Here is a 57671-nt window from a genome sequence, read left to right on the forward strand (position 1 = left end):
GTGGGGGGGGGGGGGTAATTGAGAAGCGAATATCAATAAGGGCGGCCTATCTAGTGGGTAGCGTCTGCGAGTTTGTTTGGAAAGGCTTCAGGCTGTCAGGGGAGCCGCCGATGACGCGTTTTGTCGCAACAGAGCTGTCCAAAAGCCACTGGTTTTCCATCGACGCCGCGCGTCGTGATTTGGGCTACCGGCCCAGCGTCGACCTTTCGGCTGCGCTGGACGATGTTGTTGCGGATTTGCAATCGGCGCGATGACGCGCAAGGGTCATTGCTATGCCTGAACCTGTTTTTGAATTTCGCAGCGAGGTCTTTTTTGATGAGCTGGATGCGCTGTGGGTGCTGCACCACAGCCGTTACCTGATGCATTTGGAGCGCGCACAGCAGGCGCTTTTTCAGCAATTGCTGGGTGTGTCGAACTTCGACGCTAAGCGCGATGAAGACATCTACGTGGTCGTGCGCAACCTGACCGTCGATTACCGAGTGCCGATTCGTAATCCTGGCCCGGTGTTGATTCGCTATTTTCCAGAGCGCGTGCGCGCCGCCGGTCTTACGTTGGGTTTTGAACTTTGCTCCGGCGACGGCTCGGTCCTGCATAGCTCTGGTTCACGCACCGTTTGCAAGCTGTCGGGCAAAACACATCAGCCAACTGAATGGACCCCAGTTTTCCGCGAAGCACTGGAGAATTGGTGCCGAGGTGTGTGAGTTTGAGCGGGAAAAGCTCGTTGTCGTGTAAATCGAGCAACACTTGGGCAACGATCATAGCAAGAATCGTCATTAAACTTTGTTTCGGCGTGTGAATTGCTTCTTTTTGCAGTCAAAAAATGACTTAATTTTAATGAAAATCATCCCAGGGCGGACTACTGTATTTACCTGATTTTTAGGGAGATGCGGATTCACCGAGTGGTGATTTTAGGCATGTGAATAACTTGGCGGTAACTAAAAATATCTCTTACTTGGCACCCGGGTGGGTTTCGTGGCATTCTGGTTACATTCTCCCCTAAGTGTTTCATTCGCCCGTACTCTCCGTTATCCCAAGTAATATCAAAATTGCTATATCTAGTGGGTATTTTGTAAAATATTCCCTAGATGTAGTGGTAGGTGTTGACATGCGTTTTATTCTGACCAACGGTTCTTTCCATCGTCGCCAAGTCTCCTGCCTGCCTTGGAGAGGCTGAATTTTCGCTAAATCTTCAACCTGAATAACTTCCGCATAACTGCCATGTCGACCGCCGTTACCACGACCATCACCATCGGAAACAAATCCTTCGTTCTGGACAAGGAAAAGGCTGAACAAGCCTTCGCTGCCAAGAGAATCATCAACGGCCGCGACACGATGTTTTTTAACATCCTGCCCCTCAAATATCAGTGGGCCTACGATCTTTACAAGACGATGAAGAACAACCATTGGGAGCCGGAAGACATCCCAATGCAAAAAGACTGCGAGCAGTGGCGCGATTCCTCTGGCGCGATTACTGAGATTGATCATTGGATCATCAAAATGGCCATCGGCTATTTCTCGGCAGCAGAGGGTATTGTTGGCGATAATGTGCAACACGTCACCCGCGAGCTTGTCACGGCACCCGAGCTGAAGCTCGTTTTGGGCCGCCACGCTCACGAGGAAAATATCCACGCCGACAGCCTTGTATACATGATTTCCTCGCTGGGCATCAATCCACACGAGTGTGAGGCGATGTTCACGGACATCAATACGATCGACCGCAAGACCGAGTTTCTCGTCCACAATTCCCGCGAATTGCGCCGCGATATGGACATGACCAAGACCGAGAACAAGCAGGCGCTGGCCAAAAACATGTTCCTCTTTGGTCAGGTGATGGAAGGCACGCAGTTCTACGGCCTGTTCGGGATGGTGCTCAGCCTCTACCGCCAGAACAAATTCCCTGGCATCGGTCAGATGTTCCGCTACACGCTGCGCGACGAGTCCAACCACATCGAGCTGTTCCGCAACTTGCTCATGGACTTGGTTGATGAAAATCCTGACGTGTGGACGTCCGCCTTTAAGGAAGAACTCACCGAAGCCATGCGCGATGGTGTGGCCATGGAAAAGGACTTCATCCGCGACTGCTTGCCAGTCAATGCGTTGGGCCTTTCCGCCGATGAATTTACGCAATACATCGACTACATCGCCGACCGGCGTCTAGAAGGCGTGGGCCTGAAGCCACTCAATCCTGGGATCGCAAATCCCTTCCCTTGGTTGGCTGAAATGATGGACATTCAGAAGGAGCAAAACTTCTTTGAAGGCCGCGTTACTGAGTATCAGAAAGCCAGCGCGCTGGACTCCGTGCATGACGACGAACTTTAATCCCTTTTGCCGTGGACGCCTTGGAAACGTCCACACTGTGGCATGGTGGTAAATGGAAAGGATGGGGCCGCGGTCGGAAGATCGCGGCCTTCTTTCCACCGATGATAACAATCAGTAATTACGAAAAAACAGTTAGATTGATTGATGAATCAGACTCTGTTCAACCTCAACACCATCCCACCGCTCACCGTCTCGGACGAGGCGGCGCTGCATGCGGAGCTGGCGGCCTTTGCTGAGTTTGGCGAGGAGACGGTGATCGACGCTTGGCATGGCGAAGATTTGGAACTGCCCGTTTATATCAATGAGTTTTGGACGGCCAAGCAGCGCCAAGCCAATCCGCTCCACGAGATTTCCTATCGGGCGTGCTTCAAGCCGCAACTGCCGCGCTTTTTTATTGATCGCCTGTCGGCACCGGGAGACATCGTCTTAGACCCTTTCATGGGGCGCGGCACTACGCCGATTGAAGCCGCATTGGCCCAGCGTATTCCGTGGGGCGGGGATGTCAGCCCACTCGCCAAGCGCTTGGTCGAGCCGCGGTTGACACCGCCCTCGAACGACGAAGTCGAAACTCGCCTCAAGGAAATTAAGAAGCTTTGCGCTGCAAAGTCAGTCTTGGATGCAGCGGACCCCGACCTGTTGGTTTTTTATAACGCCAACACCTTACGCGATCTCGTGGTGCTGCGCGAATACCTGATCCAGCGTGAGAGTGACGGCCAGTTGGACTCAATCGACGCCTGGATTCGTCTGGTTGCTACGAATCGTTTGACCGGACATTCGACAGGCTTTTTCTCCGTCTATACGTTGCCGCCCAACCAAGCGGTCACCGCTGATCGTCAGCGTAAGATTAACGCAAAACGCGAGCAAACACCGCCGTTTCGGGACGTCTTTGGGATCATCGAAAAGAAGAGTAAGCAACTGATGAAAGGCCTGCGCGATGAAGATTTTTCCGCACTGGAGCGTGCGCGGGGCGAGGCTCAATTTCATACGACATCTGCTGATCAGGCTGCCGCGCATTTTGCTGCGGAGTCCGTGTCATTGGTCGTTACTTCGCCGCCATTTCTCGATGTCGTGCAATACGCGCAAGACAATTGGCTGCGCTGCTGGTTCAATGGTATCGATGCGAGCGCCGTGCCCATGTGGAATTGCCGCCGCGTTGAAGATTGGACCGCTTCCATGACCGCCGTGATGGAGCAACTAAAGCAGCTGCTCAAGCCGAATGGTTGGGTCGCTTTTGAAGTCGGCGAAGTCCGCAATGGCCGTATTAAATTGGAGAATCATGTGGTTCGTGCTGGCGTTGAAGCTGGTCTCGAACCGGTGTTGATTTTAATCAACCAGCAGGACTTCACCAAAACCGCAAACTGCTGGGGCGTTTCCAATAACACCAGCGGTACGAACACGAACCGAATCGTCCTTTTCCGTAAATGCGCCAGTAACAGGCAGTTAACGGAACGGTGACGAAAAAGTGTCGTCTGCGCCCAAAAAAGGCTGGTGGACAACATTTTTTCCAATATTCATTTTGACAATCCAATCTACTACATATTGTATGGTTCTTACAGAACGACGCTACATCTAGTGTAACGAGCAAAGAAAATCCACATGCGTATAAGTTCCAACAACTTCTGTTTGAGCTGCCCGATTCGGAGTGCTGTTTTCTTATCATGTTCGTTGTCCGCGCCGTTTAAGCGCTAACCATTCTACTCGCCGCAGGGCTTTGCTGTCTTCGGCTTTCCAAATTACATTTCAATTACATTTCCTGATTTAAATCGAAAATAGCCCTTTTGTCCTATGATTCGCAACTACACTTTTGATGAAGACATCGCCCTGAAGCGCATTGTCGCCACCCCAGCAGAGCAAAAACAACGTTTCAACTGGCGCGAAGTCGTGCTGGAAGGAAATTCGCATCCTGAAGTAAAAATTGAACTCGCTGGCGAAGAGCGTGAATTCGAACTCGCTGAAGTCGCTGAAATCATTGGAAACGCCCTGACTGACCTCATGCTTTCACGTGAGGAAAATGATATTTTTACAGATAAGAATCAGACTTTCGTCGCGCAAGTGGCCAAGGAAGTTGGCGAAAATATCGCGCGCCAGATTCAGGGCAAGGGCGACATCACGCTGACCGATCTCGACATCAACCTGATCATTGAAAAGGCGCTCATTGAGCATGATGCACATGACGTTGCGCGCAGTCTTGTGGCGCAGCGTCGCAACGGTATTTTTGGTTCGGAAGACGAACCTGAGCCGATTCACGTGCGCCTGATCCGTCGCAACCGCCAGGTCGTGCCGTGGGATCCGAACAAGGTCGAAGTCGCCGTGCGCAAGTCTTTCCTTTCGCAGCAGCTCGACTCAGCGCCCGCCGTTGCGGTGTCGCGTGGCGTCACTGAGCGCGTGCGCACTCAAGGCGAGTCATTCATCCACATTGAGCAGGTGCAGGACATCGTGCAGGAAGAGCTGATGCGGCAAGGCCATTTCAAGGTCGCCGAATCATACATTCTATACCGTGCGCATCGCCGCAATCTGCGCGATCAAGAAGCTGAAGAAGACTCGGAAGACAGCCGCCAGGATGCGATGATCATGCTGACCAGTAAGGATGGCAGCACTTTCTTCTGGGATCCTGCCGAACTGCGTAAGCGCATCGATTTCTCCTCCATCGGCCTTGATCTCTGCCTCACCAAGGATCAGATCGAGTCGGAGTTGCGCCGTTCGCTCTACGCGGAAATGACCCGCGAAGACCTCCGCAGCACGATCATTCTCAACGCCAAGAGTCTCATTGAAAAAGACGCGGACTTCTCAAAATTTGCAGGGCGAATTTTACTGACCTACATTTATGAGGAAGTGCTGGACTGGGAAATTATCCGTGACGGCATAGAAGGCCTCAAGTCCGCGCACCGCCAGTATTTCAAAGCCTGCATGAAGCGTGGCGTTGAGCTGGAACGCTTGGACGCACGCCTGTTGACGTATGATCTGGATCGTCTCGCTGACGCGCTCGACCCATCCGCCGACCTCGACTTTGACTACCTCGGCATTTCGACGCTGTATGACCGCTACCTGATCATCGACAAGTCGAAGAAGGAAGCGCGTCGCCTGGAAACACCACAGTTGTTCTGGATTCGCGTTTCGATGGGCCTCTTCATGGATGAAAAGGAAGATCGCGAAGCTTGGGTCATCCGCCTTTACAATCTTTATAAGAGCCGCCGCTTCTGCTCGTCTACGCCCACACTTTTCAACGCTGGCACACAGCACAGCCAGTTGTCGTCCTGTTACCTGTATAAGGTGGACGACTCAATCGAATCCATTATGCACCGCGGCATTGCCGAGAACGCATTCCTTTCCAAATGGGCCGGAGGCCTCGGTGGTTCGTGGACTGCGGTTCGCGGCACCGGCAGCTACATCAAGGGCACCAACGGCGAGAGCCAGGGCGTCATCCCGTTCCTCAAGTTGCACAACGACCAACTGGTCGCAGTCAATCAGGGCGGCAAACGTCGCGGTTCCGGTTGTGCCTATCTTGAAACGTGGCACAACGACATCATGGACTTCCTTGAGCTGCGTCGCAACGTTGGTGACGAGCGCCGTCGCACGCATGACATGAACACCGCGAACTGGATTCCGGACTTGTTCATGAAGCGCATGGAGCTGCGTGCGGACTGGACATTGTTTCGCTCTAATGAAGCTCGCGACCTGCACGATCTTTATGGCAAAGCCTTTGAAGAAAAGTATGTTGAATACGAAGCGAAGGCAGCTCGTGGCGAAATCTGGAGCCAGACCGTGAAGGCGATTGATATGTGGAAGTCGATGCTTCGCATGCTCTTTGAAACTGGTCATCCCTGGATCACCTTCAAGGATCCGTGCAACGTGCGTTCCCCACAAGACCACGTCGGCGTCATTCACAGTTCGAACCTCTGCACTGAGATCACGCTGAATACGTCGGAAGACGAGACGGCGGTTTGTAATCTCGGTTCCGTGGTTCTCGACAGCCACCTCGATGCGGATGGCCAGCTTGACCTCGAAAAACTCCGCGATACCATCCAAGTTGCCGTGCGTGCGTTGGACAACGTGATCGACATCAACTTCTATCCAACGAAAGCCGCCGAAACATCTAACCGTCGCCACCGTCCGATTGGCCTTGGTGTTATGGGCGTTCAAAATGCGCTCTACATGAAGGATGTGCCGTTTGCCTCCACTGAAGCCGTTGAGTTCAACGACGAGTTTATGGAAGCCATTGCCTACTACGCTTACGAGGCCTCCAGCGACCTCGCTTCCGAGCGTGGAAGCTACTCGACCTTTAAGGGATCGAAGTGGGATCGCGGCCTGATGCCAGCCGATACTCTTGAGTTGCTCGAGCAGGAACGCGGTGCCGAAATTGATGTACCTCGTGGCGGTAAGATGGACTGGGACACGCTGCGCGCCAAGATCGGTGAACAGGGCATGCGCAATTCCAATGTGCTTGCCATCGCGCCAACCGCGACGATCTCGAACATCATGGGAACCAGCCCTTGTATCGAGCCGTATTATAAAAACTTCTATGTCAAGAGCAACTTGGGCGGCGACTTCGTGGTGCTGAATCACCACCTCGTTCGCGACTTCAAACGTCGTGGTTTGTGGACGCCGGAAATTCTCGACCAGTTGAAATACTATGATGGCGAGCTGACCAACATAGATGGCATCCCGGGCGAATTGAAGGACAAATATGCGACCGCTTTTGGCATTGAATTCGAATGGTTCATTGATGCGGCTGCACGTCGTCAAAAGTGGATCGACCAATCCCAAAGTGTGAATCTCTTCCTGCCCAAGCCGGAGCTCAAGGCGCTTTCGCATATGTATCGCTCAGCGTGGCGTAAAGGCCTCAAGACCACTTATTACCTACGCACTCTGGCGGCTTCCAATATCGAGAAGGCAACTGTTAGCGTGAAGAAGGAGATGCACGGCGTTATGGGCAGGGCCGATGAAGTCGCCGAAAAACCAAAAAAAGAATACACCGAGGAAGAAGTGAAGGCATGTAGCCTCGACGCCCTGATAAACGGGGGCGAGTGCGAGGCGTGCCAATGATTTTCAGTTGGAAAGCAAACAAACTGACGCAGACATAAACTGACAAGACTGGTAAAGAAGACGGCTCCAGAAAACTGGAGCCGTTTTTTTATGGAACTAATAAAGGCTTTGCATTACAAAGTAGCTTTGTGATGCAAAGTAAGTTTTCAAATTCCTCGCCACGTGCACCGCGGATTTGCCGTCTGACCACGATGCGGCATGTGTCATTGAACCTAGATGCCGCGACGTCGTTGCGTTGGAGCATTCGTCGATTGCGCGATCTGCCTCTTGGAGACTGGCATCGTGGGTTTCCCTATTTCGGCGAAGCGTCAGAGTTGCTGGAGACTTGGGGCCTTTATTCCCGTAGCGCAGTCATGGCGGTGTTGCGGGCAGAGACAGGCTTGGCCTTGGGGGACGAATTGCGGCATTCTGTTTGTTTGCGTGAGGGACGGCTGCCTCGGCTTTATTTGGCGGACTTGAGCTGCCGCCGTTTGCATCGGCTGATTCCAGATTTGCACTAGAGGCGCTCGCCAAAAAAAATACCAACCCTGCTGAGGTTGCATTTCCCCCCCCCCTCGCTGATTAAATTGGCTCGGAAAATCGACGTATATCGCCATGTTTATGAGTCATGATCTACGTCGCGCTTTTTCGGGGAATCAATGTTGGTGGTAAGAATATTCTGCCGATGAATGAGTTGCGCACGGCGATGGAGTCCCTCGGCGCAAGGGGTGTTCAGACCTACATTCAGAGCGGCAACGCCGTCTTTGTGAGTGACGAGGACGATGCCGGGATTTGGTCCAAACGCATTCGCGAGGCCATCCGGCGGGCCCACGGTTTCGAGCCGCAAGTAATGGTGTTGCCGCTTCCCGAGTTGGAGCAGGCTATTGCCGATAACCCCTTCCCCGAGGGCCAGTCCGATCCGAAGACCCTGCACTTAGGCTTCTTGTTAGAGCCAGCGACTGCAACCAAGCTCGACAAACTCGATGCTCTGAAGTCTGCCAGTGAACGCTATCAGATGACGGACAAGGTCTTTTATCTGCATGCTCCGGATGGTATCGGGAAATCCAAGCTTGCCGTCGGAGCCGAGAAGACAATCGGCGTCCCTATGACCATGCGCAACTGGAACACCGTGCAGAAAATACGTGAGCTGGCTTGAAGACCCTTTACTTTGAGGCGAGAAATAATTTGCGCATCTCGCCGAACCGCATTCGATAGCAGGTATGGCGGGGCTATCTTATCAGCAAATTCAAGAATCGTTGGCGGCACAGCCTTTGTTTGAGAACAAGACGTGGCGTCTTTCGCCGGAACCTTGGCGGTTGACCCGCAAGCAGGTCACTGAACTGGAGACGATCGGGCAAGGGTGCCTAGACTTCTATCTGGCGCTAGACAACCTCTACCGCCGCTGTGCTGAGGGCAAAAACCTGCTCCGCAACCGCGAGCTCACCGCACCTTGGGTTTGCAGCTACTTGGATCGAGGGAAGCCGCGCCGCCTCGTTGAGCACGCGCGCCTCAAGCAGTTTAAGGGGCAGGTGCCGCTCGTTTTGCGACCCGATTTGCTCCAGACTGAGCACGGTTATGCGTTGACTGAGATGGACAGCGTCCCCGGCGGCCTTGGCCTAACCGCCTTCCTCAACCGCCTCTACGGTATGAACGAGCGCGAGTTTGCGCCGGACATCGTGGGCGGAGTTGGAGAGGTCGAGATGGACTGGCATCGCTGCCTCGCCGCCTTAGCCCCGGGCAAGGACAATCCGCTCATCATCATTATTGTGAGTGACGAGGCTGCGGTCTATCGGCCGGAATTTGATTACCTCTCGGCGCGTTTGCGCGAGCGCGGGTTGCGAGTGCATGCGCGGCATCCCGACGACCTCATGCCGATGGGGGACAGCTTGTGCGCGCCTATTGACGGCAATCCGGAGGAGATCGACATTATTTACCGCTTTTGGGAACTCTTTGACGTAGGTAACGTCTCCACGGCGCAGGACATTCTCCGCGTGGCCGAAGACGGCGGTGTGATCGTCTCCCCCCCCATGAAGGCGTATCAGGAGGAAAAGCTCAATCTCGCGCTGTTGCATCATCCGGTGCTCGACGATTATTGGCGGGAAAATCTCCCGCGCCGCTCCTTTAAAGTGCTCAAGCAAATCGTGCCGCATTCGTGGATTATCGATCCGGTGGAGCTGCCGCCCAATGGCGTGCTCGACGCGCCCTGGATCAACGGCAAGCCCATCCGTGAATGGGAGCAGCTCGCCGAGGCTAGCCAGAAAGAGCGCAACTTAATCATCAAGGCGAGCGGCTTTCATGAGACCGCATGGGGTGCGCGCAGCGTTACTCTAGGTAGTGATAGCTCCAAAACGGACTGGCAGGAGGCAATTGAATCTGCAGTTGATTTGGCCGATGAGACGCTTCACATCTTGCAGGATTACCGTAAGCCCATTCGCCTGAAACACCCGGTTTTTGCGGAGGGCGGGGCCTCGGTTTACGAGATGGATGGCCGTCTGCGGCTCACTCCATTCTTCCTCGTAGAGGGAGACCAAGCCAAGCTTTCCGCCTGTTTGGCGACGTTCTGCCCGGCCGATAAAAAAATCATCCACGGCATGAAAGACGCCGCGATGCTGCCTTGTCGTGTGGTGGATTGAGGGGCGGTTTATCGTAGATAAAAGCCCGCGACCTTGCCATCAACGATCCACATTTCTGCGAGTAAATCGTGGTCTGGCTTGGATGAAAAATGCAGCTTCCAGTAGTAGGCATGGTTGCCGCTGGGGCGATTGAGCATACCCCAATACTGCTTGTCGTAGCCTGCCTTCAGGGGGCCTGCGATCTGCGTGGACACCTTTTTGAGCGTCTCCGGGGTCATGGCCTTGATCATCTCTTGATCGCAGACGGAGTGGAATTTCGCGATGTCGTTGGCTTGGATTGCGTCGAGCAAAACATCCAACTGCGTGTTGACGGAAGGGGGGGGGGCAGAGTCTGCTACGGCCGATAAGGCGAATAATGTGAGGGCGGAAAAAAGGGCCAGAAAGGTTTTCATGCGGTTCATTAGTGGGTTGGGAGGGTTGCGTTCGTCTAAAACTACTCTAGGGGGCGGGTAGATGTCAAGTTGGCGGCAACAGAGAAGAGAGGCAAAAACTTTGCTGTAGTTTCCATTTTTGGAGCAAAATGGACTCGAAATGAGCATAAAAGTATCAGTTTGCTCTGATGCGAAACAGGCCGAATCCGCGAAATGAACCTGATCTGGGACTAAATGTCCCGCTCGGGCAGCGATCAAACCTTTAGCAGGCGCGCTTCTCCGGGGGCCAGCTTGGTGGTGGAGGCCGGGTGATTCGCTGGTCGATCTGCTAAGGCCGGGTGATCCGTTAAGGCCGTGAGGCCGTCCAAGGCGGCGATGGACACGTTTTCCGCGCCGAAGTTGGCAGCGAAGACGTATTCCTCACCGTTTTGGCCGAGGATGCACACCGCGCGGACGTCGTCGTGGCCGGTATTGATCACGGCTGCGCGGGTGGCGGCACAAGTGGTCTCAGTGGAAACGGCGTTGACGCTGGCCAACGTGATCCAGCCAGAGTCGAGGATCATTTCTCCCGCTTCGTAACGTCGAGGGCCGATGACGAGCGGGCTGCAAAGGTGCTCCACATAAAGGGATTGCATGGCACCTGCTCGACGCTCTGGTGAGCGGTGAATGCGCAGGCTATCGGCTCCGTAGAGGCTGACTGCACCGAGGCGGTCCTCGATGTTGGCCCACTGACTTTCGAGTTCGACAATGGTCTCCTTGGCGGGTGGCGAGCTTAGCGAGTGTACGCCGCTGGCACTGAATACTTGGCGTTGAAAGCCGTTGAAGAGGTCGTTGGGCAGATTTAGGTGCAGCCCTTTGACGGTGGCCACGTAACCCCGGCGCGGCCCCATACGGCAGTGCTGTAGACCGACAACGGTGTGCCCATCTGGCAGGGCGGCGAATGCCATCTGGTGGACGGCGGAGTCCGTGCCAGTCCAGCTCTCGGCGAGCTTCAGGGAATCGCCTTCGCTGACGGCACCGCTTGTCACAAAACCGCCGGGAAAGGACTCGACGGCATGGCGCAGGATGCGGCGGTGCATTTTTGTTGTTTCGGTGGCACCGGGTTTGGGGTGGTGGCAAAACTCCACGAGCCCTCCCATGTTGTGCTCCCATTCGGCAAGATGCCCGTCACTCGGTGGCAGGCAGAAGCCCTGAGCTAAGCGATAGGCACGCCAGGAAAAGGATGCCAGCCGCGTCGGGCAGCGATGGGCGACGGCACCGTATTCAGGCTCGATCCAGCCACCCGCGACGGATTCCTCAAAATCCTCCATCGGCTTTGCGGGCGCAGAAATGGCGTCGTGATAGGTGATTATCTGGCCGAGCGCGCAAGCGCGGTCAGTTTCCAGTCGGGTGAAATACAGTGGGCTCTGGCGGCGGAGTTGTGCCAGTCGTTTTGAGTAAAAGTGGCCGTCGCCGTTAAAGTCGGCCTCAGCTTGGATCAGCTCCAGTTGGCGTTCAATGAGGCCCAAGGCGTGGGCGTCGCCGAGGTGGTCGGCGGCGTAGGCGAGGGCGGGCAGCAGGTATTCCTGGCAGTAGGCGTAGCGCACGCGGGTGTCGCCGCCAACGCGAGCTAGACGGCCATCGGCAAAGATAAACCGCCGCAGCACCTGCCACAAATCGCGCTGATGCAGGTCGAGGCTGTCCGGGCGGGGCAGGCCGGATTGCTTGAGGTCGAAGTGGAGCATCGCCACGTTGCTCACGCAGATGACCATGTAGCCGACGTTAAAATAGCCGTGGTGATCTAGCGCCCAGTGCGGGAAAAAACTCGGGCCGATATGGCGCTCGCGGAGCGGCTTGCCAGCGACGAGGCGTTCCTCGTCGGCGTCGGCGTCCACGCTGGCGCCGTTGACCAGAAAGCAGTGCGCTCGCTCTTGCCAATCGCTCGCGTGCGGGTGGTCAGGATAGCGGGCGGCGGCGCGCCAGAGCAGCGCGCCATTCCAGATGTTGGACTCTGGATCATTGCCCCATTCATGGTTCCATTTAGTGGCCGTGATGCCCTTGTGTTGGCCGCGATGATAATCCGTCAGCAGCCATTCTGCTTCGCTGCAGAGCATGGTGCGGAGCGCGTCGTGGTCGGCCTCGGTGAAGTGAGGCTCAAGCAGTCGCATGGCAAACATCATGCGTTCGATGCCGAGCGCGCTGATCCAGGTGTGGCCCCACTGATCGCCGTCCAGACAGCGTTCCGTGCCGGTAAGATGACTGGCCAGATTGAAGCGCAGCGCGGCCATTGCGCGGTCAAGCGCCCATTCGTGATTCAGGCCGGGGAGGTCGCCTTTGCTCGTGGCCAGCGTCGCCATTGCGGCGAGATATTTTTGCTGAGTCTGAACGCCCCAGCCGTTGTAACCCGTCCCGTAGACGCCATATTGCGGGTGCCCGGGCACGGTGGACCAGTCAGCTTCTGCCGCTAGAGCCCAGGATTGGAGTAATTTTAGCGCATTTACCATATCGTGTTCCCTTATTTGGACAGCAGACTTTCACGATGGCGAAGAACAATTCCTTCAAATCCGCATTACTCGTAATGCAAGAAGGCGTTGGCGGGAAAGGCGCTGGTAGTGGCGTAAATTCATCCTTCTCTAAGGTAGCGCAGGCGCGGGGACGCGCCTACGCTACCCTAAAGAATGGGGTACCTTCAGCGAGGGGTGATGTTGCGTTTTCGTTGTCCAAGGTGGAGTCCGGTGTCCCTACCGGGCAAACCTTGCCTCACCGCCAGCAGGATGTAATAGCCCGGTAGGGACACCGGGCTCCACCTGGGATAATGCCGATTCGCTTAGCTGGGTTGTCGTTTACTATGTGTTGCCTCATTCCAATTATACGTTGTCTTATTGGGGGGGAGAGAGACGCGCCTGCGCTACTATTTGCTGCTGCTATTGGGGCGGCTTGGGGATCTCGACGGGAGCTGTGTTACCGGCGAAAAGTTTTTGGTAAATCTTATTCGTTGGGGCCTCGAGCTTGCTGACGGCAAAGCCTACATCCTTGAGCGCATAGGGGCCGTAGCGATAACAAGCCGCCAACCGCGCGTAGCTGAAGGCGTGATTTTGCTTGAGGAAATGCCTCAGGAATTGCAGGTAATCGACGCCGACCTTGAGGTTGGTTTCGGGGTGATAGGCCATCGCATAGGGCACGTCGCTGACTTCGCGCCAGCCAATGCGGCTGACTTGCATCAGGCCACGCGCATAGCCGCTGTCGGCGCGGGGCTTGAGGGAGCTTTCGGCCATGCAAATCGCGTAAACAAACTCGGGCTTGATGCCGGTGTCGGCGGTTGCGGCCTGCACATCTTGCCAGACGGTGTAGGCGTCCATCTTGCGCGGTTGCCCGATCCAAAAGAACAGCGCAAACACGCCGACCGCCACGATCGACAGATACAATTCAAAGCGTCTCTGCGCCCAAACATTGGTCATGTAATTACGCTAGTGCGCGTCGTGTTGGCGAACGAGCAAAAAGAGATTCATACGCATTATTGAAAGAGTGTATGAGATTATCGCATAGCTCCGTGACTCAAAAATTGTCGATAGAAATAGAATAATCTTCCAACTTACCGAATGATGGGCGGTGGTTTGAGCTCAAGTTGTGAATGACGTAAACTTGATGGTCATCGAACCAGAATGTATAACCCTTTGGCTCCAAGGCGATTCGGAAAACTTCCTGCCAACAGACGTTACGCAGCTTAATGGAAGTGCGAATTTTGCTGAGTGCGGGCGGAATCTGGACTTCTAACGCGTATAGATCTGCGCAATTACGGAGGACAGAGCCTACTGCCTCGTTGGGAAAATCGACGCTGATGGTGTCGTAGGAGGGCATGTAGTGCAGGGCAAGAACGAGTGGGATTTCAAGATCGAAGATATTCGATTTGGGAACTCCGAAGGAGTCTACGACGAGCGCTAGCCCTTCATTAATCATTTGCACGGAATTAGGCCTGAACCAGCGGTTGCTGCCATCATCAAAGCCCGCTTCGATGAAGATCAAATTCTCGTCCTTTCGATAGGTAAAGCGGGTTCCTGCTAGCGCGGTTTCAAAGATTTCTTCCCAGGTCGGGTGATACAACTGGAAGGACGTCCTGCCTTCAAGCAACGGGTGGATGAAGAGGTTCAAATCGTAATTGTTCGACGTTTCGCGGAGGATCTTCCGTATTTCCTCATCGTGGAAATCGACATTCTGAGGTTGAGTTTCTTCATCATCATCAGTTGGCCTGCCAAACACGATGAACCCGTCGAAGGCTTCGTCCGTATTAGAAAAACCAATGAGCGGGACGAGATCAAGATCATCGGTTTTATCCTGCGCCCGAAGCGTTAGTAGTGAGAAACTGCAAAACAGCCCAACCTGTAGCCAAAGCCAACGCATTACCTTACCCCGCCAGTGGCGCGTTGTACTTCCGGCGCAGTTCCCAGACCATGCGGGCGTCGACGAATAACTGGCGGCAGACGTCGGGCGTGATGGACTGCTTGGGGTCGTCGCCAATGCCGTGCGAAGGATTGATGTGGGACTCGACGACGACGCCGTCGGCACCATAGGACATGGCGGCGAGGACCGCGCCGGGCACGTAGCGCGCGCGGCCCACCGAATGCGACGGGTCGACCACGACGGCAGCCCAGGTTTTTTCCTTGAGGAGCTGCGTGATGCACTCGTCCGGGTGGTTGCGGTAGCCATCGATGGAGGGCAGGGTGCCGCGTGGGCAGAGTAGAATGTTGGGATTACCGGCGGCGGCGATGTATTCTGCGGCGGCGAGAAATTCGTCCACGGGTGCCATTGGGCGACCGCGCTTGAGGAGGACTGCGGTTTTCGTGCCCGCGGTGGCGGCACCGATTTTGCGCAGGAGAGAGTAGTTGACGGCGTTGCGGGCACCGATCTGGATCATGTCGATCTTGGCGTCCATGACGAGCTTGAGCTGGTCGTCGTCCATGACCTCGGTGTTGATTGGCAGGCCGGTGCGGGCGCGGGCCTCGACTAAAATCTCCAGTGCTTTTTGATCACCCTGATAGGAGTAGGGCATCGTGCGGGGCTTCCAAACGCCGCCGCGAAGGATGTGGGCACCGGCCTCCTTGAGGGCCTCGGCGGTTTCGTAGAGCAGGTTTGGCTGCTTGGGATCGATCGTGCAATGCCCGGCGATGAAGAGTGGTTCCTTGCCGAGGGTGACGCCGCCCAAGGTAAGCTCGCCGCTGGCCAGCTCGGAATGGATGTCCATCAGCCGATAAGGGGAGTCAATCTGGTCCACGCGGTCAACGTATTCGAGGCCGAGGATGCGGTTGATCATCGTCTCGTGGCGCTCGTCGCCGAGGATTGCGTAGATGCTGCGCTTGGCACCCACGATGGGCTGGATCACGCAGTTATATTCAGTGACGATGGCTTCGACTTCCGCGAGCTGCGCGGGGGTCAGTTTGGGCTCCTTGGGGATGATCATGGAATTGGAAAATTTGAGTTTCTTCTACTTAAGCTTGGCGCGAAGGACTTTGGTTTCGTTGTTACGCTCGACCAGGAGGACGAATTCTTCGCGGCTGGGGTCTGCATCAACGGTCTGGAGCGCGGTGATGGCTGCCTCGTAGCTGTCAACGGGTTGCCCATCGACTTCGCGAATCCAGTCACCGGATTGAAGCTCGGCGGACTGCACGGGGCTGTTGGGCTTGATGAAGTCGACCACGGCGGCGTCGATGTCACTCTTGAGCTCACGTTTGGCAAGCGCGTCGGCTAGGGTAAATTGACGGGCAGACATGCCGAGTTGGTCGAAGTATTCGCGCTTGGCGTCACGCAGTGCGAGGGGTTGCTCGGCAATGACGATTTCCACCTGCTTGCCATCGTTGCCACTCACGATATCGAGGACGACTTTGCCCCCGATGGGCGTTTCCAGCATTTCTTTTTCAAACCAACTAACGGTGACGAAATCCGGGGAGAACTTCGGGAGCTTTTTGCCGTTGAGGCCTACCACGATGTCGCGGGATTTTAAGCCTGCTTGAGCGGCGGGGGAAGCCTCGATGACATCGCTGACACTGAGTGCGCCCTGATCACTCAGGCCCATGATTTCGGCCACTTCTCGATCGAGTGCCTGCATGCCCGAGACACCGAGCCAGGGGCGCTTGTCACCCGAGGGCGTGGTGGGTATTTGCGGGGCGTATTTAAGGACGACGTCCGCCGTCATGAAGGCATTGGATTCGCGCGTTAGCTGAACAGCGGCAGCGTATTTTCGGCCGTTCATGTAGATGATTTTTTCGTCGGTAGTTGGTGGCCCCATCCAACCGACAAAGCGGCCTTCTGCATCAAAGGCGAGTGAGCCGGGCGAGCCGATGGGCCGATCACTAAAGCCGACGAGCCAAGGGAGGGGCTCTTGGGCGCTGATTCGGGCGCTGAGGAAATACGGGGTGTAGTCCCAGCTATCACCCATCACGGCGATACCCCACACGAAGGAACCGGTTTTGACCGAAGCATGGCCGAAGGTCGTGATCGGGGTCAGTTCTTTACGAGCAGCTTCTTCCACTTGGAGATAATGCCAGCCGCTGACGAAATTTTGGCCGAGGTAAGTTGCGTCCCAACCGTCATCATCCTCGCCCAGACGCTTGACCTTGAAGTTCTTGAAACGCTCTGGCGGGATCCAACCGGGGATGGCACCATCGAGCAACAAAATGTGGCCTTCGGCATCGAGCACCAGGCCCATGGATTGAGAAGGCGTGCGGTCAATTTCGTTCTGGATGAAGAACTCAACCGCCACGACAGAAAGGCAACGCTCCTCGAAGGCTTTTTCGAAATCCTCAGGGATTTCTGCGTGGAGTGTGAGGGTAGCCAAGCAGGCCACGACGGACCAAATGATAGAGCGGATCGGGAAATTCATAGCCGCGCAGTCAAGCGGCTCAGATTGATCAGCGCAATCCGGAAAAAAATCCGGCCGACCCAGAATCTGAGTCGGCCGGTCATCAGGGGTGATGAGGAGAACAAGCTATCGTCAACAAAAGTAACGGGACCATTATCACCTTGGCAAGCAAAAGTGTTGCTGTTTTTAGAAATTAATTTTGCTAATGTATTGGCCCTGCTTTGGATAGCGTCCATTGCCGCATGTCTGCCCATTATTAATGATGCTTTTCACCCACAAAACGGTAGCGCAGGCGCGTCCCGCGCGGCTGGACCATTCGGCTGGACCAGCGATACTGTATGCGGCGCGGGACGCGCCTGCGCTACGTGACGTATATTGGAATGAGGGAACGCATAATAAACGGCACCCCTGCTAAGTAGTTGGACACCGGGCTCCACCTTTTTAATTTCCAATCTCACTGCCACCACACGCCTTTTTTGCGCACTGTGCAAAACACTCGGTCCAGCGGGACGCTGGGTTAGCCGAGTTCGAAGGTGGTGATTCCGTAAATGTTGGCCCAGGGTAATGAAGGGGTTGTGCCGTAATACATGCGGGCGCAGCCGAAGACTTCCTCCATGCCGTTTTCTTTGGCGAGGGCCAGAGCAGCAGGGTTATTTTCGGGGGTGTCGAGGAAGAGTGGTTCGCCCGATGCGCGGTCACTGAGGGCGGCGAAAAGTTGGCCGGCGAGTGTGGCGTCGTCGGCGAAGAGTGGGCCGATTTTGTAGCCACTTTGGCAGGCGCGGACAACGCCGTAGCCGACGAGTTTTCCATCGCGGACGGCTCCTAGCGCCAACCCTTCCTTAGGCTCAATCCAGCGGCGGAGGAAGGTATCGCGCGCAAAGCCGAAATGCCGTTGGTCATAGGCAGAGACTTCGTCAAAGGGTGCGGCGGAAAGCTCGGTCAGGCAACTGGCTGGTTGGCTCGGCTGCCCTACGCCCGCCATGCGGAGATTTCGATGGGTGAATTGAAAGCCACCCTGAGCATACCAGTCTTGCATGGCGAAGACGCCATCCATCCCAATGGGCGCATCGGGCAGCAGACGCGCCTTGAGCGTATCGCGGCGCCAAAACCAAAACTTTGTGCCCAGGCCCTTGCTACGGAGGTCCGGACGGACGATGAAAAAACCCATGAAGCCGAAGGATTGCCCGTAAGCGACGATGGAGCCGGTGGCGACGATTTCGTCGTCCAGCGTGGCGCAGACAAACCCTTCGGGATCGGTGTCCCAAAAAATGTCAGCGTCGTGTTTGCCGGGGTTCCAGCCTTCGGCGGCGGCCCAGTCGACCGCGAGATTGAACTCTTCCCGCCGCATGGGGCGGAACTTCAGGGCATTGGCGAGCGCATCGTCGTGCATGAAAATTAAGGTGGCGATTTGCGGGAAACGGGCAACAAATTTCACCTCGCTGTCACAAACACGAACAGCAAACCATTGACGCCCGCCGCCGCTCATGGACTGATCAAGAAGCGCACTTTGGCGAAACTTCACGATGACGGAGCAACTGCTACACATATTGGCGGGCTTGGGCCTGTTTTTTGTCGGCATAAAAATGCTGAGCAAGAGCCTGCGCGCCATGGCGGGGGGCTCCCTGCGAAAGCTGGCCCGCAAGATGAGCGCGAACCAGTGGCTGGCGGGCTTCTGGGGCGGGGTGGCTGGCTTTGCCACTCAGAGCGGCCGAACGACGGCGCTGATCATGGCCAGTCTCGTGCAAGGCCGCATTGTCGAGGTGCGCTCGTCGATCCCCATTGTCATCTGGGCGAACTTCGGGTGCACGCTGATCGTGTTCGCCGTGGTGTTCCCAATTAATTTCTTCGTGCTGTTCCTGCTCGGGGTCGCGGGTTTGGCGGTGGCCTTTGAAAAACCGCGTAATTTCCTGAATGTCGTCACGGCGACGTTTGGCTTAGCGCTGATGCTCTACGGGCTGTCCATGATCTCCGCCGCGGCGAGTGAATTTACCGAATACAGTTGGTTTGAGAATTCACTCGACCTGATGAACAAGTCGTTCGTCCTGGCGTTTTTCATCGGTCTGGCGGTCACGGTGCTCGCGCAGTCGCACATGGCGATTATCTTGATCACTTTGGCAATGACGAAAAGCGGGCTGCTGGATTTCGAGCACGCGGTGATGATCATCTACGGCACGCACGTAGGTTCGAGTGTGATCACTTACCTGACAGGAGCACATTTCAAGGGCCGTGCGCTTCAGGTTGTTTGGGCGCAGATACTTTACAACTTGGTCGCAGTCGCGATTTTTCTCGGGTTGTTTTTCTTCGAAGCGCTCTGCCACAGCCGCCTGCTGCACGACTTGGCAATGTCCTTGTCTGACGAGATCAATGTCCAGGCTGCGTTAATCGCCATCCTGATGAATTTGGTGACGCCGCTGGCGCTGATGCTCACACGTAAGAGCTTCACTGGGGCCTGCGAACGCGCCTCGCCGCCCTCGGAAACGGAGAACCTTTCCGAGCCCGAATACCTGCAAGAGGAACTCGTAGAAAGCCCAGTGGCTGGCCTCATGCTTTGCGAAAAAGAGCAGCTTCGTTTGCTCAAGCGCTTACCAAGCTATCTCGGGATGTTGCGCATTGGGGAAGAGTCGCCGCTGGTGACGCCGGAGTCGTATCACCAAGCCTACGAGGTGATTGCACGGAACATTCTCCAGTTCCAAAGTTCGCTGATCTCGCATGCGCTTTCGCCCGATGACACTGAGTGGCTCATCAATCTTCAGAACCGTCAAGAGTTGTTGAACACGATCGAGGCATCCTGTTTTGAGTTGTGTGAGGAACTCGGCAAATCGTCGGTCAATGAAAACGTGGACGTCCTCGGCCAGCAGATTATCGAGGCGCTCGACACCATGATTTTGACCGCCATTGCCGCGATTGAAAACAACGACGACGCGGAATGCGATATGCTCGATACCATGACTTCTGAGCGCGGCGAGTCCATGGAGCAAATTCGCAAGCGTTACTTGGCCTCAGCCGAGCGCGTTTCCGCGAGCACTCGTAATCAGGTGCTCCACATTACGAACGTGTTCGAGCGTGCCAGTTGGTCATTGGGTCGTTTCAGCAAGCTCATCCGCCAAGCTCCGCAGGTTAAGTAATTTCCGTGGGCTAAATCATACGCTCGACGACAGAGGCAGGGACGGGACGGCAGTGGCGGTAGCCCTTGCCTGATGGCGGGAGCCAAGCAAGGAATTCCTCGTGCTGGGTGCGGTCGGAGAACTCCAGGCCGATCAGTGCGCGGCCAATGCGTTCCCCGGTGTAGCGGTAGTTGAAGTAGCAGAAATTGGCGCGGCCACGGATCGTCTCGGAAAGGAAGTCGTGCAGGGCACCAGGACGCTCGTAGAACTCAAGCTTGAGAAAGAGCGGGTGCGACAGGAGCTCGGCATGGCAGGGAATGGCGCGGAACTCGATGTCTTCGCTGCCCGTAACGTTCCCCCAGCGATAGCCGCTCGTGTTGAGCTTTTCCGTGATCTCCGCGAATCGTTCGGGCGTGCTGTCGATGCCGAAAATTGGCCAAGCCTCCTGCGGGTCGGTCTTGCCATACAGGAAGTCGTTAATGCTGACGTCGGCCAAGACGTCGTCGAGCAGGTGTAGCATGCTGCCGGGGATTTCTGGAATATTGATGCGCAGGAAATAGCGGGACTGGAGGCCAGAACTGGCTGTCTCGGCGATCAACGCGAGCTTGCTGAAGTCTAGGTTAGCGCCGCATAGCACGGTCAAGCAGCGCTTGCCAGCGAGGGAGGCTTTACATTGCAAAGCTCCAGCGAGCCCCATCGCTCCGGCGGGTTCGGGGATTGCGCGCAAGCCCTCCCACATCACGCGGATGGCCTCGGAGACTTCCTTGTTGGTCACGGTTATAATGTCGTCCAGCAGTTCGTGGCAAATCTCAAAAGGGAGGGCACCAGCCTGGCGGACGGCGGAGCCATCGCAGAAGATGTCAATGTTGTCGAGGCGCACCGGGCTACCGGCGGCGAACGCGGCCTTCATGCTGGCCTGGTCAACGCCTTCCACACCGATCAGCTTGATGTTGGGCCAAAAGGTGCGCAGCCAGCAGGCAACGCCAGCGGCCATGCCGCCGCCACCGATCTGCAAGAAGGCGACATCGAACGGACCTTGCCCCGACATGACGACTTCGTCCGCCAATGTGCCTTGGCCCGCCATCACATGCAAATCGTCGTAAGCGTGGACAATTGTTGCGCCACTTTGCGATGCAAAGTGATTGGCGGCGTGGACGGAATCATCGTAGGCGTCGCCGGATAAATGGATTTGCACGCGATCTCCGCCAAGACGTCGCACGGCGTTTTGCTTAACCGCCGGCGTGGTGCTGGGCATGAAGATATCGGCATCTACCCCGAGCAGACCTGCGGCCAGCGCAACGCCCTGGGCATGATTACCAGCGGAAGCGGTTACGACGCCCGCGGCGGCTTCCTCGGCGGTCATCACGGCCATCCGGTTAAAGGCACCGCGCCACTTGTAGGCCTTGATTGGTGATACGTCTTCGCGCTTCACCCAAATCTCGCCAGTGAAGTCCGGTAGCTCCAACTTCTCCAGTGGAGTCGGCGAGCCAGCCCGGTAGATGCGCTGCCGGGCAAAGAGAACTTCCTGCCGCAGGCGGCGGAGCAATGACATGGGTTTGTCGGATTCCATGCGGGCACATTGGAAGGCATTGAGACGTGGCGCAATGCGGAATGCGCAATCTCGTGGCACCAGCTATTTGAGCGGGGCGTCTTTAACGGGCAGCACGGAGTCGTTGATCATTTTAACGCCAGCCTTCGGCGTGAAATGCGTGGGATCGGCGGGAAAGAAATTTTCTGGCGCGGAGTATTGGCTGTCGATCAAGTCCACGGTGGTGGGGAAAATATCTTCGATCCGTGCCTTCCACTCTTCTAACTGTTCGGCGGCGGGGGTGCCCTCCATGAGTTCCAGACTGTGCTCGTGCATCGGGGCGAGGACGGCGACCGTCCAGATGCCGCGACCACGAAGGTATTCCGCCAGTCGAGTGATGTAGGTCATGCGATCGGGCGAGATCGAAAAATCAGCGAACCAGCGGGCGTGCTCATTGAATTCGCGCTGGGCCAGAATGTCGTTGGGCGTGGACTTGCTGATGATCCAGCGGTGCGCGATGAATGAGCCATCAGGCGAGAATGCAGGCGGCTCGCCTTGTATGTTTCGGCGCAGGGTTTTTATGGATTCATCCAGCGTGTTAATGCTGAAGAGCTTATCGAGCGTTTCGGTTAATGTTGGCGGTGCGAAGGGATCTTCCTTGATGGGGAATTCGTCACGGAAACTCCAGAAATCGAGTAGCACGATGGCAACCTCGCCATGGTCTACGTAACGGTCAGCAAAGTAGTAGAGTTCTTCGGGCATTGCGCCACCAAAAGTAGCACTGAAGAAATCATATTTATTAAGTGCAGCGGCAGGAATCATGGCGGCCTTACTGTTACCCATGATCACGGCATTAAAGTCGCCCTTTTGGTAAGCTTGGGCTTTGGATTCGCGGTCTGCGCTAGCGTAGATGCCCAAGTGATTGACGCCGAAAATGCCATAGGCATCGGTCCAGTAGTTAAAGCCGCCTACCGCCGCTATGCCGCCGAGAATGATGATCGCCAGGGTGATGAGGTAACGGCGGAAGGGTTTCAGTTGTCCTGTCATGGCCTTAAAATTGGTAGTAGAGGAATTCACTCCGGGAGGACAGGGACAAGAAGGCCGTTAAGAAGACAATCGCCGTCAGCAACGCCCAGCGAACGGTGGGGTGCCAGGCGATGCGTGCCGGTTCCACTGGATCGGCGCAGTCTCCATCGGGTGGCTGAAAGTGGTTGGCTAAAATGCGCTGTAGATTTGGGCATGCCCAACAGAAGGCCACCAGCACCGCAATGAAGGCGAAAATTTGCGGCTTAAACAACTGTACATGATCGCCAGCTTGTTGGCCCAGCATGGCTTGATAAAAATAGGTGGCAGCTGAGAATCCGTCGGCGCGAAAAAGCACCCAAGTCAGAACGACGCATAAGAATGTTAAGGCCACGCCCAAGATTTTTCCGAGGCTGAACTTTGCGTCCGAAGGTGATTTTGCAATTGAAAGCTTCTTCCTGAATTCCGCGAAATGGTGATTGATGAGCAGGAGCACGCCGTGGGCCATGCCCCAGAGGACAAACGTCCAACCCGCGCCATGCCAGAGGCCGCCAATGAACATGGTCGCCATGATGTTGACGTCTCGCAGGAGCTTGCCATGTCGGTTGCCACCCAGAGTGATGTAGACATAGTCGCGCAGAAAACGGGAGAGCGTCATGTGCCAGCGTCGCCAGAACTCGATGATGCTGTGGGCTTGGTAAGGCGAATTAAAGTTGAGCGGGATGCGGATGCCAAAGAGTAGCGCGAGGCCGATGGCCATGTCCGTGTAGCCGGAAAAGTCGAAGTAGATTTGTAGGGTGTAGGCCAGCGCGCCTGCCCAAGCCTCCCACGCATAGAGCGGTAGGCCGTCCGCCGCCGCACCAAAAGCTTCGGAGGCGCGAATGCCCAGCGTGTCGGCAATGATGACTTTTTTAAACAAGCCAAAGGTAAAAAAGGTCAGCCCAACGGCGATGTTTTCCCATTTGAGGTGATAGGTCTTCTTTTCCTCGAATTGAGGCATCATCTCCTTGTGGTGGACGATGGGGCCTGCGACGAGTTGTGGGAAGAAAATGATAAACAGCAGGTATTCGCGAAATTCGTAGAGCGGCGCGTTGTCCTCGTAGACGTCGACCAGGAAGGCGATCTGTTGGAAGGTGAAGAACGAGATCGCCAGTGGCAGGATGACTTCGGACAGCGTCCAACCGACATCAAGCGTGGCGTTGATGTTATCCACAAAGAAGTTGGCGTATTTAAAATAGGCCAAGAGGGCGATGTTCACCACGATGCCAACGATGAGCAGTGGTAAGTTGGGAATACGCGCTCGAGTGAACCGCCCAATAATGCCGCTGATCCAATAGTTGAAAAGCACAGAGCCAAGGATTAGGACCAAGTAAACTGGGTTCCACCAACCGTAGTAAAATAGCGACGCGGCGATCAGCCAGGCCTGCGCCATCTCAACTGCGGCGAATCTGGCCAGCAGGTAGTAACCGATTACTACCAAGGGCAGAAACGCCAATATAAATTCGTAGGAGTTAAATAGCATGCCAACCGGAAACCCCGTTTCCAAAGGGCAACCACTAAGAATTTCTCGCCGTTTGCAAAGAAAATAACGGTCAATTAGCCTGCGGGCGACTCGTCCACCCACACAACAGACCACCCCGAAAGCTTGTCTACGTAGACGATCGGTGTGGCACCTTCGAGGTCGGTTTCAACTAAATCGACCGCATTATAAGGGCTGCGGGGGAGGGAGGGTTCACTGCGAGGAAAGAGAAAAATAACGGATGCTAGGGCAAAGACAGCGGCAGCAGCACCCCAGGTCCAGTATCGACTCCAAGCCATCCAATTAATTACTTTGGGCTGCTCTGTTTCTGGTTCGGCAGTGAACAAGCGTGCTTGCAGGGACTGCCAATCACTTGTGATGTCATCTTCCGATAGGACGGACGGCAGTTCTCGCCATTGCTGTTGCTGCTCCGCCATTTTCGCCAACCATTCGGCGGCGTCGGGGTCTTCGCGCAGTAAATGCTCCGCCGCGGCCTTTTCGGTGGGCGGGCACTCGCCATCGAAATAGCGAGTCAGTAGCTCTGCGTCGGAGTCTTTCATGGCTTGTCTGTTCGGTCAGATACAAGGCGTCAGCGTGAGAAAAGGCGAGGCGAAAGGTTTCCCCTTCGCCTGCGCCTGTTGGTGTTCTGGGGGGGGATTAGCGACGCCGGCAGCTTTGGCTATGGCCGTTGACCCAGACCCGCTCCTTGACGAAGTCGAAGTAAGCTGGGGTGAATGTGCGGTTGCGCAGACCACAGCTGTTGACCTGCCAGCCGAATTGCGCGGGGACTAGCACGCGGCGCTCAACGACTTTCCAATGACCGCCGCCACAGCTGCATTTTCCATGGTTGTCACGCCCGCGATCTTTGCCGTGGGCATCATGACCGCGTCCGCGGCCTTTGCCGTAGCCATCATTGTGGCGGCCTTGGCCTTGACTACGGTCGTAGGTGACTTGGTATTTGGTGCTGCGGTTGCGGTCATGATCGTGGATGGCTTCAGAAACGATGACTCCGCCAATAAAGCCGCCCAGTGCGGCCCAGGCTTCGTTGTCGTTGTTATGGCCGCCCCGGGCTTGGGCGGAGAGTGCGCTGACCAGAAGGACGAGCGTGCAAATTGCCCCGGTTTTGATAGTGTTTTTCATGTGTTTGATTTGGTTGTGTTGCGCTAGTTGAACGATGCAGCCTTCTAGTTTATTCGATTTTTTCGGAAAAAATTCGCACGGGCACATTTTTTCAACAGTGCTTTCTGCATGCAAATCGAGGTCTTTGAATTACCACCCATCGGCACCAACGCCTACTTGCTCAGTGATGCTGAGCGGGGCGAAGCCATTTTGATCGACGCGCCCATGATGGCTTGGGAGACGATTGCCCCACGGCTAGATGGTGATGGGCTCAAGTTGACAGCCGTACTGTTGACGCATGGACACTTCGATCACGTGCTCGGTGCTGCGACCTTTAACCAACAGGGTGTGCCGGTTTACGCGCATGCGGATGACCGCGAAATGCTCGCGAACTTGCCACAGCAGATGCGCATGTTTGGGATACCAGGCGAAGTGCAGGCCCCGACGGTGGATCACTGGATCAATCCAGAGGAGCCGCTTAATCTGTTGGGCCGTTCAATCGAAGTGCGCCATACGCCTGGTCATTGCCCGGGCAATGTAACTTTTTACTTCGCCGATGAGGGGGCGGCATTTGTCGGGGATGTCATCTTTGCCGGAGGCTATGGACGCACCGATTTGCCAGGTGGGGATGCTGCGCTGTTGCGAAAGACGTTTTTCGAGCAGATTTTTACTCTGCCGGAAAAAACTCTTCTTTACCCCGGCCACGGGCCACAGACCAGTGTTGAGCAAGAGCGCTACACGAATCCTTTGACTTCGGGCAATTAGGGCCAGATGGCCGCGTGCTTTTCGGATTCACCCCAGATGGCGATACGGCCTTGCCTGAAATGTGTAAATTTATAATAGATAGCAGCATACGTCTATAAAAGACCGTTACTACGACTGCTACTACTCGCTAAATAATGCTGGGAGGGGCTAATCTCCTCCCAGCAGCCAAGCTATGCTCTAGCATCGGCTTAATTGAGCCGCGTTGTGCATTTCATGCAGAAGGATTTTGGGGTATAGCGCGAATTTATTCGCCCTTGAAGGTGCCCAATAATTCGCGCTTTGCTGGAGTGGAAAAGCGGGCCTAATCTTCTACTTTGGGTTTGGCAGTCTTTTTAGCCGCTTTCTTAACCGCCTTCTTGGCGGCTTTTTTCACTGCTTTTTTGGCGGCAACTTTCTTAACGGCCTTTTTGACGGCTTTTTTCTTGGGCGCAGCAGCTTCGCCGTCGGTCTTGGCAGGCTTTTCTGCCTTGGGCTTGGCTACACGCTTCGCTGCTGGCTTAGGTGCCTCCTTAGGCTCTGGTTTGGGTGCTGGTGCTTCACGCTCAGGCGCTGTGGCGCGCTGTGGGCGTTCATCATTGCGAGCGGAGCGATCCAATTTCGGCTGTTCGACTTGTCGCTGTTCGCCTGCTGGTGCCTCTTGGCGGTCACGGGGTGGGCGTTGATCACGGCGTGGCTGATCACGACGCTCTTGACGTTCTGGCTGACGATTTGATTGCTCAGACCGACGATCCTGATGCTCGGAGCGGCGCTCTTGTGGCTCAGGACGGCGTGATTGACCTTCGGAAGATGGTTCGCGGGAAGATTGACCATCAGATGGCTCATGGCGATGACGAGATTCACCTTGGGCAGGATGTTCGCGAGAAGGTTGTCCGTCGTTGGGTTGGCCCTGGCCATCACGATCCCGCCGATTGCGTCCACCGCGACGACGACGGCGACGGCGCTTTTTGCTGCCATCCTGATTGTCGTCCTGCCCTTGGCCTTGGCCGGGGCGATTTTCGCCGCCTTGCTGACCGCCATCACGTTGATCGCTATCGCGCGGGTTATCGTTGTGTGGGGCATCGTCAGTTGCGACTTCTCGTGAAGAGTCATCAGAAGTGCGGTCCTGTGGACGGTCCTCGCGTGGTCCACGGTCGCGGTCGCGTTGACCGCCGCTATCAGGTCCATCACGTCTGCCGTCGCGTCGGCCCCCTCGGTCGCGTCCGCCGCGCTCATTGCGTGGGCCTTTTTGCTGGCTGCGTTCGCGGGTGCGTTCGAGGTGGCGCTGGGCTTCTTCCTTTTGCTTTTTCAGGAGCTTGCGGGATTCTTCAAGGAGCGCGTCTAGTTCGTCGTCTTCGTCCTCATCCTCGTCCCAATCATCTTCGTCCGGTGGTGGCGCATCGAATGGGCGCTCACGTGGCGGGGTAGGGATGGGCTCGGGCTCGACTGGGAAATACTGGCGTTCGGGCAGGGAAACAGCGTGTGCAGCCTTCGGCATCGGTGGAATGGCGACCGGAATTTTCGGCTCCTCGCGTGTGCCTTGGGGGCGGATGACAATCTGGCTGATGCAGTTGTTTTCCTTGAAGCGAAGCACGGTTTCTACGGCCTGCGCAAAAAGCGCGGCTTCAATGGCGCTTTGGGGCTCCATTTGGATACGTGCTTTGGGGTCCCCTTCGCCTACATTGAACTGCGGGTAGAGTGTGGAGACCTTGACGCCTGCGTCGCGGACTTCCTCAAAAAGCTGTTGCCCAAAATGGTGGAGGCCACCTTGACTGGCGGCTGCGGTTGCGCTGGGCGCAACGCTTTGCCCATTCCATGCGATGTTAATCACGTAGCCGTGGAATTTGATCAGCGAGGGCAGTGTGAGGCGTGTCAGGTAGAGCGGGCAGAGCAGCTCTGTTTGCAGCGCGTATTCGATCTCCTCCAGCGAGGTCTCTTCAAAGCTCTTAGTCGGCGTGTGGCGTGCGGCGTTAACGAGGACATTGACCATGGGGTCGCGCTCGTAGATCTGCGCATAGGCGCTCTCCAGCTCGGAACGTGAGGTGAGGTCGCAATTGACGGCGAGGAAATCTGGATGCTCGAAGGGGCATTTGGAAAAGTCCTGAGCCAGCCCGTAAACACGGAATCCAAGGTCGATTAATTTCCGGGCGATCTGCAGGCCAATGCCGCGTTCAGCGCCGGTGATAAGTGCTATATCCATAGGTATAAGGTTTCCGCTACAGGCGAACGACCCGATTGGGCAACAAGCGCACCCGCCTCAGTATGGCGGGAGCAGTCGGATGCAGGTCGGAGTTTCTTCAAGCGGTAAAAATATTCGTAGTGAACCGGAATTCGGTCAGGGCCAGTGTGGTGAGCGGCACTAGACAAAATTCGGGTAAAGGTTTGAGCAATCAAAAGTCGGTAAGTAAACCCCCTGACAGCGATGAGCAAGACTTGTTCATGGAACATTCTTAAATGCGCGTACCCATGGGAGGGGGGGGGGATGGGATTTGCGATGGACATTTTCCGGCTGAGAACCCAAGTTCGCATCTTCCCTGCTTAGCCATTCCCAGGGGCAATCATAATGAACTGAATGAGCAATGAATGCAGTCTTAATTTATTCTGGAGGCTTGGATTCCACGGTCCTACTCCACCATTTACACCAAGCAGGAAACGAGCTTGCCGCGCTGAGCGTCAACTATGGGCAACGCCACTCCCGTGAAATTGAGTGTGCCCGCCAGCAATGTGCGCGACTTGGCATTGAGCACCGTGTGGCGGATTTGCGTTCGCTGGCTCCATTGCTTGGTGCCAATAGCCTTACAGATAGCGCAGTCGATGTGCCTCAGGGCCATTACACTGAGGAGACGATGAAGGCCACCGTGGTCCCGAATCGAAACATGATCATGCTCTCCGTTGCCACTGGTTGGGCCATCAGCCGCAAGTCTGATTGCGTGGCTTATGCCGCTCATTCTGGTGACCATGCGATCTACCCGGACTGCCGCCGCGAATTCGCAGAGGCGTTGGACGCCGCCATTCGCCTAGCGGACTGGCACGAAGTCCACCTTTACCGCCCTTTTGTTGACTGGACTAAGGCTGACATTGCCAAACGCGGCGAAGAACTGGGTGTACCTTTTGCCGAAACTTGGTCCTGTTATCAGGGGGGCGAGGTGCATTGTGGGCAATGCGGCACCTGCATTGAGCGGCGTGAGGCTTTTTATTTGGCCGAGGTTGATGACCCGACCCCATATGCGATGGAGGCACCTACCGTGGATCAGCTCGTCGCGCAATTTTGGAGATTATCATGATTACCTGCCGCAAGACTTACCGCGATGTTCCCTTTGCACATCGGCAACCATTTCACGATGGTCATTGCGCCTATATTCACGGGCATAATTGGTCGATCACGGTGACCTTTGCTGCGCATGAGCGCGACAGAAACGGCTTCGTCGTGGATTACGGTAAGCTGGGTTTTCTGAAGGATTGGATTGAGGAGCACCTCGACCACGCTTGTGTTTTTCATAAAGATGATCCCCTCCGCGAACAGCTCGTCAGTGCGGCACCGGAAGCGTGGAAAGTCTACGTGGTTGATGACTGCTCCAACGAGGGCATCGCAATGCATTTGAGCGAAGTCTTTGGCCAGTTGGTGGACGAGTTTACCCAAGGCCGCGTTTGGGTCATCTCAGTGGAGGTGGAAGAGGACAGCAAAAACGCCGCGTGTTATACGCGGCCGACACAATGAAACAAACTGGTAGATTAGGCGGAGCGCGCCATATTCTTCTGCCGCGCGTCCTGCTTCTGCTTGTTTTCCTGCTTTTGCTCCAGCTCAACGCGCAGCTCTTCCAGTTCTTGAGCTTTATGCATCAACGCTTCTTCGGATTCTTGCATGTAGCGTTCGCGTTCTTCCAACTCGGCCTTGCGCGAGTCATACATTTCATTGAACTGAATAAATTCTCGGAGAATTTCAATGATACGGTGCGTGTCGGTCAGATTCGCTTTTTGTTCAGCGACTTGTTCTTGCATTATCTGGATCGGTCCGGCGGGGCGGAACGGGTTCCGTTCGCCTTCGACAACTTCCTCCGTCATCAGAATCCAGCTCGTGTCATCTCCGGTATTGTCTTCGTGAAGGATGCAAATTTCCCAGTCTGGATACTTCTCGCCAAGGGCCTTGATCTGCGGCATGGTTTGCGGTTCGTCCAAAACGTTTTCACCCAGAGCCACCCACCATCGATCTTGCTTTTTCGCGGTTTTTAAGAAGTTTTTGAGCTGAGATAAAGTCATCCCGTGAAATATATAATCGAGGTTGGGGCGTAGGTAAATACAACGTCCAAATCTATTTTCTGTAAAGCATATTATGACAATTACTTTACAACTACAGGATAAACATTACCCGATAGCGGAGCATTTTTCCTCATTTCAAGGAGAAGGGCTGTATAGTGGGCGCTCTGCTTTTTTTATTCGGACGTATGGCTGTCCAGTGCGCTGCCCTTGGTGTGATTCCGCCAATACTTGGCACCCTGACCATCGTCCGCCGAAAATCCCCCGGATGTCCGTGGAACAACTGGTGTCGCTTGCGTTGGAGGCCAAGCCGGAATTTGTCGTCATCACTGGTGGGGAGCCAGCCGTGCATGACCTACGCCCACTCACTAGAGCGCTTCATTCGGAGGGGCTGGCGATTCATCTGGAAACGAGCGGGACCTACGCGCTCAAGGGCGATTTCGACTGGGTCACGGTCAGCCCTAAAATTTATCAAGCGCCGCTGCCCGAGCTGATTGAGCGGGCGAGCGAACTCAAGCTGATCATGGAAAACGCTGAGTCCGTGGCCTATTGGGAAACACAGTTGGGCACCGAGTTGATCCGCAAGGATCGTCCTGTCTGGCTACATCCGGAATGGTCCCGACGCGAAGACCCGGAAATCCTTGGCTTAATCTCCCGCACCGTTCGCGAGCGAGGTGCACCCTTCCGCGCGGGTTGGCAACTGCACAAACTCTACGGGGTGCTTTAGAGAAAAGTGAAGGGGGGCTGGAAGTCCGTCCGTTGGCTTAACTGAAATACGGCGGAATTGGGCCTTCGTATTGTGGGTCTGCGTTTTCCGCGATCATGTTGGAGCGAATACCGCCGCGCCCCCGCCAGATTGTTTCCAGTCGCATCCAGCGAGGGTTCATGAGCGCCCACATCTCGTCGAAAATGGAATTCGTGACTGCTTCGTAGAAAATGCCCTTGGTGCGGAAGTCTTGTAGGTAAAGCTTGTAGGCCTTCAGCTCAACGCAGACGTTTCCTGGGACATAGGTGAGCACGATGGTGCCGAAATCCGGGTGTCCGGTCTTCGGGCAAAGCGACGTAAATTCGTCTGCCACATGCTGGATAACATAATCGCGCCCAGGTGCCGGATTCGGAAAGGTTTCAATGTCCATAGTAATCGGGATACTTGCCGCACGACTGGAGGCAAAGCAAAAAAAACGTTAGTCGTTTAGGAGTTCAGGGCTTGGAGTTAGGGGACTCGTATGCGGGGTCTCCAGAATCGGGGCTGCAAAGAGAATTGGTGAGTGGGAATCGACCAAGTCAATCTCCTCAATTATCAATTCAGATTCCAGTTCGCCACTCAAGTAATGCTGCGCCTTATGCGCTAGTTTAATGCCGTCGATGTCTTGATAGTCGCTTAGGCGAACGGTGCGAAATTTAAAGCCGCCGTCTTCATAATCTGTCTTTATTTCTCGCGTAGTGAGGTAGGTCTCTGGATCAAGCCAGTAGTTGATGACACTGCCATTGCTCAGCTTCACTTCAATGCCAATTTCACCCGAGGTATTATTGCTCGCATTGATCATACTGAATGAAGCGGGTTCGCTTTCGGACTCTAGCATGTAGTCGAGTATTAGAGCGTCGCGCGCCATCCCGGCATTGGCTTGTCGGTCCATCCACTTTGCTCCGGTTTGAGGATCCGCTCCAACTGGCACGAACCAGCCGCGGTCACCGTCGTAAGCCTGAATCATCACTCCATCTGGTGTTTCCAGATCCAAGCGGAAATAATGCGGGCGCATTTTTAAAACAGTAAATGCGTAAGCGTTGTCTTTGGTGAGGTAGCGCCCCTTGATTGTCATCGCCTGAATGGCATCAGGAGAGTGCTGCGCAAGTACTGCTGTTCGGTGCTGGTCGATCACGGACTTAAGCTGAGAGGACCATTCCTGCTGATCGTCGGACTGCCAGTTTGCGACATCGAGCTTTTCAAGAAGACCGTCCGTGAGGACGTTCAGGGCGCTGGCTGAGTTCGCCAGCATCAATGAATTTAGGAAAAACGAGAGCAGCAAAAATCTCACTGGATGTGGTCTCATTAAGTGAAAGAAAAACCTCCCCTCAGCTAGAGGGAAGGTTGGTGGAATTCTCTATCGTGGCTTGCCTTACTTGTGACGACGCTTGCCAGCGTAAAGCAGCATCGCGACGCCAAAGATAGCAGCATAAGTGCTGGGCTCCGGCACAGCGGCTACTGTGAAGGATGGGGTCAGGGTGTTTAGCGCTGAAGGTGGTGTGTTACTAAAGCCATTCGGTGGCACTACCATATTACTGCCATTATCTCCTGCGGCACCGTAAATCGATGAGGTGTTTGCGTTTTCTGATGGAAACCAAACCAGTACGAATTGATTGCCGTTACTGATGTTATTATTTTGAATGTTAGCGTTACCCAAGACTGTTCCGTCACCAAATCCAAATAATGAACCGTTCTGCGTTTGTGGAGGAGTCTGTGAAGAGCCAAGCGTGCCTCCATAGACAAACCAATCGTCTGTGAACGTATTTCCTCCGTCCAGTGACAAAAATTGACCGTTTGTGGTGATGTCCCAGGCAGTGTAGTTCCCTAGGTCAAACGTGTTTGTTCCAGAGGTATCAACAATAAAGCCAAAGGACATGCCGTTTGTGGCAGTGCCAGAAGCATTTTGTAATCCATCTTTGTTAATGGAGAATGTCACGGAAGCAAAGCTTGTGGTGCAAGTTAGGGCAAAAACAATTGCTGTAAATGGACTTCTTTTCATATTGATCTTCAGAGGAAAGCGGAGGGCGGGTGGAGTTGCAAAGAGCTAAAATTATTGTAGATAGTTAGGAAGGTATGTCCATTCTACTGAGTCATTAGAACCTGTGGAGGGCTTTCGTAGAATGAAGCTGCCGCCAGCTGGCAGTATAACGTCATTTGAGAGATTAAAGCTAGTGTCACCCCAATTTTCAGATGCTGCGAAATAGGTGTATACCTCAGGGGCTTTGAAGTAGCCTGAGGCTGTATTGTCATAAAGTAAGATTTGCGTTCCATCTTGTATTCCAAGGTTTGAAGTGCCCAGTGTTACGTCAATGGGTGAATATACACCGTAAAACAGATCATTCGCCGACGTGTCTGAAGCGACTACTTGACGATTTTGGAACATTGGTACCGCTCCGGACACAGTTAAACTGAGGTCGCTGCTTGCTGGAGGTGTTTTAACAATCAAACCTTCACCTGGGTATATGATCGCATCATTAACAAGGTTGAAGCTTGTATCGCCCCAATTGCTGGATGCGTCAAAGTACGTGTAAACCTCGGGTGCTTTGAATGTATTGATTGTGGAGTTGTCGTAAACGAGGATTTGAGTTTGATCTGGCAGCGTTGCGCTAGCAAACAGGCTTGCTGGGGTCCAGTAAGGGATGATTTGGAAAACGTCGCCGTTGCCTGCTCCGTCGACTGACTCGGATTGGACACCGGTTAGGTTTTCGTTGCCGAGAGCGACAGTGATTGAGCTGGCGTCGTTGGCGGTGATTTCCAAAGCGAGTCCTTCTTTTGGACCAGTGAGGAAGACCATGTAGTAGGTGTTCGCTGGGTCGAGGGAGTCGGCGTCGCCGTATATAAACTGGTCATCGGCCCATGCAGGGGTACCTAGTGCTGTGATCGTGCTGCCGCTAAGAGAGTCAATACGTCCTTCAAAAACAATCCCACGGCTGAAAGGTATGCTGATGCGCGTGTCCGATGCTCCTTTGATGGGAATCACCATGCCACCCATGGGGTCGGTGGTTGCGGCATTGAGGAGGGGACCGCAGAGGACACTGGCGATCGCAAAGAGTTTTAGGTAGGGTGTATGTTTCATTGGACAATAATTCGGGAACGATATTAAGTCTGAATTCGGCGTTGAGATCAAGTCTATATTGGTTGCTCGCCTTGATGTAGGCTAAAAGTATACCTATATTGGTTGGTTTTACGTTTTTTTAAGAAAGAGGGTTCTAACAGTTAGATTATTCCGGCGTCTTTTTGGCGGGTTTTTGGGGTAATCGCTAATTGTAATGAAATTAGTTCTCAAAAGGGTTGATTTTTGGAATCATTCCAATTTACTTCTATTCTCAGCATGGTCACATTGTCAAATACCGCAAAATCCCACTTGGATGAAGCACTGTCCCGCAGCGGACTGCGCTCCACCCGTCAGCGGGAGCAGATCTATGCGGTGCTCCTGAAGCGCCGGGATCACCCGACGGCGGACGAAGTTTACGCTCGTGCCAAGGAGGTCATGCCTACGATTTCTCTGGCCACCGTCTACAATTGCCTAGAAACGCTGGTCGAATGCAGTTTGGTTAAGCGGCTTAATTATGAGCGTGAGCCCAGCCGCTTTTGTCCGAATGACGGCGAGCATGCTCATTTCCTAGACGAGGTGAATGGCCGAGTTTACGACATCCTTTTGCCGGAGGATTTCCAAGAAAGCGTTACAAAAATCCTTCCCGATGGGTTTGAGGTGAAAAAAGTGAAGGTGACCTTCACTGGTTATGCTCCGAAGGGCCTCGACACGAACTCCTTGTAGCTTTCACATCCCTATTTTACGCACTCACTCACTTTAGATTTTTGAAAATTAAAATTTCTCATGTCACTCGAAATCAACAACTTAAACGTCAGCATTGGCGAAAAGCAAATTCTTCGGGACTTCTCCTTGAGCGTCCCCGCCGGCCAGGTCCACGCGATCATGGGCCCCAACGGCACGGGTAAGAGCACCTTGGCCAAGGCGCTTGCGGGCCACGAAGATTATGCGATCAGCAGCGGCGAGGCCCTACTCAATGGCGAGAACGTCGTTGGGCTGGAGCCAGACGAAATTGCGCGTCTCGGACTGTTCATTGCGTTTCAGTACCCGGTGGAAATTCCCGGTGTAACGATCGCCAATTTCATCCGCGCAGCCTTGCAGGCTCGTTTGCCTGAGGGCGAAAAGATCGTCGCCACAGAGTTCTACAAGACGCTTCGCGCCACGATGGATGAGCTTAAGATCGATCGTTCCTTCTCGGCGCGCTCAATTAACGACGGTTTTTCCGGCGGTGAAAAGAAGCGCTGCGAGATTTTGCAGATGAAGATGCTCGATCCGAAATACGTCATTATGGACGAAACAGACTCTGGGCTCGACATTGACGCGCTTAAGATCGTTGCCGACGGCGTGAACGCCATGCGTTCGCCGGACCGCGGTTTCCTCGTGATCACTCACTACCAACGCTTGCTGGACTACATTGTGCCGGACGTCGTCCACGTCATGTGGGATGGCCGCATTGTGAAGACTGGTGGCAAGGAACTTGCCCTCGAAATGGAAGCCAAGGGCTACGATTGGGTAAAAGAAGAACTTGCTCCAACTGGGGCATAACCATCCACCAGATCCTACAATGAAAATCCAAGCCTACGCCGCCGCCTCGCCTAAAGCCGCATTTGAACCCTTCGAGTATGAAGCGGGTGAGTTGCGAGCGGATGATGTCTTGGTCGAGGTGGAGCATTGCGGGCTTTGTCACAGCGATTTGTCGATGCTCAACAATGATTGGGGCCGCACAGCGTATCCTTTTGTTGGCGGGCATGAAGGCGTGGGCAAGATCGTTGCCATTGGTGATCATGTTACTCATCTTAAGGTTGACCAACACGTAGGTGTGGGCTGGTTCTCTGGTTCTTGTATGCATTGCCAAGAGTGCATGTCCGGCCACCACAATCGCTGTGGCACAGTGGAGGAAACCATTGTCAACCGCCACGGTGGATTTGCGAGCCATGTGCTTTGCAAGGCCGAGTGGGCGTTGCCAATTCCAGAAGCATTGGACGCCAGCAAGGTTGGTCCGCTATTCTGTGGCGGTTTGACGGTCTTTAACCCATTGGTTCAGAACAATATCCGCCCGACGCAACGCGTTGGCGTGATCGGGATTGGCGGGCTAGGGCACTTGGCGCTGCAATTCAGTAACAAATGGGGCTGCGAAGTAACCGCTTTTTCTACTAGTCCAGACAAGGAAGCTGAAGCCAGGAAATTGGGGGCGCACCATTTTGTTAATTCCAAGGACGAATCGGCTCTCAAGAAGATTGCTGGTTCGCTGGACATGGTCCTCGTCGCAGTGAATGTCGGGCTGGACTGGAGCGCATATTTGAATATATTAAGACCAGGCGGTGTGTTGCACTTTGTGGGGGCGGCACCGACGAGCGAATTCATCCCATTTCAACTGATCGGCGGGCAAAAATCGATTTCCGGCTCCCCGTTGGGTAGCCCTGCTACTGCGGTGGATATGCTGGAGTTCTGTGCCCGCCACGATTTAGCGCCCGTTACTGAGCATTTCCCACTGGCCCAAATCAACGAAGCGTTTGAACACCTCGAATCAGGTAAAGCCCGCTACCGCATCGTCCTCGACAACTAAGTTTTTTGATTAAGAGCACTGACCATGGAAATCGTTAACATCATTATCCTGTTCATCGTCACCAGCCAGGCCCAAATGGGCGAGGCTGGCAAGCCGACTGGTGTCTGGATGGAGGAAGTGACAACGCCTTACTACGCATTCGTTGACGCGGGTTACGACGTGGTGGTGGTTTCGCCCGAAGGCGGCCAAATGCCGGTCGATCCGCGGAGCCTCGAAGGTGGTGCGGTAACGCAATCCGTGAAGCGCTATCAGGCGGACGAAGCGGCGCAAAAGGTTTTTACGGACACCCACAAGCTTTCTGAGTGGAAAGAAGTCGTAAACGCCGTTTTCCTGCCTGGTGGTCATGGCCCAATGTTTGATTTGGCCAACAACCAAGACGTTGCCATGGTCGTTGTTCAGCACTACGCGCTGGGCAAGCCAGTCGCTGCCGTCTGCCACGGGCCTGCTGGTCTGTTGACCGCCACGGATGACTACGGCAACTGGATTTTCGCAGACAAGGAAGTCACCGGATTTTCCAATGCCGAGGAAGCCGCTGTGGGCCTGACAGACGAAATGCCCTTCCTGCTGGAAGACAAGCTCGTCGAACTCGGTGGCAAATACGTCCGTGTAGAAAATTTTCAGCCGAATATCGTTGTCGACGGCAACTTGATTACCGGCCAAAACCCGGCTTCAGCCGAAGGGGCGGCACAGGCCGTCATTAAAAAACTTGAAGACCCGAATCAGGGTTAACGTATCAAAGAGGAGCACAACCATGAGCACCGAAGCACCAGAAATTAACATCGACCGCGACAAGGGAGATTTCTCCTATGCCGAAGACTACGCCTACGACGCTGGCATCGGTCTGAATCCTGGCACCATTGACTATATTTCCAAGGTCAAGGGCGAGGACGCGTGGGTGAATGAGTTCCGCCACAAGGCGTTGAAAATCTTTGAGGATAAGCCCATGCCGACGCATTGGGCCAGCGAAGATCTTAACTCGATTAAGTTCCAGGACGTGCGCTATTATTTGTCCAAGGGGCAGAAGCCAAGCCGCACGTGGGACGAGGTCCCGGACGACGTCAAGCAGACCTTCGAGCGTTTGGGCATCCCCGAGCAGGAGCGTGCATTCCTTGCTGGTGTGGAGGCGCAATTTGACTCCGAGGCTGCTTACTCCCGTATGAAGGAGGAGATGGAAAAGCTCGGCGTGATTTTCGTCGGCCCACACGAAGGACTCCACGAGCACCCGGAGATTTTCAAGCGCTTCTTCGGCAAGGTCATTCCGATTGGTGACAACAAGTTCTCTGCGCTCAACAGCGCGTGTTTCTCCGGTGGCAGCTTCATCTATGTGCCTAAAGGAGTAAAGGTGGCCCAGCCGCTTCAGGCCTACTTCCGCATCAACGCGGAAAACTTTGGGCAGTTTGAGCGCACACTGATCATTGCCGACGAAGGAGCCGAAATTACCTACATGGAAGGTTGCACGGCCCCCAAGTTTGACACTGCCACTTTGCACTCCGCTGTTGTGGAACTCGTTGCACTCAAGGGTGCCAAGATCCAGTACATTACGGTGCAAAACTGGTCCAACAACGTCTTCAATCTTGTCACCAAGCGTGGCATGGCCGAAGAAGACGCGGAAATTCGCTGGATCGACTGCAACATCGGTAGCCGCTTGACCATGAAATATCCGGGCGTCGTCCTCAAGGGCGAGCGCGCTCGCGGCGAAGTGCTCTCCATCGCTTTGGCGAACGACGGCCAGCACCAAGATACTGGTGCGAAGATGATCCACGCGGCGTCCAACACGACCTCTAACGTCATTTCGAAGTCGATCTCTATTGGTCAGGGACGGAGCACCTATCGCGGACAGGTTCACATCCCGAAGCGGCTTTCGAACTGCAAGAACAACACCGAGTGTGATGCCTTGCTGATCAACGCCAATTCCCGCACCGACACCTATCCGGCCATCACGGTTCGCGGCGACCACAACTCCGTGCAGCACGAGGCCAGCGTGTCGAAGGTTAGCGCCGAGCAAATCTTCTACATGCAACAGCGTGGCCTCAAGGAAGCCCAGGCAATGAGCCTCGCCGTCAATGGCTTCGTCAATGACCTCGTCCGCGAATTCCCCATGGAGTATTCGGTCGAGCTCAAGCGCCTAATCGATATGGAGATGGAAGGTTCCGTCGGTTAATTGCCCGTGCCGGTTTCATTCAGCCGGTTTCAGCATTCAGAATTTATCATTTTGCATTTCTAATCATGTCTCTTGTGACGACACCAGTTAACGAAAAATTTAGCGACGAGAACTTCCGCCACCATCTGGATGCCTTCTGGCTCAATGTACCTTGGGTGCAAGAGCTCAAGGAAAACAGCTGGCGTGAATATCAGGAGCTGCGTCCACCCGTTCGTACCGACGAGCACTGGCGCTTCACTGACCTGCGTAAGCTCAAACTCGAAGGTTTTAGCCCCTCTCAGGAGCCTGAAGAAGCGCAGAAGGCCGCCGTGCTGGAGCAATCGAATGTCGTGGGCAGTCCTGCTGGGCGTCTCGTTTTCGGGGACAATTTCCTGATCGATTTCGATGGCGTCAGCGGCGAGCTTGCGGCCAAAGGCGTGATCTGGATGCCTTTGAGTCAGGCTGTGGTCGAGCATCCGGAGCTGGTTCAGAAATACTTCCTCAATGAAGAGAATCGCCTCGGCTCGGAAAAGCTTTTGGCGCTGCACAATGCATTTTTCCACGGCGGCAGCTTCCTTTATGTGCCCAAGGGTGTGGAAATTGAGCAGCCGCTCTGCGCTTATTATTGGTCGATCGGCTGCAACGAAGCCATTTTCCCGCACACCCTGCTTGTCGTTGAGGACAATGCCAAGGTCGACTTTGTCGATTATTATGGCTCCTACGGCGATGATTGCTGCTCCACACTATCCTGCGGTGTTGGCACCATTTACGCCGGTCAGGGCGCGCAAGTCTTTCGCAAGATTGTGCAGAATTTCAACGAAGAAACACTGTCCTTCCAATTGGAGGCCAACATAGCCAGCCGCGACAGTTCGGTGAAGACGATCGCCGTCAACCTTGGTTCGGCCTACGCTCGTTTACAGAACCACACGCGTATCGTTGGCCCCGGTGCCGACGTGAAAATGTACGGACTGACTATTGCCAAGGGTGAGCAGGAGTTTGATCAGCGGACTTTACAAATCCACGAAGCGCCTCATGCCGTCAGCGATTTACTCTTTAAGAATGTGTTGCTCGATGATTCACGGACGATCTTCTCCGGCCTGATTAAAGTCGATAAGGACGCTCAGCAAACCGACGCCTACCAGACCAATCGCAACTTACTGCTTTCCAAGTCCGCCGAGGCGAATAGCCTGCCAGGCTTGGAGATCGAGGCGAACGATGTGAAGTGCTCTCACGGTGCGACCACGGGACAGGTCGACGAAAACGAACTGTTCTATCTGATGGCCCGCGGCATCCCTCGTGCTACTGCCTACGAGTTGCTTGTCTATGGATTCTTCGAGGAAATTGTTGAAAAAATCAGCAACGAAGACCTCCGCGAAAACGTTCGCCTGCTTGTGCGTAAGAAATTTGCTCAGTAAATTACGTCACAATTTCAGTGATATATTTTTAATAGGCTGAAAAAGGCGGTCCATTGGTAAATAGGGCTGAATCGCATTGAATTGATAGCAATAGACCCTAACATTGGGCAGTAGTGATGCGTCTTTTCATTCATTTGCCGATTTTTTGTCTGTTTCTTTGGGGGATCGCTATACCGGCTGTTGGTGATCCGCTGGAAGACTTCAATCCGGTTACTCCACTGGAGGACCCTGGGGAAATTCTCAATCTTCTGGACGAACTGGAGAGTGAGAGCCCTGACAGCGACGATGTTGGCTACCTTTTGCATCCGGCAAATACGAGTAGCCCACGGGATACGACCGTCAGCTTCCTCAAACTGACACAGCGGTTTTACGATCTAATCTCCGATGAAAGCTATTCCAGCAAGGAACGTGTGGAGGTTTTTCATCTATTTGGTCAGATGCAGGAATTCTTCGATCTGCGTGGGGTCGCGCCGTCTCTCCAGAAAGATTATGCCTCCGCTAGCGCGATTTATCTACGCGAAATCATTGACCGGGTTGGGTTGCCTCTACTGGAGGATATTCCGGACGAAAGAATGATGAGCAAGGCGATCAAGGATGGATTCCCTGCGCGGTGGCAACTGCCCGGTATGCCGTTTGAGATCATCCGGATTGATAGCGGCGAAGATGAAGGCCACTATGTTTTTAGCTCGGAAACGTTGATGGAGGTGAAGCCACTTTTCTCCGAAATACGTCATTTGCCTTACCGCACCGATAAAGCGAAGGATTTCTATTATTATTTCTTTCTCACACCCAATCCGGTTATCCCGAGTGCGTTGATCGATAATCTGCCATCTTGGGCGTTGGCGGATTTTTATGAGCAGACCGTTTGGCAGTGGCTCTCCATGCTGATCGTGTTGTTGGCTGCGGTACTTAGCGTTCTGCTACTACGGATGCTCATTAAGCGTATTGCCAATGGTAAGGCTGACTTGGTCCGGCATAGCTTGTTTTTGATTCCTCCGGGATACACGATAGTCGTTTGCTACATCAGTCACGACTTGATCGACGACAAAATTTTCATCACCGGTGATGTCTTTCAGGTAGTGGTCTATGTCATCTATGCAATCATTCTGATGTGCGCGATTATCCTCATCTTTATGCTGGGGACCATTGTTGCAGACATCGTCACTGGTTCCAAGCGTCTGCACCAAAGTTTTGACTCTCAGTTAACGCGTATTGGTATTCGCATCCTCAGTATTGTTGTTTGTTTGGCGATTCTGATCCAGGGCTTGCACCATATAGGTTTTTCGCTGGCAACCGTTATTGCTGGTGCCGGGGTGACAGGCCTCGCGGTGGCGTTGGCCGCGCAAAGCACGTTACGTAATGTCTTTGGCAGCCTGATGATCCTGCTCGATAAGCCTTTTCGGGTGGGGCAGCGTATTAAGGTCGGTGCAACGGATGGGGTGGTCGAGGAGATTGGCCTACGCTCCACTAAAATCCGCCTACTCACTGGCCACGTAACCAGTATCCCGAATGAACGCATGGCGGACGCCGAAATCGAAAACATCGGACAGCGCCCCTACATCCGTCGATTGACGAACATCACCATCACCTATGGCACACCTATACCGAAAGTCCGGCGAGCCGTGGAAATCATTCGTGAGATACTTTCTGTGCCGGAGGACTTTATCGCCGAAGTGGGCAACCAGCATCCGAATGCCTGCATCAATCACCCCGACTTCAGACCCCGCGTCGCGTTCAATGAGTTCAACCCAGATTCGCTAAACATCTTAATGATCTACTGGCACTTTCCGCCAGACTACTGGGAATCCATGGCCTTCACCCAGCGAATCAACGAAACGATCATGAAGCGATTCGAAGAAGAGGGTATCGAGTTTGCATTTCCGACTCAAACGATTCATCTTGCGGGAGAAAAGGTAACGCCGTTTCCTAACATTGAAGCGGAATCCAACGGACCTGCCAACGAAACCACGTCATCATGAGCGCTAATAACCAACGCACGCTAACCCGCGATGTCGAAGCCACGGTCATCCCGGCCGGGGATAAAATCAACCTGCCCATTGGGACCAAGGTCGACATCACCCACCGCCTCGGCGGCAACTTTACAGTGGTCTGCGACTACGGCATGTTCCGTATTCTCGGGACCGACGCCGATGCACTCGGTGAGGAAAAGCCCGAGGCGGTTGCAAAAGGAGACTCGGCGAATGGTGAGACCCATGAGGGGCCTCCTGGCGAAGATGCTATTTGGGATGCCCTTAAATCTGTTTACGACCCGGAAATTCCGGTTAATATTGTCGATCTGGGCCTCGTTTACTCGATGGACATCATGTCTGAGGAAAATGAGCACCATGTGGCCGTGCAAATGACGTTGACCGCGCCTGGTTGCGGGATGGGCCCAGCTATCGCAGAGGATGCCAAAGGCCGCGTTGAGTCCGTGCCAGGCGTCAAATCTGCCCAAGTGGACATCGTTTGGGATCCGCCTTGGACTCAAGACATGATTTCTGAAGAAGGTAAAATGGAATTAGGCCTTATCTAGTTGCCAACGCAGAAGTGATAATTAGCTTCCGGAAAAGTTATTATGGAATCAATTTACAAAAATCCCGTTTTCGAGTGCGACGAAGAAAAAGCGAAGGATGCTGGCAAGGGCGGCATCCAGATGATCATGGAAAAGAAGTTCCTTGAGGAACGGAAGATTTTCCTGTGGGGCGAAGTCAATGACGAGTCGATGAAAACCGTCATGGAAAAGATGCTCTATCTGGAGGCCGAAAAGCCCGGCGAAGAAATTAAGTTCTACCTTAACACGCCAGGTGGTTCGATCACTGCTGGTATGGCTCTCTTCGACACCATGAAGATGCTCTCTTCGCCGATTACGTGCATCGTCATTGGGATGGCGGCTTCGATGGGCAGCATCCTGCTTTCAGCTGGCAAGAAGGGTAAGCGCTTTGTCTTCCCACACGCCCGCGTGCTGATTCACCAGCCACTGATTATGGGCCGCATTGTCGCTCCAGCGGTTGACATCAACATCCAGGCCGAGGAAATGGAAAAGCTCCGTGAAGAGCTCAACAACATCCTTGCTAGCGCCTCTGGCCAGCCCATAGAGAAAATCCGTAAGGATACCGATCGCGACTTCTATCTGAATGCACAAGAGGCGATCGACTACGGTTTGGCCGACGCCATTATCGACAAGCTCTAAGCTGGTTGGCCCCCCCCTAGCCAAATGCGTGGGGCAAATAAACGAGATTCGGGTTATTTCTTCTTAGCAGCTTCGCGGGCAGCCTTACGGCGCTCGGCTAGTTCTGCGCGCTTACGCTTAATGGCGGCAATTTCGGTCTCCCATTTTACGGCATATTCGCGCTCACGAAATTGGTTAGCCAATGGAATGCCAGACTGCATGAAAGTCATCTTGGCTTCGTCACTCCGGGCTTCATTGGCTAACGTGCGGATGATCTGGTAACCGGTTTCACGCTCATTCATGCCAATGAGCATCTCTGCGATCTGATAGGCCAGGCCGAAGTCTTCGGGAGTGAAGGTTCCCATCTGCGCAACAAACTCAAGTTGCTTTACTGCCTTGGTGCGCTCATTACGCTCTTCCCAGCCTTGAGCGATGGCATAGGCCAGCGCCAGCCCAGGGGCTCGGTTGAAACCGCGGCGCTGATATTCAAATGCAGCGTCCTTGCCGGACTCTTTACCAATTCGTTCCGCTTCGCGAAGGATTACGTATTGATCGAGTGAGTTGTCTGCTTTCACGTTGGTCAATTGCTCATCGAGCGAAACCTTGAATGGCTGATAGAGCGGATCGCCGAGGAAGATCGTCATCCAGCTTAGGCCTTGTAGTGAATAATAGGCGGCCTCGCCAGTTGACATGCCGTCAACCAGTGCCTCAAGGAACAGGTGAGGCTGGTGGGTCAGCTGAAGGTAGGGCTCGTAGACGTTTCCTACTGTGGCTGCGACCCCACGCTCGACGAATCCGCCGCTCCAGCGCATGCTCGGTTGGCGCAATGCGTCGCCGGAAAAACTACTGATATGAATGGCAACAGAACCTGACGGCAAACGGAAAAGAGGGTCGTCAAATGGGCCATTTGGGACGTGGGTCCACCAGCCAAAATAGAGTGCTGGGGCATCCATACGATCTTTCCAGGAAAATTGCGGCTTTTCTGTGTCAATGCTTAGAGGGTAATTCAGTTGTTCGATCAATTTACCACATTGATCGAGCCACTCTTCACCCTGTTTATGTGGCCCTCCTTTGTCAAGGTAGGCACGTCCTTTCAGTCCTTGAGCTTCGCCCGCCAAGGCGCTGTCGATTAGGCGTTTAACGGCGGCCACGCTAGGTCCGTCTAAACGTGCGATACGCACGATACTGTTGAGCGCCATATAGCTCGGTTTTTTCTGTTGGAAAAGCGGATTGTTGACGGGTCCGGCCAATGGTGTGTCAATAAGCGGAAGCAGTGATAGCTCGCTGTCGACCGATGACTGGCTGTTGGCCATGGCTCCGGTCAGGTTATTGGGAAACGCCTCGAGAGCCTCCGTGGAGTGACCTTTGATCTGATAAGGCAGCCGACACAGCACGAGGTATCCGATTTTATGCCCCATGGAAACAACCTTTCGTCTGCCCGCCCCGTCGTTGTCCCGCGCCAAGACACCATTGATCCATTCGCGCTCGATCAGTTCTACCCGGAGTGGGTTGAAAATCTCAGCGAAGAACTGCTCGCCTGAAATTGCCTCGGCTTTGGTTGTGGAGAGCTTAATCAGGTTTTTGGGGGGAATGTCCCGTTTCGCCATGTAATACTCGGCAATGGCTAGCGAGTCTGGGTCATTTTCATTGGCAACGACGACAACATCTTCCGGCCCAATCGCGTAGATTCGCGCGGAGATTGCGAGCCAGGTTATCAGGGTGAAAAGGCGCATGTCGGCCAAGCTAAGTGGTGGCTATGGCGATGGCCAGCCTGATTCCGACCCAAGTCGCCGCTAGGCAGAGCATCACATTGAGAGCGATGTTTCCTAGCCCAGCTGCCCAGCGCTGTTGGTCCAGCATTGCCAGTGTTTCATAGCTGAAAGTGGAGAATGTGGTAAAGGCACCGCAGAAGCCAGTGGCGAAGAGGAAACGCAATGCATGTGGTGCATTTGTCTTGGCCCCCATCCAGCCCAGTACGATGCCAATGATCAGCGAGCCTAGCACGTTTACGGTGAAAGTTCCCCAAGGAAATCCGCCTCGCATCCAGTGGCTAATCAAAGCGCGAGATACCGCGCCCAACGCGCCTCCGATGGCCACGTAGAGCAATTGGACGGCGCTCATGAATCGAAACCACGTGCTCGGTTCAGGGCTTTCTGGTAATTCAGGATTCCGGTGACTATACCGTCTGCCAGTTTTTCTCGGTAAGCTGCGCTGCCGATGTTTCGGCCTTCGGTTGGGTGACTAACAAAGCCGCCCTCAACAAGGACGCCTGGGCATTGTAAATCTTTGAGCACTGCAAATCGCGCGTGTTTAAGGCCTCGGTCGTCTGCGCCGGATTTCTCAATCAACGAGGATTGGATATGGTAACCCGCCAAGGCGCTCCAGGCTTCAGCGCGATTACCCGCATAAGACCGCTTATCGGCGGTGCTGGCGTTGGTCGACGCGTGTCCGGCAGGCGTCATCACAAAGGTTTCTATGCCATCGACCTTGGAGGAGTCTACTGCATTGAAATGCAGACTAACAAAGAGATCTGCGTGAGCTTTGTTAGCGATTGCGGAGCGATCATTAAGGGAGATGAACCGGTCGCCTGAGCGGGTGAGCGTTACCTTATAGCCAAGCTTTTCGAGGCGACTTTTGACACGGAGGGTGAGGTCCATTACCAGGTTTTTCTCCTGCAACTTCAGTGATTTATTCTGTGCACCGCTGTCCTTGCCGCCGTGACCGGGGTCTAGCACGATATGGTAGAGCTTAGGCTTGGGGTCGAATTGGTGGGGGAATAGCAGTGGTTTGAGCAAGCTATTATAGTCGATCTCTGAAATGTGCAGTACTCGCTGGTGCATCGCGACAGGTGCGCCCAAATATACTCTCTGCCCATTATAAGTGAAATCACGCTGGTGCAGTGTGAAGTGCAAATCTGACCAGCGACTCGTGATCGATGCTTGCTGCTGGGCCACACGCCACTGATGTTCCATGCCAAAGCGCTTGGCAACATCGGGCAGGGAGACGTAATCTTGCCCGTTAATTGTGACTGCGCCGAGTGTGCCCATCCCCAAAACTACGCAGAGAATGGGCAGATAGGCAATTAGGCAGCGATGAGAGATCGCGCGAGCGGCGCAGATAATCTGTGCCACAGGAAGGCTCATTCCTCGCGTGTTTCCTCTTCCTGGTGATCGTCCTCCTCGTGATGATCATCCTCTTCGTGAATATCGTCTTCCTCGTGATCCTCATCGTCGTCTTCGTCAATATCCTCACCAACGTGAAGATTGTATTTCAGCGTCTTTCGCTTGCTGACGGGAAGGGGGGACATCGTCGTGGTGATGTTACGCCCAACTAGACGTGGGGCGCTGTCGGCCTGACCAATATGGTCGAGATCCTTGATGGCACGATTGACGACAACGAAGCCTAAATCCTGGTGCTGCATTTCACGGCCGCGGAACATCAGTGTTATCTTCAGCTTAGAGCCATGGTTGAGGAACTCCTCCGCTCGGCGTAGCTTCGTGAGAAAATCGTGTTCTTCGATGCGCACGCGGAACTTCACTTCCTTGAGTCGACCAGCGGATTGGGACTTCTTGCTGACCTTTTCCCGTTTGCTCTGCTCGTATTGGAATTTTCCAAAATCGAGGATGCGGCAAACTGGCGGTCGCGCATTCGGCGACACCTCCAGCAGGTCGAGTCCGGCCTGTTTGGCCAAATCGAGTGCGTCACGAGTCTTCATGACACCTACCTGCCTGCCGTCTGGTCCGATTACCCGAATTTCAGGCACGCGGATGCGTTCGTTTTTGCGTGGACCGCGTGGCACGTAGCGACCGCGCCCTTTTCCAAATGGTGATTTTCCCATTAAGAATTAGATACTAGCAGATTCCCGCAAATGCGCAGGGTCTCGCCTAGGTTAATGCTCGTTTTGCTAACGAATGTGTTCTTGGACATAAAAATCAGACTACAGTCTATTGCATCCGGGAAATTTTTTTCAATCACTTTCGCTCAAAAAGAAAAAGTAGGGCGAAAATCATTAATTTTGGGGCAAATATTACCGGGCACCTTGCCCGCTGAGCACTGTAGGCACAGTCTGACAGAGGATCCGCATATCCAACCAGAAACTCCATCGATCGATGTATTCAAGATCGAGGCGCACCCATTCTGCGAAATCTTTGATGTCGGAACGGCCGGAAACTTGCCAGAGTCCAGTGAGGCCGGGAAGCACGCTCAAGCGTCTACGATCACGAAAGGCGGAAATTTTCTCGGTTTCGTGGACGGGGAGGGGACGGGGGCCGACGAGGCTCATTTCGCCACGAAGGATGTTCCACAACTGAGGGAATTCGTCGAGGCTGTAGCGGCGCAGCCAGCGGCCAAAGGAAGTGACGCGTGGGTCATCGCTGGCCTTAAACGCTGGGCCGGCCAACTCGTTGCTCTGCGCCAGCTCACCTTGTTGAGACTCGGCGCCAGCGATCATGGTGCGAAATTTCCACATAGCGAACGACCGACCGCGCCAGCCAGTGCGCTGTTGCTTAAAAATAATTGGGCCTGGCGAGCTGAGCTTTACGCCCGTCGCCAGCACAGCTAAAAGCGGGCTAAGCGCCAGTAACAGAGCGAGTGCGCCGATGACGTCGAAAGCGCGTTTGTAGAAAAATTTACCCTCATAATGCGGCACTGTGGAAAAAACCACGATTGGTTCGCCGCCAAATTCGTCAAACTCTGGGCGCGCGAGCAGAGGGGAGAGGAAATTTGCCCGATACCAGACCTCGACACCTTGTTCTTCGGCGATCTCAATGGCGCGTTGGGCATCTGGGTGATTGCCTAGCAGCACGAGATCGTATTTGCCGGAGGAGAGTTCGTCCGCCAGTTCGTCGACGTTGGTTAGGGAGTGCTCCAGATGCACGGAGGCGTGGTCGGTTTGGGAAAAGCGGGTGCACAGGATGTCCAGCTCGGTCGTCGGGCATAGCAGGAGCGCGCGCAGGGGGTTGGCCTTAAATCGGCGCTGGATCACGAATCGCCGAAAGAGCAGTTCTTTGACGGTTAGATATAGACCAAACAAGCCAAAGAAGCCGAACAGCAGCGAGCGGTTTACGTTGATAATCGAGAAGAAATAGAAAAACACCGTGACCAGCCCCAGCCCGACCAAGGTGGATTTTGCCGCTGCGAAGACGATTTTGCGCCGGTCAGCGAAGAAATCGATGGCGTAAAAACGGTTCGTCCAGAGCGACAGGAACAAGCACAGTAGGATGACGGAGAACAACCAGCCTTGATCAGTCAGGTGCGCGACCCCCTGAAAACGAAACGGATAGCCGCTGATGTAGGACAGTGACCGCTGCCACAGAGGCGAAGCGTAAAGCAACGCGAGGTAGATGGCTTCCAAGCACACCACTGCGGTTACCGCGTCCAGCAGGAAGCTACAAGTTCGGTACGTGCGTTTTTGTCGACCCAGCATCAGGCGCACATACTACAGGCATGACACGAGCTTTCAAGCCGCAAGCCCGAGCCGATACTGAATTGGCAGGTCCGATGATTGAACAAGAGGGGGGGGGTTAGACGGAGAAGCTTTCGCCGCAGGAGCAACTGCTCTTGGCGTTGGGGTTGGTGAATTTGAATCCCCCGCCCACCATTTGGTCGGAATAGTCCATGACCGTGCCTTTGATATAGAGGGCGCTCTTCATATCGACAATGACCTGTATGCCCGCAGTCGGCACGAGGATGTCGTTCTTCTTTGGGGCAGAGACAAATTTCATCTTGTAAGAGAGGCCGTTGCAGCCGCCGCCGTTGATTGCCACCCGTAGGTATTGCCCTTGTTGTTCGCGATTAATGAGGGCTGCGGCCTTTTTACCCGCCGACTCGGTCAATTGCACGAGGCGCTCATCGCCGACGCGTACTTCGGGGGGGGGATTAAGGGTGGCTTGTTCTGACATTACCTTATCCAAACCCCATCCGGCGAAAAAATCAAGCTCAGGGTCAATTCAAGCACCCGGATCATCTGGATCGAACTTGCCTAGGTATTCATTAATGCGCTGGGCCTGGATTCGATACGAGTCGGGGCGCTTCGGCGGACGGAGGATCATCAAAGTGCGTCGATCGGGAGAAAAGCTGAGTTTGCTGTACAATACTTTGTGGATTTGGTCGCCGTCTTTTACGATCAGGCCGAGAGGTGCCTCGCCTTGATAGTAGGCGCTGATATCAATGGGCTGGTTGCTTCCCGGCTCTATTTTTAGCTCATTTTCGCCCAAAATACCGCTGAAACTGGCTGCGGTGGTGTTGAAAAATAACACGCTGCCCTCTGGAAAAGCGGATTCGTCATATAGGAAGGTGTGGCTCCGGTAAGGGGGGGGGGCTTGGGTGGTTTTTTCAAGGAGGACAAGCCACTCCCCGCGAACGTCGGGGAAGCTTATTTGATAAGCCTGTATCAATTGAGTCTTTTCCTCTTTGTCTTTCACTTTGTGGAAGATCGGCATCGGGTTGGGGCCTTGGTAGTGGTAATACTGTGAGCGTTCGCGTGGGTTGAGGCTTAGCTCGACGGCATTTGAGACCGATGGCTCGCCGTCATCGGTGTAAAACAGCTCTTGCTCAACCAAGGCAGAATCGAGCGGTAGAACGGCGAAATTCAAATTCAACCGGGACTGATCGTTTAATTGGGCGCTGAGGGACAGAGCTGCCATCATGACCACTGCTATTGCACTTCCGATTTGTCTAACCATCGCCATGAAACAATTTCGAATTTTCGTGGATTGAGTGCAGTTGCATTGAGGTGGGGGGCGGCTTCGGTGATCAGTGTGGGTTTGCGTCTCACAATGGCTTCGATCCAGGCGCGTGCGGCGACTTCATTGGTGTAGGGGTCGACTGCGTCGCCGAATGAGCGAATGAGGAAGGTGTCGGATCGCGCCGTTAAGAGCTCGGCTCGCTGCGCGGCGATGTCTCCTTGCGTGATGTAGACATTGGAGTTTTTCATTATATTGGCGTTAATTCCTCCCCCGTCGGCTGTTTCGGGCGATTCCAGCAGATCCTGAATTATGCCCGCATCGAGAAATTCCTGGACTGATTTGTAGGGCTTACCGCGCGTCTTTAAGTGCGTAACAATCCCCTTGGCGATGAAGAGTAGCTGGTCTTTGGCTTTCGCCGAATCAAGTTGCCGCATGCCCTGCTGATAGACGGGGGGGAAATAGAATGGCGTGGTTTCGAGCTTCGTTGTGGATATTTCAATCCTCGGATTCGCGGCGCTATAGTAGGGGAGGCGAGTAAACAAATTCCGGGCGTATTCCTCGTCGCCCGATGTTGTTTCGATGAGACCGCGGCTGCTCAGAAATGTCGCCCATGCGGCCACGGATGTGCTGTTCACATTAAATCCACCTTTGACCAACGCTGATGAAGCGACTTCCGCCAAATCAGGGCTTCCGGTTGCATCCAGGTAGGCAAGGTGCGGGTTGCTTTTATTACTATCTTCGACAAAGAACCGGTCAAAAATGTCATTGTTTGCATCAGAATGCGGCATCCCCATCGTGGTCGATGCTTTTTTCCATCGAGGGAGGTACCGTAAGGCACCGAGCGAAACAAAGTCGCTGTCATCGCGTGGCAGGTCATAGGCGAGTACTCTTTCACTCAGTTTATGGCTTCGTGTGGTTGCGTCACGGTAGATATCCAGCAGGGAGAAGGTGTTCGCTTTAAGCTGGGCAGCGTCGGCAGGGTCTGTACTTGCGGAATCAATGAAATCGGAAACTTTGTAGGTAACGCCTTCGTGATCGGTAAAAGTGGCCCCTGCATCCAAGACAGGATGTTGCAAATCCAAGCCATCAAGAAGTTCCTTGAGCACACCCGGGTCTGATTCATCGGTGGCCAAACGGAAATGATAAGCGATGGTGTAATCCTCAACACTATAGGTGAGGCTTTCTGGGCGGGAGAAGGAATCCGCCGCATCGCTTGAGTTGGTCTTGCGGAAGGTCTTCTTGATCGTGAAATCGTCGAATTTCAAATTTTCGATCGTGAAGACTGGCTGGCCGGACAAATAGTCCTCAATGATGATTCTTACGCCGTCTTTGGGGTGCTTGGCCTTGATCTCAATTTTAGCGTTATCTGGCGGGCGGGTGTCGTATTCCTCGGCCCAAAGTTGTGTCCCGAAGTCACGTGCCAAGCCTTCCGTTTGGACCATTGGATTTGGCTCCATCACGCGATAAACTTCGCCCGGCTCCAATTGAGGGCGGTCTTCAAGGTCGATCGGGGCAATGTCTATCCAAGAGCTAATACCCTTCCGGGGGTCATTTGGGGTAGGGTAAGCGGAGAGATCGTTCAGGTCTTCGGTGATCGTGGGCGCTACACGCTTTTTGGTGGCCTGCCGAATGGTGATGGTTGGCAAGTTTTCAAAGCGGACCACAAAAGCTCGATCATGCATCGGATCAGGGTCGGGCGGATAGATGAGGGGCAGGGTGTAGGGATTCCAGAATTCTGCTTCGACGTGAAAACGGATACGTAGCTGGGCATCTTTCCACGTGTGGAAAATGCCCATCCAGAGCACGATCTCCGTTGGTATTGTTTGCGGAGCGAAGTAGGGTTCCCCTTCTTTACGTAAGGGGGGGGCGTTGCCCGGCGCCGCTAATAGCGGATCGGGATAGCCGGATAAAAAATCGCGGGTGGCGCGGGTGGCCATCGGGTCATTCAACGTTTCGTCCAGTAGATTGGCTTTAAGGCCACCGTGGTTAGAATTGGCTAAAACCGTCCATGATGCCGCCGTGGCGTTATGGGAAAAGCTGTCTGCGCGCCATTCTGGAAACGCCGGTTGGCCACTGGATAGCTCAAGAGCGGTCAATTGATTGTTGGAAAAGGCGACGTCGAGCCGGTTGCTCAGGGCGGGATCAGCTTCCAGATTAAAGTTGTCGGTTTCTGGGGTGCTGTAGCCTTCTCCTGAAAGGTAATTGAGATCTGGCGCACCGTTCTGAAATTCCAAATACCTCCGTTCGGTCTTGGTTGTGGGGAAATCATGGATGCGCTCTAAGGCGCTTAAAGCAATTTTGTCGTTTTCGCCACTTATCCAGAATGCGTAATTGCCGACGTGGACGCCGTTCTCATTGATCTCGATCTTAGGGACACGAATCGCGGCTTTTGTATGTCCGTCGATTACAGAGGCCGATGCTTTGACCAATGATTCACCCGACAGAAACTCGGCTGTTACGTCCGTCTCACCCGAGACAAGCCAGACAGGAGCGGCGTTGATGTTGGTCGTGTTCCAGACGCCGGTCCAATATTGGTTTCCATCGGCGTAATGGTTGTCACCCAGAATGTCTGCTCGCGCGGTGACGCGTTGGTCGGGGCCAGCACTTTGCTGGAGTTTGCCCAGCGCGATGAGCAGGCCGAGGCGGGCATTTTCGCGGGCGTCTTGCCGTTGTTGATCGTGGGTTGCGCTAGCTAGTTCGACTTGTGAGAGGGTGGACAGACTGAGGGTCAGCAAGAGGATGAAGCTCATCAAGCTGATCGCCACGACCAATGCAAATGCCGGGCGTTTGGGAGATAAACGCCGGATCGTTGCAGTAGATTTGTGTATTGGTGCGCGACTCATACCTCGAACCACTCAGCAAGTTGTATGCGAGCGTGCGAAATAAAACGAGGTTACCGCACAAATACAAGCACGGCTTCGCGAGCCAATTAATTAGCCCTTTCCAGGCAAAGTCTTTTGAATTAAGCGTTTCGTTTCGGTGAAGCGTTTATTGGCAAATGCCGTTAGCTCATCAAGATTCATGGCCCGGACTCGGTCTGGATATTCACGCCACGAATTAACTGGCAGGTCGTAGAGCACATTGAGACAGGCATGCATCGCTCGGGAGCCCGGAGACTGTTGGCTTTGCTCACGACGGACGATGAGCCGTGTCTTGCATGCGGACCATTCGCCTACGGTAAATTTACCGCTGCGGGCGCGCTCAACTTCGGCTAGGATTTCGGCTTCTACTTCGTCTGCCTGTGCAGGGCTGGTGCCCGCATAGAAGGAGAACATGCCGCAATCCAGGCCGAGTATGCGTTGTGAGCCGACAAAGTAGGCCATGCCTTTTTCCTCCCGCACTCGCTGGAACAGTTGGCTGGACATGCCGCTGAAGAGTTCGTCCAGGGCCTCGCCCGCGAGGTATTCGTCACGTTGGTGAACGCCGCAGTCAGGGTAGGCAACGAGCACAATGGCTTGCTCGCGGTCGCGCTGTTCGTCATGCGTGCCGATCAGCGAGGGGGCGTCATGGGCAGGGCAGTTGAGAGGGGCAAAGTCGGCTGGCAGGGCTTCCAGAATAGGCCCTAAGGTGTCGACAATGGCGTTGCGCTCGAATTGCCCCGTGACGGCGAGCAGGGCGTTGGGCCCGGCAATCAGTCGTTTGGCTAAATCGCGGATATGGTCCACCGTCAAGTGGTTCAGGTCGTCTTCGCTGCCCAGATAATCAGCGGCGTAAGGGTGCTTCCCGAAGAATTTCTGCCGTAATCGGCGGCGACTCCATTCGAGTACTTCGTCTTCGTCTTCGTGGATTCCGGCGATTTGCGCGTCGCGCTCGATCTCAAAGGTCTTGAGGAGCAGGGCTGGGCGCAGTAGGGCGTCTGCAAGTAGTTCGGCAGCGAGTGGGAAATCCCCGGTCAGGGTCTCCATGGCTAGGCCGAAGGTATTATTGCCCACTTGCTCTTCAAAGCTTCCGCCAATGGATTCAATGGCGGCGGCAACTTCGGATTGGCTGCGGTTGGCGGTATCGCGGGTCAGCAGTGTGGCAAGCACGCCAGTGGCTCCACGTTGGCCTACAGGGTCCCAGAGTGGGCCGCCGGAGGCTACGTAGCGCAAGTGTGTCTTGGGGACGCTTCCGCCGGGCTGAAGGAGCAATTTAGCGCCATTGGCAAAGGGCACCACTTCGAAATCAGGCAAAGCGGCACCGGTATTGATGCTCGGTGCCGTGATTTCCGCGGGCTTGGGGTCGAGCGAGGCCACGGTTTCAGCCGTTTTGATCAAATAACGTACTGCGGCGGATTGAACGGACTCAGGAGTGAGTTGCGCGAGACGAAGCAGGTGCTGGCGCGGGAAACCGAGATCACCCGCGACGACTTCCGCGGAACCGAGACGGCTGGCTTGCCCGCTGACGGTTTTGCGAGCGTTCACTTCGGCTACGAGGGATTGGCGGACCACCTTGGCGACTTCGTCGGGGCGGGGGATGCGCTTTTGGGCCTGTTCTAGTTCGCTGCGAATGGCGTCTTCGACGGCTTCGCGTTTGCCTGGGTCGCAGACGAAACTGATCCAGAGCAGCCCGTGGTCGCCGGGGTTCCAGCAGCCAGCGCCGATACTATGGACCAAGCGTTGACGCTCGCGGAGGCTCTGCCAGAGCCAGGAGCTTGCGCCGTGGCCGAGCAGGCGGGCCAGAACGTCGAGAGCGGGGGCGTCCTCAGCCGAGAGGCCGGGCACTTTGTAGCCAATGAAGCCACGAACGATGTTAAAATCACCCACTGCACGGTCGCTGCGGGGAGCGAGTTGGGCGGGTTCGTCAGGGAACCAGGCTGGGGCGAGCTGGCGCATGGGCGCTTGGCCAAAATATTTGTCAGCGAGTTCGCGGCACTCGGTTTCCCCAAGCGCGCCTACGACGATCAGCACAATATTGTTGGGCGCATAGCGGCCTTGATAGTAGTCTCGCAGATGCGTTGGCGTGACGCCCTCAAACAGTGACCGATGGCCGATGACCGGATGCCGATAAGGGTGCTCACGGAAGGCGGAGTGGGCGAAGGTGTGAAAGAGGCGGCGATCAGGGTCATCAAGGCCCATGTCAATCTCGCGCAGGATTACGTCTCGTTCGCGTAGGATCTCCGCTTCTGGGAGCGCGGAGTTCAGGGACATGTCGGAAAGCACGTCAAAAAGTGTTTCTGCCGCGCTCGACGGCCCATCAATGTAATACACGGTGCGGTCAAAGGTGGTGTAGGCGTTCACATAGCCGCCGCAACTGTTGATTTCCCGACTGATGTCCAATGGGCCGCGCTTCTCGGTACCCTTGAAGAGTAGGTGCTCCAGATAGTGCGATAGGCCAGCGCCGAGCATGGTGCCTTCGTGCATGCTGCCCGTCTTGACCCATGTTTGCACGGAGATCAGCGCCGCCGCACGATCCTCCTTGTGGATGACCGTTAGCCCGTTGGGCAACTGGTAGCGGTGGACGGTTTCTTGGGCAAGTGCGTCGATGAGATCGGCGTTGGTAGATTGGTCAGACATTGCGGCGAGGAAAAGGATTCATCGCAGAAAATGAAAGCACAAAGCAACGAACGCTTGGCCTTATGGATTATTACCGTGGCTTCGAAAACAGCCTATTCGATGGCATGAAATGATCCATAGACTACGCCTAGAAGGTTCTCGGGCGTCACGTAGTCTGGATCTTCAAAGGCGTTGTTAATGCCTTGGACAGTCCAATACTTGCCCTCCTTAGCCAAGAGTGCATGAACGACTTTGCGTCCACTCAAGTCCTTATAAGCCACCACCATTCCTGGCTTCAGTTCATCGTAATTGATGGGGTTGATGACCAAGTAGGCGTTTTTCCCATAGAGCGGCTGCATCGAGGTTCCCTCAGCGGGGCCGCTGATACGCCCGTCGCCGAGGTCTTCCACGATCATGGCAGCGCGCCCAGCTTCCCTATAGCCTAACGATGAGACTGGGGCCACTTCGTTTGGAGAGGATTCCAGAGTGCAACCGCCAGATAAGGCTGCTAAAGCCGTCAGCAGACCTAAGGTTGGAAGTCGCAATTTGGTACTAATCATTGTGTAAATAAAATGATTTTTTCCGTCGGGTCTTAACTGTATTCGGTGTAATGCGAACTGGCTAAGCCATCTACAGTCTTCACTGTCTTTTTATGCAGTCTGCGCAGTGGTTTTGTCCGTCCTGTTTTGTACAATATAGCAGTGTGGATTGTCTTAAATTAAATTAACGGCGAAGTACATATCCGGCCTCAAGTGAATACCTTTATCGACTGCTGTATGAGAGAATTAAGGCATGAAAGCGTTAATCTCTTTAATTTTATTTTCCACCGGTATCTTCGGTCTCGTTTCTCTTGAAGCGTCGAATGTCGAAGTAAGCATGCATACTACTGTTCCTTTGAAGCAGGCGATTCAGGATGCGATGAAGGTTGCAGATCGAAATGCTAATTGGGAAGTGATGCTGGGGCAGGGGAAGTCGATGAGTCCGTATTTTAACAGTGGCTCAGTGCTCTTGGTTGATAATGCGCCATTCAGGAAGCTTAAGCAGGGCATGATGGTAGTCTTTAAAGATGCTGAAGGCGATTGGGAATGTCACTGGCTTGTTCGGAAAGAGGCAGATAAGTGGGTCACACAGGGTGTCAATAATGCTTCGGTGGACCCTGACTTAATAGGGGAGTCTAATTACCGGGGAGTTGTTTTCGGGGTGTTGAATTCTGCGGGTGCTGAGCCTGAGGGGCTCGCATACGCACAGAGCCTAGGGTTGGAGAGTGCAATCGGGAAAACTCGATAAGAGGAATGGGGCTGAATAGCATTTGTGCTCAAGCCCACTTCGATAATTCAAGGGCATGGTCGTCTCAATTGTCACAACCCATAACATGAGCAGCCTACTCCTCAGGTGCCTTAGTTAACGCCGACAAGTCCGCTGGCAATTGCGTAGCGAGTCAGGCCGGGGGCATCATGGATATTCAGTTTATTGATGATGCGGTTACGGTGGGTTTCAGCGGTCTTAACACTGATGCCGAGCTTTTCAGCGATTTCCTTGTTGCTGTTGCTTTCGGCGATCAACTGAAGAATTTCCCGCTCCCTGAAAGTCAGATCATCAGCTGTTTCCACTTGAGATGGGTTCAGCATTAGATCGCGCATCATTATTGAAATGTTTGGGCTGAAGTAAGTCTGTCCTTCGGCAACCATTTTAATCGCTGTTTCCAAGACTTGAAGCGATTCTGTCTTTTGTACCAAGCCATTGGCACCCGCCTCAATCATTTGGCGAACTTGGCTTCGATTGGAAAATGAAGAAAAACCGAGAACAAGAACATCAGGCATTTCTTTACTTAGTCGCTTTAACATGCTGATGCCGTTTAAGCCTGGAAGCACGACATCGAGTATTATCATGTCCGGCTTGTGTTCTTTGATTAGGTTATAACCCTCTAGCCCATCGCCGGTATCACCAACGAGTTCGAGC

Annotated in this window: 51 protein-coding genes and 1 pseudogene (1 of these 52 running past the window's edge); 23 read left to right on the forward strand and 29 right to left on the reverse strand. The window is 54.4% G+C overall.

Going from position 1 to position 57671, the window contains the following annotated elements:
- From IE065_RS10510 to IE065_RS10545, 8 genes and pseudogenes are all read left to right on the forward strand, one after another.
- Window positions 1-254, forward strand: a pseudogene (locus tag IE065_RS10510) (3-beta hydroxysteroid dehydrogenase); the annotation flags it as partial.
- 18 nt (window positions 255-272) lie between these two features.
- A complete protein-coding gene (locus IE065_RS10515; RefSeq protein WP_189514782.1) occupies window positions 273-701 on the forward strand; it encodes an acyl-CoA thioesterase in 429 nt (142 codons plus the stop codon).
- 517 nt (window positions 702-1218) lie between these two features.
- On the forward strand, window positions 1219-2319 hold the full coding sequence (locus tag IE065_RS10520) for a ribonucleotide-diphosphate reductase subunit beta (protein ID WP_189514784.1): 1101 nt from the start codon (window positions 1219-1221) through the stop codon (window positions 2317-2319).
- A 144-nt stretch (window positions 2320-2463) separates the two neighbouring features.
- Window positions 2464-3774 carry a DNA methyltransferase gene (locus IE065_RS10525; RefSeq protein ID WP_189514785.1) on the forward strand — a complete coding sequence of 437 codons (1311 nt, stop codon included), beginning with the start codon at window positions 2464-2466 and terminating at the stop codon, window positions 3772-3774.
- Window positions 3775-4104: 330 nt separating this feature from the next.
- The gene (locus IE065_RS10530; protein WP_189514787.1) at window positions 4105-7362 is read left to right on the forward strand and encodes a ribonucleoside-diphosphate reductase subunit alpha; all 3258 of its coding nucleotides are present in this window, start codon (window positions 4105-4107) and stop codon (window positions 7360-7362) included.
- 200 nt (window positions 7363-7562) lie between these two features.
- Window positions 7563-7862: a hypothetical protein gene (locus IE065_RS10535; RefSeq protein ID WP_189514789.1), complete on the forward strand. Its 300-nt coding sequence runs from the start codon at window positions 7563-7565 to the stop codon at window positions 7860-7862.
- Window positions 7863-7969: 107 nt separating this feature from the next.
- The gene (locus IE065_RS10540) at window positions 7970-8497 is read left to right on the forward strand and encodes a DUF1697 domain-containing protein (RefSeq protein WP_189514791.1); all 528 of its coding nucleotides are present in this window, start codon (window positions 7970-7972) and stop codon (window positions 8495-8497) included.
- Window positions 8498-8561: 64 nt separating this feature from the next.
- On the forward strand, window positions 8562-9974 hold the full coding sequence (locus tag IE065_RS10545) for a beta/alpha barrel domain-containing protein (RefSeq protein ID WP_189514793.1): 1413 nt from the start codon (window positions 8562-8564) through the stop codon (window positions 9972-9974).
- 8 nt (window positions 9975-9982) lie between these two features.
- On the opposite strand, the gene IE065_RS10550 is transcribed toward IE065_RS10545, so the two are convergent.
- The 7 genes from IE065_RS10550 to IE065_RS10580 form a co-directional block, all read right to left on the reverse strand.
- Window positions 9983-10375 carry a hypothetical protein gene (locus IE065_RS10550; RefSeq protein ID WP_189514795.1) on the reverse strand — a complete coding sequence of 131 codons (393 nt, stop codon included), beginning with the start codon at window positions 10373-10375 and terminating at the stop codon, window positions 9983-9985.
- 224 nt (window positions 10376-10599) lie between these two features.
- On the reverse strand, window positions 10600-12828 hold the full coding sequence (locus tag IE065_RS10555) for a hypothetical protein (RefSeq protein ID WP_189514797.1): 2229 nt from the start codon (window positions 12826-12828) through the stop codon (window positions 10600-10602).
- A gap of 420 nt (window positions 12829-13248) precedes the next feature.
- A complete protein-coding gene (locus tag IE065_RS10560; protein WP_189514799.1) occupies window positions 13249-13782 on the reverse strand; it encodes a lytic transglycosylase domain-containing protein in 534 nt (177 codons plus the stop codon).
- Between the two features lie 97 nt (window positions 13783-13879).
- The gene (locus tag IE065_RS10565; protein ID WP_189514801.1) at window positions 13880-14722 is read right to left on the reverse strand and encodes a hypothetical protein; all 843 of its coding nucleotides are present in this window, start codon (window positions 14720-14722) and stop codon (window positions 13880-13882) included.
- A gap of 4 nt (window positions 14723-14726) precedes the next feature.
- A complete protein-coding gene (locus IE065_RS10570; protein WP_189514803.1) occupies window positions 14727-15779 on the reverse strand; it encodes a 3-deoxy-D-arabino-heptulosonate 7-phosphate synthase in 1053 nt (350 codons plus the stop codon).
- Window positions 15780-15803: 24 nt separating this feature from the next.
- On the reverse strand, window positions 15804-17198 hold the full coding sequence (locus IE065_RS10575) for a Do family serine endopeptidase (protein ID WP_189514805.1): 1395 nt from the start codon (window positions 17196-17198) through the stop codon (window positions 15804-15806).
- 496 nt (window positions 17199-17694) lie between these two features.
- Window positions 17695-18567 (reverse strand): GNAT family N-acetyltransferase, encoded by an 873-nt coding sequence (locus IE065_RS10580; RefSeq protein ID WP_343218637.1) that lies wholly within the window; start codon window positions 18565-18567, stop codon window positions 17695-17697.
- A 133-nt stretch (window positions 18568-18700) separates the two neighbouring features.
- On the opposite strand from IE065_RS10580, the gene IE065_RS10585 reads away from it, so the two are divergent.
- Window positions 18701-20302, forward strand: a complete 1602-nt coding sequence (locus IE065_RS10585; RefSeq protein ID WP_189514807.1) for a Na/Pi cotransporter family protein — start codon at window positions 18701-18703, stop codon at window positions 20300-20302.
- 10 nt (window positions 20303-20312) lie between these two features.
- Here the strand turns inward: IE065_RS10585 and IE065_RS10590 are convergent, their stop codons facing one another.
- From IE065_RS10590 to IE065_RS10610, 5 genes are all read right to left on the reverse strand, one after another.
- Window positions 20313-21851: a pyridoxal-phosphate dependent enzyme gene (locus tag IE065_RS10590; protein ID WP_189514809.1), complete on the reverse strand. Its 1539-nt coding sequence runs from the start codon at window positions 21849-21851 to the stop codon at window positions 20313-20315.
- Window positions 21852-21914: 63 nt separating this feature from the next.
- Window positions 21915-22856, reverse strand: coding sequence for a hypothetical protein (locus tag IE065_RS10595; RefSeq protein ID WP_189514811.1), 942 nt, complete (start codon window positions 22854-22856; stop codon window positions 21915-21917).
- 4 nt (window positions 22857-22860) lie between these two features.
- Window positions 22861-24354 (reverse strand): MBOAT family O-acyltransferase, encoded by a 1494-nt coding sequence (locus tag IE065_RS10600; RefSeq protein WP_189514813.1) that lies wholly within the window; start codon window positions 24352-24354, stop codon window positions 22861-22863.
- Window positions 24355-24428: 74 nt separating this feature from the next.
- Window positions 24429-24911 (reverse strand): anti-sigma factor family protein, encoded by a 483-nt coding sequence (locus IE065_RS10605; protein WP_189514815.1) that lies wholly within the window; start codon window positions 24909-24911, stop codon window positions 24429-24431.
- 97 nt (window positions 24912-25008) lie between these two features.
- Window positions 25009-25491 carry a hypothetical protein gene (locus tag IE065_RS10610; RefSeq protein WP_189514817.1) on the reverse strand — a complete coding sequence of 161 codons (483 nt, stop codon included), beginning with the start codon at window positions 25489-25491 and terminating at the stop codon, window positions 25009-25011.
- 108 nt (window positions 25492-25599) lie between these two features.
- Between IE065_RS10610 and IE065_RS10615 the strand changes: the two genes are divergently transcribed.
- Complete coding sequence (locus IE065_RS10615; RefSeq protein WP_189514818.1) at window positions 25600-26235, forward strand: MBL fold metallo-hydrolase; 636 nt, start codon at window positions 25600-25602, stop codon at window positions 26233-26235.
- 301 nt (window positions 26236-26536) lie between these two features.
- On the opposite strand, the gene IE065_RS10620 is transcribed toward IE065_RS10615, so the two are convergent.
- The gene (locus IE065_RS10620) at window positions 26537-28411 is read right to left on the reverse strand and encodes an SDR family NAD(P)-dependent oxidoreductase (RefSeq protein ID WP_189514820.1); all 1875 of its coding nucleotides are present in this window, start codon (window positions 28409-28411) and stop codon (window positions 26537-26539) included.
- Between the two features lie 379 nt (window positions 28412-28790).
- Here IE065_RS10620 and queC point away from each other — a divergent pair, with 379 nt between their 5' ends.
- Both queC and IE065_RS10630 read left to right on the forward strand, forming a co-directional pair.
- Window positions 28791-29495 (forward strand): 7-cyano-7-deazaguanine synthase QueC, encoded by a 705-nt coding sequence (gene queC, locus IE065_RS10625; protein ID WP_189514822.1) that lies wholly within the window; start codon window positions 28791-28793, stop codon window positions 29493-29495.
- Window positions 29492-29929 (forward strand): 6-pyruvoyl trahydropterin synthase family protein, encoded by a 438-nt coding sequence (locus tag IE065_RS10630; RefSeq protein WP_189514824.1) that lies wholly within the window; start codon window positions 29492-29494, stop codon window positions 29927-29929. Before queC ends, IE065_RS10630 begins: the two co-directional genes overlap by 4 nt.
- Window positions 29930-29943: 14 nt before the next feature.
- Here the strand turns inward: IE065_RS10630 and IE065_RS10635 are convergent, their stop codons facing one another.
- Entirely contained in the window at window positions 29944-30468 is a 525-nt protein-coding gene (locus tag IE065_RS10635) for a hypothetical protein (protein WP_189514826.1), read from the reverse strand.
- 73 nt (window positions 30469-30541) lie between these two features.
- Here IE065_RS10635 and IE065_RS10640 point away from each other — a divergent pair, with 73 nt between their 5' ends.
- Window positions 30542-31192 carry a 7-carboxy-7-deazaguanine synthase QueE gene (locus IE065_RS10640; protein ID WP_189514828.1) on the forward strand — a complete coding sequence of 217 codons (651 nt, stop codon included), beginning with the start codon at window positions 30542-30544 and terminating at the stop codon, window positions 31190-31192.
- Window positions 31193-31229: 37 nt separating this feature from the next.
- Here IE065_RS10640 and queF read toward each other — a convergent pair whose 3' ends face one another.
- From queF to IE065_RS10660, 4 genes are all read right to left on the reverse strand, one after another.
- Window positions 31230-31601 (reverse strand): preQ(1) synthase, encoded by a 372-nt coding sequence (queF, locus tag IE065_RS10645; protein ID WP_189514829.1) that lies wholly within the window; start codon window positions 31599-31601, stop codon window positions 31230-31232.
- 48 nt (window positions 31602-31649) lie between these two features.
- Complete coding sequence (locus tag IE065_RS10650) at window positions 31650-32462, reverse strand: hypothetical protein (protein ID WP_189514831.1); 813 nt, start codon at window positions 32460-32462, stop codon at window positions 31650-31652.
- Window positions 32463-32582: 120 nt separating this feature from the next.
- Window positions 32583-33209 carry a PEP-CTERM sorting domain-containing protein gene (locus IE065_RS10655; RefSeq protein ID WP_189514833.1) on the reverse strand — a complete coding sequence of 209 codons (627 nt, stop codon included), beginning with the start codon at window positions 33207-33209 and terminating at the stop codon, window positions 32583-32585.
- 51 nt (window positions 33210-33260) lie between these two features.
- Entirely contained in the window at window positions 33261-34286 is a 1026-nt protein-coding gene (locus IE065_RS10660; RefSeq protein WP_189514835.1) for a TIGR02597 family protein, read from the reverse strand.
- A 255-nt stretch (window positions 34287-34541) separates the two neighbouring features.
- Here IE065_RS10660 and IE065_RS10665 point away from each other — a divergent pair, with 255 nt between their 5' ends.
- The 9 genes from IE065_RS10665 (at window position 34542) to IE065_RS10705 (ending at window position 43573) form a co-directional block, all read left to right on the forward strand.
- A complete protein-coding gene (locus IE065_RS10665) occupies window positions 34542-34988 on the forward strand; it encodes a Fur family transcriptional regulator (protein WP_189514837.1) in 447 nt (148 codons plus the stop codon).
- 60 nt (window positions 34989-35048) lie between these two features.
- On the forward strand, window positions 35049-35807 hold the full coding sequence (gene sufC, locus IE065_RS10670) for a Fe-S cluster assembly ATPase SufC (RefSeq protein ID WP_189514839.1): 759 nt from the start codon (window positions 35049-35051) through the stop codon (window positions 35805-35807).
- A gap of 19 nt (window positions 35808-35826) precedes the next feature.
- Window positions 35827-36828: an NADPH-dependent aldehyde reductase Ahr gene (ahr, locus tag IE065_RS10675; RefSeq protein WP_189514841.1), complete on the forward strand. Its 1002-nt coding sequence runs from the start codon at window positions 35827-35829 to the stop codon at window positions 36826-36828.
- Between the two features lie 24 nt (window positions 36829-36852).
- Window positions 36853-37557, forward strand: a complete 705-nt coding sequence (locus IE065_RS10680; protein ID WP_200163346.1) for a type 1 glutamine amidotransferase domain-containing protein — start codon at window positions 36853-36855, stop codon at window positions 37555-37557.
- Between the two features lie 22 nt (window positions 37558-37579).
- Window positions 37580-38989, forward strand: a complete 1410-nt coding sequence (gene sufB, locus IE065_RS10685; protein ID WP_189514843.1) for a Fe-S cluster assembly protein SufB — start codon at window positions 37580-37582, stop codon at window positions 38987-38989.
- Window positions 38990-39054: 65 nt separating this feature from the next.
- Window positions 39055-40383, forward strand: a complete 1329-nt coding sequence (gene sufD, locus IE065_RS10690; RefSeq protein ID WP_189514845.1) for a Fe-S cluster assembly protein SufD — start codon at window positions 39055-39057, stop codon at window positions 40381-40383.
- Between the two features lie 116 nt (window positions 40384-40499).
- Window positions 40500-42362 carry a mechanosensitive ion channel family protein gene (locus tag IE065_RS10695; RefSeq protein ID WP_189514847.1) on the forward strand — a complete coding sequence of 621 codons (1863 nt, stop codon included), beginning with the start codon at window positions 40500-40502 and terminating at the stop codon, window positions 42360-42362.
- Window positions 42359-42916: a putative Fe-S cluster assembly protein SufT gene (sufT, locus tag IE065_RS10700; RefSeq protein WP_189514849.1), complete on the forward strand. Its 558-nt coding sequence runs from the start codon at window positions 42359-42361 to the stop codon at window positions 42914-42916. The genes IE065_RS10695 and sufT overlap by 4 nt, the downstream gene beginning before the upstream one ends.
- 42 nt (window positions 42917-42958) lie before the next feature.
- On the forward strand, window positions 42959-43573 hold the full coding sequence (locus tag IE065_RS10705; RefSeq protein WP_189514850.1) for a ClpP family protease: 615 nt from the start codon (window positions 42959-42961) through the stop codon (window positions 43571-43573).
- Window positions 43574-43626: 53 nt separating this feature from the next.
- On the opposite strand, the gene IE065_RS10710 is transcribed toward IE065_RS10705, so the two are convergent.
- The 10 genes from IE065_RS10710 to IE065_RS10755 form a co-directional block, all read right to left on the reverse strand.
- Window positions 43627-45285, reverse strand: a complete 1659-nt coding sequence (locus IE065_RS10710) for a TIGR03790 family protein (protein ID WP_189514852.1) — start codon at window positions 45283-45285, stop codon at window positions 43627-43629.
- Window positions 45286-45295: 10 nt separating this feature from the next.
- A complete protein-coding gene (crcB, locus tag IE065_RS10715) occupies window positions 45296-45673 on the reverse strand; it encodes a fluoride efflux transporter CrcB (RefSeq protein ID WP_189514854.1) in 378 nt (125 codons plus the stop codon).
- Window positions 45670-46695 carry an N-acetylmuramoyl-L-alanine amidase family protein gene (locus tag IE065_RS10720; protein ID WP_189514856.1) on the reverse strand — a complete coding sequence of 342 codons (1026 nt, stop codon included), beginning with the start codon at window positions 46693-46695 and terminating at the stop codon, window positions 45670-45672. The genes crcB and IE065_RS10720 overlap by 4 nt, the downstream gene beginning before the upstream one ends.
- Window positions 46692-47390, reverse strand: coding sequence for a translation initiation factor IF-3 (gene infC / locus IE065_RS10725; RefSeq protein WP_189514858.1), 699 nt, complete (start codon window positions 47388-47390; stop codon window positions 46692-46694). The genes IE065_RS10720 and infC overlap by 4 nt, the downstream gene beginning before the upstream one ends.
- 189 nt (window positions 47391-47579) lie before the next feature.
- A complete protein-coding gene (locus IE065_RS10730; RefSeq protein WP_189514860.1) occupies window positions 47580-48977 on the reverse strand; it encodes an exopolysaccharide biosynthesis polyprenyl glycosylphosphotransferase in 1398 nt (465 codons plus the stop codon).
- A 97-nt stretch (window positions 48978-49074) separates the two neighbouring features.
- On the reverse strand, window positions 49075-49452 hold the full coding sequence (locus IE065_RS10735) for a HesB/IscA family protein (protein WP_189514862.1): 378 nt from the start codon (window positions 49450-49452) through the stop codon (window positions 49075-49077).
- 48 nt (window positions 49453-49500) lie between these two features.
- Entirely contained in the window at window positions 49501-50235 is a 735-nt protein-coding gene (locus IE065_RS10740) for a hypothetical protein (protein ID WP_194500027.1), read from the reverse strand.
- Complete coding sequence (locus tag IE065_RS10745) at window positions 50208-53081, reverse strand: hypothetical protein (RefSeq protein WP_189514865.1); 2874 nt, start codon at window positions 53079-53081, stop codon at window positions 50208-50210. The genes IE065_RS10740 and IE065_RS10745 overlap by 28 nt, the downstream gene beginning before the upstream one ends.
- 90 nt (window positions 53082-53171) lie before the next feature.
- Window positions 53172-55733 carry a M16 family metallopeptidase gene (locus IE065_RS10750; protein WP_189514867.1) on the reverse strand — a complete coding sequence of 854 codons (2562 nt, stop codon included), beginning with the start codon at window positions 55731-55733 and terminating at the stop codon, window positions 53172-53174.
- A gap of 92 nt (window positions 55734-55825) precedes the next feature.
- Window positions 55826-56272 (reverse strand): S24/S26 family peptidase, encoded by a 447-nt coding sequence (locus IE065_RS10755; protein ID WP_189514869.1) that lies wholly within the window; start codon window positions 56270-56272, stop codon window positions 55826-55828.
- A gap of 232 nt (window positions 56273-56504) precedes the next feature.
- Here IE065_RS10755 and IE065_RS10760 point away from each other — a divergent pair, with 232 nt between their 5' ends.
- Window positions 56505-56999 (forward strand): S24/S26 family peptidase, encoded by a 495-nt coding sequence (locus tag IE065_RS10760; RefSeq protein ID WP_189514871.1) that lies wholly within the window; start codon window positions 56505-56507, stop codon window positions 56997-56999.
- Window positions 57000-57109: 110 nt separating this feature from the next.
- Here IE065_RS10760 and IE065_RS10765 read toward each other — a convergent pair whose 3' ends face one another.
- A protein-coding gene (locus IE065_RS10765) for a response regulator (protein WP_189514873.1) crosses the window boundary here: on the reverse strand, window positions 57110-57671 show its 3' portion. The gene runs 77 nt beyond the window's last position; the window shows 562 of its 639 coding nt (coding positions 78-639); its start codon lies off the right edge, out of view; the stop codon is at window positions 57110-57112.

It is taken from the genome of Cerasicoccus arenae, assembly GCF_014651635.1.
Lineage (GTDB): Bacteria > Verrucomicrobiota > Verrucomicrobiia > Opitutales > Cerasicoccaceae > Cerasicoccus > Cerasicoccus arenae.

Bases quoted from the DNA above. Each gene is read 5' to 3' on its own strand.
- IE065_RS10745 (WP_189514865.1), bottom strand. From the start codon at position 53,081: ATGAGTCGCGCACCAATACACAAATCTACTGCAACGATCCGGCGTTTA.
- infC (WP_189514858.1), bottom strand. From the start codon at position 47,390: ATGGGAAAATCACCATTTGGAAAAGGGCGCGGTCGCTACGTGCCACGC.
- IE065_RS10735 (WP_189514862.1), bottom strand. From the start codon at position 49,452: ATGTCAGAACAAGCCACCCTTAATCCCCCCCCCGAAGTACGCGTCGGC.
- IE065_RS10760 (WP_189514871.1), top strand. From the start codon at position 56,505: ATGAAAGCGTTAATCTCTTTAATTTTATTTTCCACCGGTATCTTCGGT.
- IE065_RS10640 (WP_189514828.1), top strand. From the start codon at position 30,542: ATGACAATTACTTTACAACTACAGGATAAACATTACCCGATAGCGGAG.
- ahr (WP_189514841.1), top strand. From the start codon at position 35,827: ATGAAAATCCAAGCCTACGCCGCCGCCTCGCCTAAAGCCGCATTTGAA.
- IE065_RS10750 (WP_189514867.1), bottom strand. From the start codon at position 55,733: ATGTCTGACCAATCTACCAACGCCGATCTCATCGACGCACTTGCCCAA.
- queF (WP_189514829.1), bottom strand. From the start codon at position 31,601: ATGGACATTGAAACCTTTCCGAATCCGGCACCTGGGCGCGATTATGTT.
- IE065_RS10695 (WP_189514847.1), top strand. From the start codon at position 40,500: ATGCGTCTTTTCATTCATTTGCCGATTTTTTGTCTGTTTCTTTGGGGG.
- queC (WP_189514822.1), top strand. From the start codon at position 28,791: ATGAATGCAGTCTTAATTTATTCTGGAGGCTTGGATTCCACGGTCCTA.
- crcB (WP_189514854.1), bottom strand. From the start codon at position 45,673: ATGAGCGCCGTCCAATTGCTCTACGTGGCCATCGGAGGCGCGTTGGGC.
- IE065_RS10730 (WP_189514860.1), bottom strand. From the start codon at position 48,977: ATGCTGGGTCGACAAAAACGCACGTACCGAACTTGTAGCTTCCTGCTG.
- IE065_RS10620 (WP_189514820.1), bottom strand. From the start codon at position 28,411: ATGGATATAGCACTTATCACCGGCGCTGAACGCGGCATTGGCCTGCAG.
- IE065_RS10615 (WP_189514818.1), top strand. From the start codon at position 25,600: ATGCAAATCGAGGTCTTTGAATTACCACCCATCGGCACCAACGCCTAC.
- IE065_RS10580 (WP_343218637.1), bottom strand. From the start codon at position 18,567: ATGCACGACGATGCGCTCGCCAATGCCCTGAAGTTCCGCCCCATGCGG.
- sufB (WP_189514843.1), top strand. From the start codon at position 37,580: ATGAGCACCGAAGCACCAGAAATTAACATCGACCGCGACAAGGGAGAT.
- IE065_RS10560 (WP_189514799.1), bottom strand. From the start codon at position 13,782: ATGACCAATGTTTGGGCGCAGAGACGCTTTGAATTGTATCTGTCGATC.
- IE065_RS10660 (WP_189514835.1), bottom strand. From the start codon at position 34,286: ATGAAACATACACCCTACCTAAAACTCTTTGCGATCGCCAGTGTCCTC.
- sufD (WP_189514845.1), top strand. From the start codon at position 39,055: ATGTCTCTTGTGACGACACCAGTTAACGAAAAATTTAGCGACGAGAAC.
- IE065_RS10530 (WP_189514787.1), top strand. From the start codon at position 4,105: ATGATTCGCAACTACACTTTTGATGAAGACATCGCCCTGAAGCGCATT.
- IE065_RS10545 (WP_189514793.1), top strand. From the start codon at position 8,562: ATGGCGGGGCTATCTTATCAGCAAATTCAAGAATCGTTGGCGGCACAG.
- IE065_RS10705 (WP_189514850.1), top strand. From the start codon at position 42,959: ATGGAATCAATTTACAAAAATCCCGTTTTCGAGTGCGACGAAGAAAAA.
- sufC (WP_189514839.1), top strand. From the start codon at position 35,049: ATGTCACTCGAAATCAACAACTTAAACGTCAGCATTGGCGAAAAGCAA.
- IE065_RS10755 (WP_189514869.1), bottom strand. From the start codon at position 56,272: ATGATTAGTACCAAATTGCGACTTCCAACCTTAGGTCTGCTGACGGCT.
- IE065_RS10605 (WP_189514815.1), bottom strand. From the start codon at position 24,911: ATGAAAGACTCCGACGCAGAGCTACTGACTCGCTATTTCGATGGCGAG.
- IE065_RS10515 (WP_189514782.1), top strand. From the start codon at position 273: ATGCCTGAACCTGTTTTTGAATTTCGCAGCGAGGTCTTTTTTGATGAG.
- IE065_RS10665 (WP_189514837.1), top strand. From the start codon at position 34,542: ATGGTCACATTGTCAAATACCGCAAAATCCCACTTGGATGAAGCACTG.
- IE065_RS10525 (WP_189514785.1), top strand. From the start codon at position 2,464: ATGAATCAGACTCTGTTCAACCTCAACACCATCCCACCGCTCACCGTC.
- IE065_RS10565 (WP_189514801.1), bottom strand. From the start codon at position 14,722: ATGCGTTGGCTTTGGCTACAGGTTGGGCTGTTTTGCAGTTTCTCACTA.
- IE065_RS10575 (WP_189514805.1), bottom strand. From the start codon at position 17,198: ATGAATTTCCCGATCCGCTCTATCATTTGGTCCGTCGTGGCCTGCTTG.
- IE065_RS10650 (WP_189514831.1), bottom strand. From the start codon at position 32,462: ATGCTGGCGAACTCAGCCAGCGCCCTGAACGTCCTCACGGACGGTCTT.
- IE065_RS10710 (WP_189514852.1), bottom strand. From the start codon at position 45,285: ATGCGCCTTTTCACCCTGATAACCTGGCTCGCAATCTCCGCGCGAATC.
- IE065_RS10680 (WP_200163346.1), top strand. From the start codon at position 36,853: ATGGAAATCGTTAACATCATTATCCTGTTCATCGTCACCAGCCAGGCC.
- IE065_RS10600 (WP_189514813.1), bottom strand. From the start codon at position 24,354: ATGCTATTTAACTCCTACGAATTTATATTGGCGTTTCTGCCCTTGGTA.
- IE065_RS10555 (WP_189514797.1), bottom strand. From the start codon at position 12,828: ATGGTAAATGCGCTAAAATTACTCCAATCCTGGGCTCTAGCGGCAGAA.
- IE065_RS10610 (WP_189514817.1), bottom strand. From the start codon at position 25,491: ATGAAAAACACTATCAAAACCGGGGCAATTTGCACGCTCGTCCTTCTG.
- IE065_RS10585 (WP_189514807.1), top strand. From the start codon at position 18,701: ATGACGGAGCAACTGCTACACATATTGGCGGGCTTGGGCCTGTTTTTT.
- IE065_RS10595 (WP_189514811.1), bottom strand. From the start codon at position 22,856: ATGACAGGACAACTGAAACCCTTCCGCCGTTACCTCATCACCCTGGCG.
- IE065_RS10520 (WP_189514784.1), top strand. From the start codon at position 1,219: ATGTCGACCGCCGTTACCACGACCATCACCATCGGAAACAAATCCTTC.
- IE065_RS10540 (WP_189514791.1), top strand. From the start codon at position 7,970: ATGATCTACGTCGCGCTTTTTCGGGGAATCAATGTTGGTGGTAAGAAT.
- IE065_RS10635 (WP_189514826.1), bottom strand. From the start codon at position 30,468: ATGACTTTATCTCAGCTCAAAAACTTCTTAAAAACCGCGAAAAAGCAA.
- IE065_RS10630 (WP_189514824.1), top strand. From the start codon at position 29,492: ATGATTACCTGCCGCAAGACTTACCGCGATGTTCCCTTTGCACATCGG.
- sufT (WP_189514849.1), top strand. From the start codon at position 42,359: ATGAGCGCTAATAACCAACGCACGCTAACCCGCGATGTCGAAGCCACG.
- IE065_RS10570 (WP_189514803.1), bottom strand. From the start codon at position 15,779: ATGATCATCCCCAAGGAGCCCAAACTGACCCCCGCGCAGCTCGCGGAA.
- IE065_RS10720 (WP_189514856.1), bottom strand. From the start codon at position 46,695: ATGAGCCTTCCTGTGGCACAGATTATCTGCGCCGCTCGCGCGATCTCT.
- IE065_RS10655 (WP_189514833.1), bottom strand. From the start codon at position 33,209: ATGAAAAGAAGTCCATTTACAGCAATTGTTTTTGCCCTAACTTGCACC.
- IE065_RS10550 (WP_189514795.1), bottom strand. From the start codon at position 10,375: ATGAACCGCATGAAAACCTTTCTGGCCCTTTTTTCCGCCCTCACATTA.
- IE065_RS10590 (WP_189514809.1), bottom strand. From the start codon at position 21,851: ATGGAATCCGACAAACCCATGTCATTGCTCCGCCGCCTGCGGCAGGAA.
- IE065_RS10740 (WP_194500027.1), bottom strand. From the start codon at position 50,235: ATGGTTAGACAAATCGGAAGTGCAATAGCAGTGGTCATGATGGCAGCT.